The 57,671-nt window shown below is 37.3% G+C and carries 52 protein-coding genes, 1 pseudogene and 1 riboswitch (1 of these 54 running past the window's edge); of the genes and pseudogenes, 39 read left to right on the top strand and 14 right to left on the bottom strand.

Features of this window, described 5'->3' with window-relative positions; translation table 11 throughout:
* The 7 genes from J7E66_RS22790 to J7E66_RS22760 form a co-directional block, all read left to right on the top strand.
* Window positions 1-557 carry the 3' portion of a GNAT family N-acetyltransferase gene (locus J7E66_RS22790; protein WP_215004052.1) on the top strand. Its footprint begins 271 nt before the window's first position, so 557 of the gene's 828 nt are visible here — the last part of the coding sequence; its start codon lies off the left edge, out of view; its stop codon occupies window positions 555-557.
* Window positions 558-577: 20 nt separating this feature from the next.
* On the top strand, window positions 578-1,687 hold the full coding sequence (gene menC / locus J7E66_RS22785) for an o-succinylbenzoate synthase (protein ID WP_215004050.1): 1,110 nt from the start codon (window positions 578-580) through the stop codon (window positions 1,685-1,687).
* Window positions 1,688-2,617: 930 nt separating this feature from the next.
* Window positions 2,618-5,362 (top strand): hybrid sensor histidine kinase/response regulator, encoded by a 2,745-nt coding sequence (locus J7E66_RS22780; RefSeq protein ID WP_215004048.1) that lies wholly within the window; start codon window positions 2,618-2,620, stop codon window positions 5,360-5,362.
* The gene (locus tag J7E66_RS22775; protein WP_251033089.1) at window positions 5,359-6,204 is read left to right on the top strand and encodes a CheR family methyltransferase; all 846 of its coding nucleotides are present in this window, start codon (window positions 5,359-5,361) and stop codon (window positions 6,202-6,204) included. Before J7E66_RS22780 ends, J7E66_RS22775 begins: the two co-directional genes overlap by 4 nt.
* Window positions 6,146-8,209, top strand: coding sequence for a PAS domain S-box protein (locus J7E66_RS22770; RefSeq protein ID WP_215004046.1), 2,064 nt, complete (start codon window positions 6,146-6,148; stop codon window positions 8,207-8,209). Before J7E66_RS22775 ends, J7E66_RS22770 begins: the two co-directional genes overlap by 59 nt.
* A gap of 38 nt (window positions 8,210-8,247) precedes the next feature.
* The gene (locus tag J7E66_RS22765; protein WP_215004044.1) at window positions 8,248-9,219 is read left to right on the top strand and encodes a sugar ABC transporter substrate-binding protein; all 972 of its coding nucleotides are present in this window, start codon (window positions 8,248-8,250) and stop codon (window positions 9,217-9,219) included.
* 602 nt (window positions 9,220-9,821) lie between these two features.
* Window positions 9,822-11,846 carry a glycoside hydrolase family 3 protein gene (locus tag J7E66_RS22760; protein WP_215004042.1) on the top strand — a complete coding sequence of 675 codons (2,025 nt, stop codon included), beginning with the start codon at window positions 9,822-9,824 and terminating at the stop codon, window positions 11,844-11,846.
* A gap of 142 nt (window positions 11,847-11,988) precedes the next feature.
* Here J7E66_RS22760 and J7E66_RS22755 read toward each other — a convergent pair whose 3' ends face one another.
* Window positions 11,989-12,429, bottom strand: coding sequence for an Rrf2 family transcriptional regulator (locus J7E66_RS22755; protein ID WP_215004040.1), 441 nt, complete (start codon window positions 12,427-12,429; stop codon window positions 11,989-11,991).
* Between the two features lie 231 nt (window positions 12,430-12,660).
* Between J7E66_RS22755 and J7E66_RS22750 the strand changes: the two genes are divergently transcribed.
* From J7E66_RS22750 to J7E66_RS22715, 8 genes are all read left to right on the top strand, one after another.
* The gene (locus J7E66_RS22750) at window positions 12,661-13,533 is read left to right on the top strand and encodes an SDR family oxidoreductase (protein ID WP_215004038.1); all 873 of its coding nucleotides are present in this window, start codon (window positions 12,661-12,663) and stop codon (window positions 13,531-13,533) included.
* 200 nt (window positions 13,534-13,733) lie between these two features.
* Complete coding sequence (helD, locus tag J7E66_RS22745; protein WP_215004036.1) at window positions 13,734-16,043, top strand: RNA polymerase recycling motor HelD; 2,310 nt, start codon at window positions 13,734-13,736, stop codon at window positions 16,041-16,043.
* Window positions 16,044-16,352: 309 nt separating this feature from the next.
* On the top strand, window positions 16,353-16,679 hold the full coding sequence (locus tag J7E66_RS22740; RefSeq protein WP_251033088.1) for a DUF3870 domain-containing protein: 327 nt from the start codon (window positions 16,353-16,355) through the stop codon (window positions 16,677-16,679).
* 244 nt (window positions 16,680-16,923) lie between these two features.
* Complete coding sequence (locus J7E66_RS22735; RefSeq protein WP_215004035.1) at window positions 16,924-18,111, top strand: CaiB/BaiF CoA transferase family protein; 1,188 nt, start codon at window positions 16,924-16,926, stop codon at window positions 18,109-18,111.
* Window positions 18,112-18,127: 16 nt separating this feature from the next.
* Window positions 18,128-19,336, top strand: coding sequence for an acyl-CoA dehydrogenase family protein (locus tag J7E66_RS22730; protein WP_215004182.1), 1,209 nt, complete (start codon window positions 18,128-18,130; stop codon window positions 19,334-19,336).
* Between the two features lie 205 nt (window positions 19,337-19,541).
* On the top strand, window positions 19,542-19,862 hold the full coding sequence (locus J7E66_RS22725; protein WP_168244485.1) for a YbjQ family protein: 321 nt from the start codon (window positions 19,542-19,544) through the stop codon (window positions 19,860-19,862).
* Window positions 19,862-20,098, top strand: a complete 237-nt coding sequence (locus tag J7E66_RS22720; protein ID WP_215004033.1) for a hypothetical protein — start codon at window positions 19,862-19,864, stop codon at window positions 20,096-20,098. The genes J7E66_RS22725 and J7E66_RS22720 overlap by 1 nt, the downstream gene beginning before the upstream one ends.
* 139 nt (window positions 20,099-20,237) lie before the next feature.
* On the top strand, window positions 20,238-21,014 hold the full coding sequence (locus J7E66_RS22715) for an arylamine N-acetyltransferase family protein (protein WP_215004031.1): 777 nt from the start codon (window positions 20,238-20,240) through the stop codon (window positions 21,012-21,014).
* A 238-nt stretch (window positions 21,015-21,252) separates the two neighbouring features.
* Here the strand turns inward: J7E66_RS22715 and lspA are convergent, their stop codons facing one another.
* Window positions 21,253-21,690, bottom strand: a complete 438-nt coding sequence (gene lspA / locus J7E66_RS22710; protein ID WP_215004029.1) for a signal peptidase II — start codon at window positions 21,688-21,690, stop codon at window positions 21,253-21,255.
* 402 nt (window positions 21,691-22,092) lie between these two features.
* Between lspA and J7E66_RS22705 the strand changes: the two genes are divergently transcribed.
* From J7E66_RS22705 to J7E66_RS22660, 11 genes and pseudogenes are all read left to right on the top strand, one after another.
* Window positions 22,093-23,124, top strand: a complete 1,032-nt coding sequence (locus tag J7E66_RS22705; protein WP_215004027.1) for a S66 family peptidase — start codon at window positions 22,093-22,095, stop codon at window positions 23,122-23,124.
* 59 nt (window positions 23,125-23,183) lie between these two features.
* Window positions 23,184-23,297 (top strand): annotated as a pseudogene (locus tag J7E66_RS31995) (DNA alkylation repair protein); the annotation flags it as partial.
* 375 nt (window positions 23,298-23,672) lie between these two features.
* Window positions 23,673-24,038: a Na-translocating system protein MpsC family protein gene (locus J7E66_RS22700; protein WP_168244478.1), complete on the top strand. Its 366-nt coding sequence runs from the start codon at window positions 23,673-23,675 to the stop codon at window positions 24,036-24,038.
* 163 nt (window positions 24,039-24,201) lie between these two features.
* Window positions 24,202-26,559, top strand: coding sequence for an FdhF/YdeP family oxidoreductase (locus J7E66_RS22695; protein WP_215004025.1), 2,358 nt, complete (start codon window positions 24,202-24,204; stop codon window positions 26,557-26,559).
* Window positions 26,560-26,592: 33 nt separating this feature from the next.
* Window positions 26,593-27,414 (top strand): formate dehydrogenase accessory sulfurtransferase FdhD, encoded by an 822-nt coding sequence (gene fdhD / locus J7E66_RS22690; RefSeq protein WP_215004023.1) that lies wholly within the window; start codon window positions 26,593-26,595, stop codon window positions 27,412-27,414.
* 104 nt (window positions 27,415-27,518) lie between these two features.
* Window positions 27,519-27,893: a hypothetical protein gene (locus tag J7E66_RS22685; RefSeq protein WP_215004021.1), complete on the top strand. Its 375-nt coding sequence runs from the start codon at window positions 27,519-27,521 to the stop codon at window positions 27,891-27,893.
* A 151-nt stretch (window positions 27,894-28,044) separates the two neighbouring features.
* Window positions 28,045-29,976 (top strand): fructose-1,6-bisphosphatase, encoded by a 1,932-nt coding sequence (locus tag J7E66_RS22680; protein ID WP_215004019.1) that lies wholly within the window; start codon window positions 28,045-28,047, stop codon window positions 29,974-29,976.
* Between the two features lie 72 nt (window positions 29,977-30,048).
* Window positions 30,049-31,416, top strand: coding sequence for a dipeptidase (locus J7E66_RS22675; protein ID WP_215004017.1), 1,368 nt, complete (start codon window positions 30,049-30,051; stop codon window positions 31,414-31,416).
* A gap of 105 nt (window positions 31,417-31,521) precedes the next feature.
* Window positions 31,522-32,274 (top strand): NADPH-dependent oxidoreductase, encoded by a 753-nt coding sequence (locus J7E66_RS22670; protein WP_215004015.1) that lies wholly within the window; start codon window positions 31,522-31,524, stop codon window positions 32,272-32,274.
* 272 nt (window positions 32,275-32,546) lie between these two features.
* The gene (locus tag J7E66_RS22665) at window positions 32,547-32,699 is read left to right on the top strand and encodes a hypothetical protein (RefSeq protein WP_215004013.1); all 153 of its coding nucleotides are present in this window, start codon (window positions 32,547-32,549) and stop codon (window positions 32,697-32,699) included.
* A gap of 416 nt (window positions 32,700-33,115) precedes the next feature.
* Window positions 33,116-33,310 carry a hypothetical protein gene (locus J7E66_RS22660; protein ID WP_142292187.1) on the top strand — a complete coding sequence of 65 codons (195 nt, stop codon included), beginning with the start codon at window positions 33,116-33,118 and terminating at the stop codon, window positions 33,308-33,310.
* A 607-nt stretch (window positions 33,311-33,917) separates the two neighbouring features.
* Here the strand turns inward: J7E66_RS22660 and J7E66_RS31990 are convergent.
* Complete coding sequence (locus J7E66_RS31990; RefSeq protein ID WP_251033087.1) at window positions 33,918-34,211, bottom strand: hypothetical protein; 294 nt, start codon at window positions 34,209-34,211, stop codon at window positions 33,918-33,920.
* Window positions 34,212-34,437: 226 nt separating this feature from the next.
* Window positions 34,438-34,776 carry a hypothetical protein gene (locus tag J7E66_RS31985; RefSeq protein ID WP_251033086.1) on the bottom strand — a complete coding sequence of 113 codons (339 nt, stop codon included), beginning with the start codon at window positions 34,774-34,776 and terminating at the stop codon, window positions 34,438-34,440.
* Between the two features lie 26 nt (window positions 34,777-34,802).
* Between J7E66_RS31985 and J7E66_RS22650 the strand changes: the two genes are divergently transcribed.
* A complete protein-coding gene (locus tag J7E66_RS22650; protein WP_215004011.1) occupies window positions 34,803-34,961 on the top strand; it encodes a hypothetical protein in 159 nt (52 codons plus the stop codon).
* 148 nt (window positions 34,962-35,109) lie between these two features.
* Window positions 35,110-36,462 carry a DUF2075 domain-containing protein gene (locus J7E66_RS22645; RefSeq protein WP_251033085.1) on the top strand — a complete coding sequence of 451 codons (1,353 nt, stop codon included), beginning with the start codon at window positions 35,110-35,112 and terminating at the stop codon, window positions 36,460-36,462.
* Between the two features lie 588 nt (window positions 36,463-37,050).
* On the opposite strand, the gene J7E66_RS22640 is transcribed toward J7E66_RS22645, so the two are convergent.
* Complete coding sequence (locus J7E66_RS22640) at window positions 37,051-38,304, bottom strand: sensor histidine kinase (protein ID WP_215004009.1); 1,254 nt, start codon at window positions 38,302-38,304, stop codon at window positions 37,051-37,053.
* A 944-nt stretch (window positions 38,305-39,248) separates the two neighbouring features.
* On the bottom strand, window positions 39,249-40,154 hold the full coding sequence (locus J7E66_RS22635) for a TDT family transporter (protein WP_215004007.1): 906 nt from the start codon (window positions 40,152-40,154) through the stop codon (window positions 39,249-39,251).
* Between the two features lie 234 nt (window positions 40,155-40,388).
* On the opposite strand from J7E66_RS22635, the gene J7E66_RS22630 reads away from it, so the two are divergent.
* A complete protein-coding gene (locus J7E66_RS22630; RefSeq protein ID WP_215004005.1) occupies window positions 40,389-40,574 on the top strand; it encodes a hypothetical protein in 186 nt (61 codons plus the stop codon).
* 192 nt (window positions 40,575-40,766) lie between these two features.
* On the opposite strand, the gene J7E66_RS22625 is transcribed toward J7E66_RS22630, so the two are convergent.
* The gene (locus tag J7E66_RS22625) at window positions 40,767-40,895 is read right to left on the bottom strand and encodes a YjcZ family sporulation protein (RefSeq protein ID WP_215004180.1); all 129 of its coding nucleotides are present in this window, start codon (window positions 40,893-40,895) and stop codon (window positions 40,767-40,769) included.
* Window positions 40,896-41,314: 419 nt separating this feature from the next.
* On the opposite strand from J7E66_RS22625, the gene J7E66_RS22620 reads away from it, so the two are divergent.
* The gene (locus J7E66_RS22620) at window positions 41,315-41,791 is read left to right on the top strand and encodes a DUF3291 domain-containing protein (RefSeq protein WP_215004003.1); all 477 of its coding nucleotides are present in this window, start codon (window positions 41,315-41,317) and stop codon (window positions 41,789-41,791) included.
* 138 nt (window positions 41,792-41,929) lie between these two features.
* Complete coding sequence (locus tag J7E66_RS22615) at window positions 41,930-42,145, top strand: DUF1540 domain-containing protein (RefSeq protein ID WP_168244380.1); 216 nt, start codon at window positions 41,930-41,932, stop codon at window positions 42,143-42,145.
* 58 nt (window positions 42,146-42,203) lie between these two features.
* Here J7E66_RS22615 and J7E66_RS22610 read toward each other — a convergent pair whose 3' ends face one another.
* Complete coding sequence (locus J7E66_RS22610) at window positions 42,204-42,968, bottom strand: DUF3891 family protein (RefSeq protein WP_215004001.1); 765 nt, start codon at window positions 42,966-42,968, stop codon at window positions 42,204-42,206.
* A 329-nt stretch (window positions 42,969-43,297) separates the two neighbouring features.
* Here J7E66_RS22610 and J7E66_RS22605 point away from each other — a divergent pair, with 329 nt between their 5' ends.
* From J7E66_RS22605 to J7E66_RS22595, 3 genes are all read left to right on the top strand, one after another.
* Window positions 43,298-44,665, top strand: coding sequence for a sigma-54 interaction domain-containing protein (locus J7E66_RS22605; RefSeq protein WP_215003998.1), 1,368 nt, complete (start codon window positions 43,298-43,300; stop codon window positions 44,663-44,665).
* A 95-nt stretch (window positions 44,666-44,760) separates the two neighbouring features.
* Entirely contained in the window at window positions 44,761-45,753 is a 993-nt protein-coding gene (gene speB, locus J7E66_RS22600; protein WP_215003996.1) for an agmatinase, read from the top strand.
* A gap of 39 nt (window positions 45,754-45,792) precedes the next feature.
* Window positions 45,793-47,175, top strand: coding sequence for a purine-cytosine permease family protein (locus J7E66_RS22595; protein ID WP_215003994.1), 1,383 nt, complete (start codon window positions 45,793-45,795; stop codon window positions 47,173-47,175).
* Between the two features lie 170 nt (window positions 47,176-47,345).
* Here the strand turns inward: J7E66_RS22595 and J7E66_RS22590 are convergent, their stop codons facing one another.
* From J7E66_RS22590 to J7E66_RS22565, 6 genes are all read right to left on the bottom strand, one after another.
* The gene (locus tag J7E66_RS22590) at window positions 47,346-47,669 is read right to left on the bottom strand and encodes a DoxX family protein (RefSeq protein WP_308162570.1); all 324 of its coding nucleotides are present in this window, start codon (window positions 47,667-47,669) and stop codon (window positions 47,346-47,348) included.
* Window positions 47,670-48,112: 443 nt separating this feature from the next.
* Window positions 48,113-48,547: an amidohydrolase family protein gene (locus J7E66_RS22585; RefSeq protein WP_215003991.1), complete on the bottom strand. Its 435-nt coding sequence runs from the start codon at window positions 48,545-48,547 to the stop codon at window positions 48,113-48,115.
* A complete protein-coding gene (locus J7E66_RS22580) occupies window positions 48,544-48,927 on the bottom strand; it encodes an amidohydrolase family protein (RefSeq protein ID WP_215003988.1) in 384 nt (127 codons plus the stop codon). The genes J7E66_RS22585 and J7E66_RS22580 overlap by 4 nt, the downstream gene beginning before the upstream one ends.
* A 340-nt stretch (window positions 48,928-49,267) precedes the next feature.
* Entirely contained in the window at window positions 49,268-49,654 is a 387-nt protein-coding gene (locus J7E66_RS22575) for a hypothetical protein (protein ID WP_215003986.1), read from the bottom strand.
* Window positions 49,655-50,006: 352 nt separating this feature from the next.
* Window positions 50,007-50,930: a DsbA family protein gene (locus J7E66_RS22570; RefSeq protein WP_215003984.1), complete on the bottom strand. Its 924-nt coding sequence runs from the start codon at window positions 50,928-50,930 to the stop codon at window positions 50,007-50,009.
* 22 nt (window positions 50,931-50,952) lie between these two features.
* Window positions 50,953-51,279: a winged helix-turn-helix transcriptional regulator gene (locus J7E66_RS22565; RefSeq protein ID WP_308162566.1), complete on the bottom strand. Its 327-nt coding sequence runs from the start codon at window positions 51,277-51,279 to the stop codon at window positions 50,953-50,955.
* A 215-nt stretch (window positions 51,280-51,494) separates the two neighbouring features.
* On the opposite strand from J7E66_RS22565, the gene J7E66_RS22560 reads away from it, so the two are divergent.
* The 5 genes from J7E66_RS22560 (at window position 51,495) to J7E66_RS22540 (ending at window position 57,302) form a co-directional block, all read left to right on the top strand.
* Complete coding sequence (locus tag J7E66_RS22560) at window positions 51,495-51,923, top strand: hypothetical protein (RefSeq protein ID WP_308162565.1); 429 nt, start codon at window positions 51,495-51,497, stop codon at window positions 51,921-51,923.
* A 433-nt stretch (window positions 51,924-52,356) separates the two neighbouring features.
* A complete protein-coding gene (locus tag J7E66_RS22555; RefSeq protein ID WP_215003982.1) occupies window positions 52,357-53,061 on the top strand; it encodes a polysaccharide deacetylase family protein in 705 nt (234 codons plus the stop codon).
* Between the two features lie 347 nt (window positions 53,062-53,408).
* Entirely contained in the window at window positions 53,409-54,980 is a 1,572-nt protein-coding gene (locus J7E66_RS22550) for a spore germination protein (RefSeq protein WP_374103877.1), read from the top strand.
* A gap of 25 nt (window positions 54,981-55,005) precedes the next feature.
* Window positions 55,006-56,097 carry a spore germination protein gene (locus J7E66_RS22545; protein ID WP_215003978.1) on the top strand — a complete coding sequence of 364 codons (1,092 nt, stop codon included), beginning with the start codon at window positions 55,006-55,008 and terminating at the stop codon, window positions 56,095-56,097.
* Window positions 56,094-57,302 (top strand): Ger(x)C family spore germination protein, encoded by a 1,209-nt coding sequence (locus J7E66_RS22540; RefSeq protein ID WP_215003976.1) that lies wholly within the window; start codon window positions 56,094-56,096, stop codon window positions 57,300-57,302. The genes J7E66_RS22545 and J7E66_RS22540 overlap by 4 nt, the downstream gene beginning before the upstream one ends.
* Window positions 57,303-57,479: 177 nt before the next feature.
* Window positions 57,480-57,594, top strand: a riboswitch (TPP riboswitch).
* Window positions 57,595-57,671 lie beyond the last annotated feature (77 nt).

The following is a 57,671-nucleotide window of genomic DNA, read 5'->3' as shown; positions in this document are numbered from 1 at the left end:
GAATCGGGGAAAAATTAAAATTAAAGCAGCGTGAAGAAGCACGAAAGATGGGCTATCAACTCATCACATGGACGTATGACCCACTGGAAACGGTCAATGGATACCTTAATTTAAGTAAACTAGGCGGAGTGTGTACGCAGTATATTGAGAATTGTTATGGTGAAATGCCTGATATTCTTAATGCAGGGTTGCCTTCTGACCGCTTCTTAGTGGAATGGAACATAGCTGAGGAAACGTCTAAGAGGATGGAAGATTTCGTTGATAACCATGAAGTGCCCCTCTTGATTCAAGTGGACGAGGATGCAGAGGGCTTGCCGGTACCGAAGGATATTTTTCTAGATAGCGAGAGGGATGCCTGGGCCAATCTCCTCTATGTTCCGGTTCCAAATCAATTCCAAACGATTAAATCGAATAATTTAAATGCTGCATTGGAATGGAGAATGAAAACGCGCAAGATTTTTACCCATTATATGAGCAAAGGGTGGACGGTTACGGCATTACGGAAAAGTGATCAGCCTTACCTTCATCATTATGTATTAACCAAGAAACATACTTAACGGAGAGAGGTATAAATAGGATGGAAATACAACGAATTGTGTTAAGACATATGAAAATGGATCTATTACACCCCTTCACGACCGCTGTAGGGACTGAATATGATAAAGATTTTATTTTGGTCGAAGTCAAAACAAAGGATGGCATTACGGGTTGGGCTGAATCCGTTGCTGCGATGGATGCAACATATAAAGAAGAAACTGTCAAAACCAATTGGCATATGATGGAGGATTTTCTGATTCCACTTCTTCTGAAAGAGCCAATTTCTCATCCAGATGAGGTCTCCGAACGCTTTCATCATATCCGAGGGAATTACATGGCAAAGGCTGCCCTTGAAGGGGCCATTTGGGATGCTTATGCTAAACAGCAAGGAGTTAGTCTATCGAGTGCCCTTGGAGGAACATTTGAAAAGATTGAGGTCGGCGTCAGTATTGGGATCCAGGATACGGTCGAAGAATTATTAGCATTGATTGAGGGTCATCTAGAAGAAGGATATAAACGTATCAAGGTGAAAATTCAACCAGGATGGGATTTAAACATTTTAGCAGAGATTCGAAAACACTACCCAGATATTCCATTAATGGCGGATGCAAATACCGCTTATACTTTAGAGGATATCGAAACGCTTAAGGCGATGGATCAATTTAATTTAATGATGATTGAGCAGCCGTTGGGCTTTGATGATATCATCGATCATGCGCAGCTTCAAGCCCAAATCGAGACACCGATTTGTCTGGATGAAAGTATCCATAATGTGGATGACGTTCGAAAGGCTATTCAACTTGGCAGTTGTAAAATTATTAATATTAAAATTGGGCGTGTCGGAGGCTTAACAGAATCTAAAAAAATCCATGATTTATGTGAGGCGAATGGGATTCCCGTCTGGTGTGGCGGCATGCTTGAGGCTGGGGTTGGCAGGGCGCATAATATTGCAATAACAAGCCTGTCTAATTTTACTCTCCCAGGTGATACAGCTGCTTCTGCCCGATATTGGAAGGAGGATATTATTGAGCCTGAGGTAACAGTGGAAGACGGGATGATTACGATTCCAAAACAACCCGGTATCGGGTATGAACCGAACCGGGAGCGTATTGACAAATATACGCTGTATAGCCGTACTTTTCATTCATAATTAATGTATATTTATAAAATATAGACCTAACCTTCCTAGATTCGCTGATAGAACATGCAAATTCGCTGATAGAAGCTAATAATTCGCTGAGAGAATCTATTCTCACCTATTGGAAACGAAAATTAGCCCATAAAATGCGAAAATTAGCTCATTTTTACACTTCTGGACGATTCCTTCCTAAAAAAACGCCAAACCTTTGAATTCCACAATGGTTTGGCGTTTTTTACTTTCGAGATAGTATGGTTTGATGGTTGTTATGGTTAGGGGGTACCATCGGATAGACGTTTTCTTCTTCCATTAATTAAACTCCATGAGAACTGGCCCGGTACACTGAAATGCTTCCGTAATAATCTGCTTTGCTTCTTCTTCGGTCTGGGCCCGAAATCCTGCTACACCACCTTCACCTGAATTCTATTTTTAAAGAATATTCTAAAATATTTGGATTCATTTGTATGTGAAATAAATCATGTTTCCTATTATTTTTGATTGTCTCCATTCCAATAGAAGAAAAAAAACGGGAACTGTAGTAGTATTATAATGAAGGTGATTGTGTGAAGCAGGTGTTAATCGTCTAGTACGGTAAACTCGTTAGTTTGTTATATCGAAATAATAAAACGATAAAGAGTGAATCCTTCACATTTACTATAATTCTTCAAAACCCTCTAGAATTGGACATTTTTAACAGGCTTTTGATGTAATATCTACTAATTATGGGTGGAAGTATGTGCATCCTTTTTATTAGCCACTTTCCTTTATTTATATAAAATATTATGTAGACGATAATATTGACTTAAAGTAAAATATAAAAATATGAAAGTTAATTGATAAATGTGATGTTTTGTTATTTTGAATATTCTATTTTTTGTGACAATTACGATTTTAGTTTAATAGATTAACCTGTTAATAAACGATAGGAAATATGGAGGTCTTATGAAATTTAAAACAAAGCTCTATACGAGCATCGGTTCATTACTGCTATTGTTTTTTATTATCGCCATCATTTTAATGAACATGCTCGAACAATCGACAGTGAATATGAACGTTGTTGTTAATGATCTAAATGAGAGAATCGAAATGGCTTCCGATATTAAATATGAGACTTCTAGAATAGGTCTAGAGCTAACTTCGATGTTAACTAACCGTGGAAATGATATCCATTTAAATGCGGCGAATTCTTGGGAAGATTCCCATACCAATTTGCAAGCGGCGATTGAATCACTAGAAAAAATGGACAAGCAAGAGAAATCTAAAGAACTAATTGCAAAGTTTAAAATATTGCAAGAATCATATAAAAATATGGGGCAGCAAGCTTTGACAGCAAAAAAGCTAAATGGGGAAATGGAAATTCCTGCAGTCTTTTGGACGGATTCTGAACTTATAAGACAAAGAATGATTCAAATTGCCGATCTTCTCTATGGATTGCAAGAACAAAAGATGAAAAATGAACTTTTAAGGTCTAAAGATACTTACAATATGGCTGTCACCATTATTTACATTTATCTTGCCATCGCCTTATGTATTGGCATTGGTTTCACGTTTTGGATTATTAGAGGTATGACAAATAACCTGAACAAAATAACAGCTGTTATGAAAAGTGCTACAACTAGTGATTTTAGTTCATTGCCCCGAATTGAGCTTTCCACTAAGGGTGAGTTGGGTGAAATCGCAGTTTCCTTTAATAAAATGGCACATGCACTAGAGGAACAAAGTATGCTAGAGAAACAATTAAAAGAAGTAGCAGAAGAGCAAAGTTGGCTGAATAGGAAAATTGCCGAAATTGCTACCATTTATCCTGAGGTTGAAAATGTTTCTATGTTAGCAGAATTGTTAATTACAAAACTTGTACCGATGGTAGGAGCAAGTTACGGAGTTTTTTATGTTAAGGAAGTAGAAGAGCGAGAGAAGTATCTAAAAAAGATTTCAGCCTATGCCTCTTTGAATGATAATAAAGATTATATGCGTTTTCGTTTTGGAGAAGGTCTGATCGGCCAATGTGCACTTGAAAAACGATCCATCTTACTAACCAATGTCCCAGATCACTACGTAAAAATTAGATCAGGACTAGGAGTAGGTTCACCGAAAAATATTATGATTTTACCGATACAATTTGAAAATGATGTACTAGCTGTTATTGAAATTGCATCATTTGAGGCCTTAAGTCCGCTTCAGGTTAAGCTATTGGAAGCCGTAACTAATAATATTGGTATCAAGATAAACAGTATTGTCAGCCATATGAAAGCAGAAAGATTATTGCAAGAATCACAAGCCTTGACAGAAGAACTCCAAGCTCAATCAGAAGAACTGCAGTTACAACAAGAGGAGTTAAGGACGACGAATGAAAAACTTGAGGAGCAGTATATAGCTTCTGAACAAAAGAAAGAGGAAATCGAAAAGGTTAGGGAGGCGCTTGAAGAGAAAGCTCAACAATTGGCACTAAGCTCACAATATAAATCGGAATTTCTAGCGAATATGTCCCATGAGTTAAGAACACCTCTAAATAGTTTACTAATATTAGCGCAAATACTCGCTGAAAACGGGGATGGAAATCTTACGGCTGATCAGGAGGAGTATGTTCGGACGATTTACTCATCGGGGAATGATTTACTTCATTTAATAAACGATGTTTTAGACTTAGCGAAAGTGGAGTCAGGTAAATTAGATGTAAACCCTACAGAGGTGGACCTACATGATGTGCAAGATTTTATTGAACGGCAATTTTCTCCTCTTGCGATTCAAAAAAATGTACAGTTTACTATTAAAATGGATGCAAATTTATCAGGGACTTTCAATACGGATGAACAACGTTTACAGCAAATTTTAAAAAATCTACTTTCCAATGCTTTTAAGTTTACTGAACGTGGCAGTGTTTCATTAGTTGTCCGGAAGGAAGTTAAAGACGTCAGTAGGAATCTATCTGAGGGTGTTCAAGCGAATTCAATGCTTGCTTTCTCCGTTATCGATACGGGAATTGGCATTGATAAAGACAAACAAGATACGATATTTGATGCCTTTAAACAAGCAGATGGAACGACAAGTCGTCAATATGGGGGCACTGGATTAGGACTTTCCATTAGTCGAGAAATGGCACAGTTATTAGGTGGATTTATTGAGGTAATGAGTATGAAAGGGAAAGGTAGCATCTTCACTTTATATTTGCCATACTATCAAACGATCAACAAAATAGTGGGAAATACCGCTTTAGAAGAAGTTGCGATAAGTCTTTATGAGGATGACCCACTTAAAGATATAGAAGATCGGGAAAATCAAAATGGGATTTCTTCTTTGAAAAACAAGAAAATACTCATTGTAGATGATGATATACGGAATGTTTATGCCTTAACAATTGCTCTTGAAAAATATGAAATGAATATTATTGTAGCAGAGAATGGTCGTGAAGGGATTGAGGTATTAAAGGACAACCCAGATACAGACTTAATATTAATGGACATTATGATGCCTGAGATGGATGGGTTTGAAGCCATGCGACAAATTCGCCAAATAACAGAATTTCAAGCATTACCAATCATCGCCCTTACAGCCAAGGCAATGAAACGCAGTAGAGAAGAATGTTTAGATGCTGGAGCAACGGATTATATAAGTAAGCCAATTAACTTAGACCAGTTATTTTCTTTAATTCAAGTATGGTTGTATAGTAAGGAGGGCCAGAAAATTTGATAAAAGCACCTGATATTCTCAAGTCAGAAGAGATAGAAAGAATTGAAATAGACTTACTCCTAGAGGCCGTTTTTCGTTATTATGGTTATGATTTTCGAAATTATGCCTTTCCTTTTATCCAAAGGAGAATTCGCCATCGTGTTTGTAAGGAGAATCTTGCAAGTATATCGGCTCTTCAGGAAAAGGTACTACGCGATTCAGAAGTCATGGGGGAATTGCTTTCTGATTTCTCGATTAATGTGACAGAGATGTTCCGGGATCCTTCATTTTTTAAGTCATTCCGAACAAAAATCATTCCGTTAGTAAAAGATTATCCTGAAATTCGAATTTGGCATGTTGGCTGCTCATCAGGGGAAGAGGTCTATTCCATGGCTATTCTCTTACATGAAGAAGGGATTTACGAAAAAACGAGAATGTTTGCTACCGATTTAAACAAAATTGTCCTAGAAAAGGCGAAGAAAGGTACTTTTCCATTAGATAGGATGCAGCTCTATACAAAAAACTATATCGAGGCAGGCGGGAAAAGGGCCTTTTCTGAATACTATAAGGCAGTGGATGATAAGGTTTTTTTTCATACCTTTTTGCAAAAAAATGTCGTGTTTGCCCAGCATAATTTAGTAACGGATCAATCATTTAACGAGTTTGATATAATTATATGCCGAAATGTCTTTATCTATTTTGATAAGGTTCTTCAAAATCATGTCCATACGTTATTATATAATAGCCTATGTCCATCAGGTTTTCTTGGGTTGGGTAAAAGAGAGGGGATAAAATTTACTAGTTATGAAAACTGTTACGGAGAATTTGACGCATCAGAAAAACTCTATCGAAAAATTAATTAGTCCCCATTTTAAAAAGGTAAATATCTTAATGGTGGATGATCATCCTGAAAATCTATTAGCACTGAAAGCTGTACTTACTTCTCCCAATTACCACTTGGTAAGCGCAAATTCAGGAAAAGAAGCGTTAAAATGTATGCTAAAACAAGACTTTGCTGTTATTTTACTGGACGTACAGATGCCGGGGCTAAATGGATTTGAAACGGCGAAGCTCATTAAGGCTAGAGAAAAAACAAGACATATTCCGATCATTTTTATCACTGCGATTAGTCAAAATATAGAACATGTGCATCAAGGGTATGCAGTAGGGGCCATTGATTATATTTTTAAACCATTTAATCCCAAAACATTGAAACAGAAAATCGAACAATTTGTTAAAATTTATCAAAATCACAAAGAAAATATCATTCAGACCGATCGAGAACGTAAAGTTCAACTAAATGAAGTGAATAAAAAGTTAGATAGAGCAACGTTAAATTTACGGCGGACAGAGGCATTATCCAAAGTTATTGGTGAAACCATCGTAGACACGATCCTTACGTTTGACGATCAATGTTCCATTCTATCAGTGAATCCAGCTATAAAAAGCATGTTTGGTTACAAGGCTGAGGAATTAATCGGTAAACATGTGGTAATGCTTTTTCTAAAATGGATGGGTAACGAAGTCCAGGATTCTTCGTTTTCATTCTTTTCCTCAATCAAGCAATCTGTTGGAAAGGTGATCGAATCGGTGGCTATTCGGAAAGATGAAAGTCACTTTTATGCGGACATTCTTATCGGGGAAACCACCGTTGACAATCAACTGCTTTTTGTTTGTTCGATTCGTGATGTCACAGAAAGAAAGCAGATAGAGGAAATTAAAAAACTCCAATTCACTACAATGGAACAAAAAGTAGAAGAACGAACGCTAGAACTGATAAGGGCTAACGAAAAACTACAAACAGAGATAGAGGAACGAGAAAGAATCGCCAACCATCTTTACCGTTCCCAAGAAAGATTTCGGAAAATTTTTGAATCTAGTCCCTGTTTAATGGCGATTTTTTCGCAGAAGAATTTAACTTTTATTGAAGTAAATACTAGTTGGATAAAATTTACTGGTTATAGCCACGATGAGTTGGAAAAACACAAAATAAATGTGAATAATTTTGTGGATGAATCAACGGGTAAACCGATTAATCTTGATCGGAAAATTCGTAATAAGAAAATTAGCTATAAAACAAAAAACGGGGATATTCGCGATGGATTATTATCGACTGAAATGATTGATATCCATACTGAACCATGTACGTTAATTGTTTTAACAGATGTTACCGATACCGTTCACTTAGAGAAAGAGATGTCCCGATTAGATCGGTTGAATTTGATCGGTGAAATGGCAGCAGGAATTGCCCATGAAATTAGAAATCCGATGACCACAGTTCAAGGATTTTTACAATTATCAAGGAATAACAGCGCTAATTTATCAGCAGAGATCATTGATTTGATGTTAGATGAATTACATAGGGCGAACGCGATTATTACTGAATTTCTTAATTTAGCCAAAAACAAGGTTAGTGTGAAGAAAAAGCAAAACTTAAATACGATACTAGAAGCATTATCTCCACTCATTCAAGCGGAGGCTTTTCGGTCAAATAAACAAGTTAAGCTTGATTTAAATAAGTGTCCGGATATTTATATCGATCAAAAAGAAATCCGTCAGCTAATCTTAAATATCGCCCTTAATGGACTCGATGCCATGTCGTCGAATGGAAAACTTACGATAAAAACATATACAAAAAGTCAAGCCGTCATTTTAGAAATAAAAGATCAGGGTCACGGCATCAGCCCGGACGTTCTACAAAAATTAGGAACACCTTTCTTTACAACGAAGGAAACGGGTACAGGATTAGGTTTGGCTATTTGCTACAGTGTAGCAAAACGACACCACGCTGAAATTAATATAACAACGGGAGATGAGGGGACCATTTTCTCGGTTCGCTTTCAATTAAATCCTATTCTTAATAACTGATCGTTACTATTCTTAAAATAAGGAGAGGGGAGGATGTATTGTTAAAAAATAGAAAGCTAGTTTATCTTGTAGGAGCGGTTATTTCTGTCATCATTATAAGTTTTATTTCAAATTCATTTGTAGATGAAAGACCGAAAGTGGTCATTGTTTTAAAAAGTTTAGACATACAATATTGGCAAATTATTAAAGCAGGCGCTGAAAAAGGGTTCAGAGATTTTGGCATTGATGGGAAGGTTATCGCACCACGTAATGAATCTGCTGAAGCACAAAGTAGATTATTAGAGAAGACCTATCAAGAAAATCCAGATGTATTAATTGTCGCACCGTCGAATGCAACTGTTATTCCTTTACTGGAAAAGTTTACGGAAACCAAAAAAACCCCTGTATTATTAGTAGATAATGATTTTCCATTGGAAAATAAAACTTCTTATATCGGTACCGATAACGTGGATTTAGGAAAAAAAGCAGGTTCACTTTTAGCCTCGCAGCTTCAACCTGGAAATAAAGTGGCCATTATCGGTGGCGATTTGTCCCTTTCAGTATTTAGAGAACGGATAAACGGCGCTAAAATGGCTTTAAAAGATGCAGGGATCACATTAGCGGCAGAAACAGTAGGGATATCGGATGATCCCAAGACAGTAAAAAAAGAAATGACAAAGATATTACATGATCATCCGGATATTAAGGGAGTCTTTGCCACACATGACACTTCTGCTGTACAAGTAATAAAGGTATTGGAGGAGCAAGGTGTTACGATACCAGTCATCGGAGCAGACGGAATTCCTGATATGCTAAAGTTAATCAAGGATGGAACGATATCTAGTACAGTAGCACAAAATCCTTATGATATGGGATATTTAAGCGTTGAAACAGCATTGAAAGTAACAAGAGGAGAAAATGTTGAAAAAGTTGTTGATACAGGCGTAGATATCATAATCAAAGAGAATGCGAAGCAGAGACTAGACTTCCTGAATAAATTGTTAAATGAATACCAGGTAATGAATAAATGAGTGTCAGACACCAACCAGATAATTGGATGGTGCCTGACACTTTTTTTTGATGAACACGAAATAGTAATAATTTCTTGTTCCTGACCATTTCCTTTGTATTCCTTATTTTCTATATAGATTCGAAGAGGAAGTAACTCGTTCATAAAGCCCGTTTCAGTGAATAATAGAGGAGAAGGTCGTTATAAACCGTTTCACATAGCTCGTAATTAGCACCATCCAACACTTGGATGGTGCTAATTTTAATAAAACCCATTCATTTTACCTTTATAAAAAGAAGTGATGACTATCTTAAACTAAATAATTTAATCTCCTACTAATCTATTAATAAGTGGTTTATGTGGAACAAAGTGTGTGAAACAAGAAAATGCGGGGTGTATCACCGGAATTTAACTATAGAGAAAAAAATAAAAATATCACAAAAAAACCTAAAATTAATACAACGGTTAATTGTCTTAATTTTCGTATAATTTAATTGTCCCATTTTGTATCCGGTTACAAATAATAAACGTCAAGTTTTTGGGCTCAAGGGAGGGAAAAAATAAATATTTTTTTGTAAACGCTTTTATGTTTTACTTTCAACAAATCTCAAGGGGGTAGCAAAATTGGCAAAAAAATCGAAACGGTTAAGAAAAATGGTTATGTCTTCTCTGATCACAAGTGTGGCTGCTGCCACGATTGCCGGCGGGGCATTGGCCTCACCACCGGACCACTCAAATGCTGGTGGGAAAAAGGCGCCATCGGTTGAAGCTCATGTTAAGCCCACTATTAAGATTGGTCAACGACTATTCAAAGATCTCAATGCCAATGGCAAGCTTGACCCTTACGAGGACTGGCGCTTATCCACCGAAAAGCGTGTAGCCGATCTCCTGCCGCGAATGAGCATGGAGGAGAAGGCAGGCATCATGCAAATCACATCACTTAGCACGACCGCCATCAACGATTACATCAATAATCGCCATATTCGCTACCTTATTATCCGAGACAATCTTTCAGCTAAAGCTCTAGCGGAGCGAGCAAACCAATATCAGGAGATTGCAGAGGCCTCACCGCTAGGTATCCCGATCGTTTTCACCTCCAACCCGAGGAATAACATTAATGAACAGAACGAGTTCGGCATCAGCGAAGCTTCCGGTCAATTCTCCACCTGGCCTGGAACCCTGGGTCTAGCGGCAACGCGTGACCTCAGCCTCATTCGCGACTTTGCCGAGATTGCCCGCGACGAATGGCGCGAAGCCGGCATCCAGAAGGACTACGGCTACCAGATTGAAACCGCGACTGAACCGCGCTGGCGCCGCATTTCCGGCACGTTCGGGGAAGACCCAACATTGAATGCAAAAATTGCCAAAGAACTCGTCCTTGGTTTCCAAGGTGAGGAGCTTAGTAGCAAGTCTGTCGCCCAGACCGTTAAGCATTTCCCTGGTGACGGAGCGGTCGTCCGAGGCCTCGACCCGCACAATGAGGCCGGTCAGTTTGCGACCTATCCAACGCCTGGCAGCCTTTACAAATATCAGCTGCCGCCATTCCAAGCTGCCATTGATGCTGGAGTGAGCTCGGTCATGTCCTACTACAATGTCCCTAAAAATGAGGGCAGCGCTGCACAGCTTCCACGTGAGCTTTGGCAATCGGAGACACAGCAGTTCGAAGAGGTAGCCGGTGCTTACAACAAGACCCTCCTCACTGACCTGCTCCGTGACCGGATGGGCTTTAAGGGATACGTCAACAGCGACAGCGGCGTGCTGACCAACCGCGACTGGGGTGTGCATGACCTAACAATCGAGCAGAAGTTTGCCAAGGCAATCGATGCAGGAACTAACATTTTCTCTGACAACAACGACCCAAGCGGCCTTATCTCTGCTGTAAATAAAGGCTTAATTAAAGAGAAAGACCTTGATCCTTCCGTGTCCCAGCTGCTTACTGAAATATTCAACCTCGGACTTTTTGAGGACCCATATACGGATCCGACAGAAGCTCAGGCCGTTGCCAGCTCAGAAAAATCACAGGCCAGAGCAGACGAAGCGCATCTTAAGTCCGTAACACTTCTCCGCAACAATCAAGGAATGCTGCCGCTGACTGATGAAAAAATCGCACATGCAAAGCTATACGTAGAAGTGTTTAGCGGTTCCAACAGTGCCAGTCGCACAGACGCATTGAAGAAGATGATTGCGAAGGAAGACCCAACAGTAACGATCGTTGACACGCTTGATGAAGCAACTGCCGCAGTTGTTTGGCTGCGTCCAAGTCCATTCGAGTTGCCTGACAACTCTACTGTAGACATTAAATTAGGCACAAACACCGGAATTAACGTTGCAAAAGTTAAACAAATCGAAGCAGCCGTCCCAACGGCCCTTGTGATCAACATGACCAATCCATGGGTTATCGATGAGGTAGAGCCTGCTGCTGCGTCCGTCGTGGCTACCTACAGCGTCAAGGCTGAAGCACTACTTGATGTCCTTCGCGGACGCTTTAACCCAACAGGTAAGCTGCCTATCACAATCCCAGCCAATCAAGAGGCTGTAGAAAAGAACGCGTCTGATGTCCCAGGATATGCCGAAAGGTTTGACTATACTTACACAAATGCAGCGGGTGACAACTACACCTTCGGCTTTGGTCTCAGCTATAAAAAGTAAGAGCATCTTGCCGGTCATACTACCTTACCACTAAGGGTTTTCATCTAGGTTATATCTGAAAACTATTATCTTTGTTAAAAATCAGTTTTATGCAAATTGAGAGCCGAGGAGTACGGTATCCTCGGCTTTCTCTATTGTATTTTTACATTCTATTAAATTTCTCTTTTTTAGTAATATCCCTGACTACATCCTCAATGGTTACATTTCCGAGAGCTTTCTCCAAAGCCGCCTCGGCAATTGAAAACAGTGGACCAATTGTATTTTGAATATTTCTCCCTACGGGACAATTTGGATTGGGATTTTCATGTATGCTAAACAATTCTTTCTCCTGGACAACATTAACTGCTTTATAAACATCCAACAAGGTAATAGTAGATAGATCCTTTGCTAGTTCAGCCCCAGCAATACCAGGTCGTACATTTACTAATCCTGCTTTTTTTAACATGCCCATAATTTTTCTTATCACGGCTGGATTTGTATTGACACTTCCCGCAATAAACTCTGATGAGTTTACCTCGCCTTTATTAACCTCAAGAAGTGTTAATATATGAATTCCAACTGAAAAACGGCTGCTAACCGACATCTTTGCTCACCTTCTCTATTGTCTCTCACTTTAATATCTCCATATTATTATAATGTAATCAATTTGATTACAAGTGTATTATACCAAAATTACGAACAAAATATATAAATGGTTTTTACGTTGACAAAAGACCAACATGTTATTAAAATGATTACAGGTAATTGAATTGATTACAGGTTAGTGGCAATAATAAAAATAATTTTAACAATAAAACAATTGGAGGAATATCAAATGAAAATATTAGTAACAGGTGCAACAGGAAAATTAGGATCAAAAGTAGTGGATACCTTATTAAAAACTGTACCAGCGAATCAATTGGCTGTCAGTGTACGCAATCCTGAGAAAGCAGAAGGATTACGAGCTCGTGGAGTAGAAGTTCGCCAAGGAGATTTTGACCTTCCGGAAACATTAGATACTGCTTTTGCAGGGATTGATCGTTTATTAATTATTTCTGCGGATGGTGACAATGAAACAAGAATTCGTCAGCATACAGATGCAGTCGCTGCAGCTGAACGGGCTGGAGTGAAATATATCGCTTATACAAGTTTGGCTAATGCAACAGAAAGCACAAATTTAATGGCACCGCCTCATGTTGCGACAGAAGCAGCAATTATTAAAACAGGGATTCCATATACCTTCTTGCGTAACAATTGGTATTTGGAAAACGAAATTGGGAGCATTCAAGGGGCGATTGCAGGTGCTCCATGGGTAACTTCAGCTGGAACAGGCAAAGTAGGCTGGGCACTACAACAAGATTATGCAGATGCAGCAGCAGCCGTGCTTGTCGGAAACGGTCACGAAAATCAGGTATATGAACTTTCTGCTCCTCTATTAACTCAAGAAGAATTAGCATCTGCTCTTGGCGTTGTATTGGGTAAAGAAATACCTGTACAACAAGTCACTGATGAGACTTATGCAGAAATCATGAAAGGACTAGGTTTACCGGATTTTGTCATTCCGATTGTTGTTGGAATTCAAGAGAGTATTCGAAATGGTTCATTAGCAGTTGAAAGTAATGATTTTGAAAAGGTTCTCGGTCGTCCAATTACGCCGATTAATGAGGCATTAACCCAAATAGTTAACCAAATTTCTCAAACAAAATAAAATAAATTCCTTTAAAACCCGACCTTTTTGAATAAATCAGAGGTCGGTTTATTTTTAACAAAAAGTTTATTGTATTAAAGCACGTTAAATGGTAAAATATAGCTTCATTGTAAAGAAAAGCATCTACAAAAAATTGTAGATGTTTCTTTTTGTGCCAGTTCCCGTTGTAAAACTCATATTGAGAGGTGACGGATAAGAGAATGAGCTCGAAAAAACAAATATCAGTTCATGAACATAAAGATTATCAAACAGAAGTGGAGCGCCTAGAGTTTACAAAGGAATATATTAAAAGCGTTCTGGAAATATCGAAGGGAAATAAAGAACAGTTTGTCGAGAATTTGAAAGAAGCCTTTGCTGAACTGGATACGTCAGACAGTAGTTTAAGCTACATGACCCTTTTAACGAATGCTCAATATTTAGAATTGGCCGAAAGTGAATTGGAACGGTTAGCAAGCGTCATCGGGAAACCATATTTTTCGAGAATCAATTTTACAAGCAGTGGTGACACCAAAGAAGAGATTTTATATATTGGGAAAGCCTCACTGTTTGACCGTGTGAATCAGATTCCGATTATTGTCGATTGGCGATCACCGATTGCAAATGTTTACTATGATGGCCGGTTAGGAAATGTTTCGTATGATGCCTATGGAGAAACGCAAAGTGGCTATTTATCGTTAAAGCGGCAGTATGAAATCGAAAATGGACTATTAAAAGAGATTAGGGATATCGATTTAACCACACATGATGAACTATTGCAGAAATCCTTATCAGGAAAAGCGGATAATCGCTTAACAGAAATTGTGGCGACCATCCAAAATGAACAAAATGAAGTAATTCGAGCTTCACTTAAACACCCCATTATCGTTCAAGGAGCGGCTGGAAGTGGAAAAACAACCATTGCTCTCCATCGAATTTCCTACTTTCTCTACTCTTCTGGATATCGATTTCCTCCAGAAAAATTAATGATCCTTGCACCTAATAAATTGTTTATCGATTATATTTCCGCCGTTCTGCCTGATCTAGGGGTAAACAAAATTAAACAAACCACCTATATTGAATTTATGAGAAATTGTTTAGGGAAAAAATTAACATTAATATCTCCTAATTCAAAATTAATGGCGCTCATTAACGGAAACGAAAAATCAAAAAGGATTCAATGGGTGTCTAGTTATAAAGGATCGCTGGATTTTAAGGAGTTAATTGACCACTATTTAAAAGAAATTGAGTTTAATTTGGCACCTTCCGAGGATTTTATGATTGAAAAATCACGACTAATGAGAGGGGGGAAACTCAAAAAACTATTTATCAATGAATTTCACTACTTACCTATCTATAAGAGATTGGATAAAATTAAAAATCTATTAGCAAATGATTTAAGAATAAAAAAATCGATGATTCTTTCAAAAATTAATAGCAAATATGACGATGCATTAGAAAAGCTCCTTTTTAGCAGCAGGCTGGATTCAGAAAAAAGAACGGAAAAAGTAGTCAGCTTCATGGATTCGAAAGAAAAAAGAATAAGTAGGGTGGAACAAGAATCGAAGGTAGCGATAAAAAATTATATGGCACCTTTTGTTAAAAAAGATATTTTTACCTTATATAAGGAATTGATGACGTCCCCTGAACTGTTACAAAAATATTCTCGAACGCTTTCCGAGTTAGAATGCAAGAGGTTAAGTAACTATTGTCAAAGGATTTTTGCTAAAAAAGCGCTAGAGCTTGAGGATTTAGCTCCAATATTTTACATGAAGTCAAAATTAGAAGGTATTGAAGAACCATATAAAATGAAAAGTGTTTTCATTGATGAGGCACAGGACTATAGCTATTTCCAATTTGCCGCACTTAAAGAAGGTTTTGAAACAGAATTGTTTACGATTGTGGGAGATTTAGCCCAAGGGATTCATTCTTATCGAGGGTTAAACAGCTGGGAACCATTAGTAAACGACATTTTCCCAAATGCTAATTATCAAGCTTTACAAAAGAGTTATCGAACGACAGTCGAAATTATGCATTTAGCCAATGACATTCTTTCTATCATGGATAAAGACTTACCAAAAGTAGAACCAGTCATTCGACATGGGGACAAACCATGTTTTACGAAAATTGACCCTGGTAATTTGGAACAGGTAAAAAAGATACTTGAACATGATATTAATTTACTCAAAGAGGAAGAACTTAACTCGATTGCGATTATTGGAAGAACAGACAAAGAGTGCTTACGAATACATAAAATGCTGGAGAATAGCAGTCTTCCAATACAGCTATTAGAAGAAAAAGAAGATATGAAAAAGGGATGCGTTGTGATCCTACCTTCCTACCTTTCCAAAGGATTGGAATTTGATGCCGTATTGATTCTTTCCATGGAAGAATCGTACAGAGAAGAAGAGTTAGACATCAAATTATTGTATGTAGCCATGACCAGGCCGATGCATAGGTTGTATTTATATGCGAGTGCGCCATCGGAATTATTATTAAATAGAGCTGCATCCGTCCATTTTGATAGGACATGAAATAATAAAGTGCCAGACACCATTTGAAGAGGTGCCTGGCACTTTGTTTAAAAAGGTGGATTTATTTCTTGACACGGTTCTACATGAAAAAAGATACAAATTGTTCTGACTCTCTTATCTTTCTTGAAATAACACAACAGGATTATTGAATTAATTGGAGAATACATTAACAAGACTTAAAGTTTTCCACTGTAAATCATCATTGGAAAATTGGTAGTCAGGCGTTTTCCCTCAGAAACCAAATTAATAGAGTCAATGTAGATCATGTAATAAATGTATATCATTTTTTTAAAAGCGAGGTGGATTTAGATGATGAATGGAAAAACTCTGTTTATTGCCGGGCATGCAAAGTTACCTCAAGGGATGGCAGCGAAAAGTGTATTTGAAACATTGACGATTACAGCAGAAGTCGATAGAAAATATGGAGTCATTCTCGAGGCCTCCTGTACATTGGCTACTGAACATGCCCGTGGGTTTGTTGGCCAGGTGTTAAGGGGGATGAGTTTAATCGACGGAATCGATGACGCAATTGCTGCACTTCAAATGTATTATCGAGGTAAGGCTGCCAATGCATTGGTGGCGGCGTTAAAAGATCTAGATCTCCATTACCAGCAAATAAAATCTACAGAAAAGTAATTGTTGAAAAATTGAAATTATTGGTATATAGTTAGAATAACGACTGGGTGACAGCAAAAACCTTGCTGCATGACCAGATGGATCGTAATAAAAATGATGATATTTAATTGACTATATTCACTTGATCTTCCTTCGCCGGAAGACGAGCTATGAGTAGGAGTCAGTAAAGCAATCAATGGAATTTTTCATTGTTTGCTTTGCTGGCTCCTTTTTGTTTTATAAGTAGTCGGAAAGAGGTGATTTTGTGAAAGGGGCACTTGATGGAATCCGAATTTTGGATGTTTCTCGGGTACTGGCAGGACCATTTTGTTCTATGATTCTCGGTGACCTGGGAGCAGAAGTGATCAAAATTGAACACTATGCATCAGGCGACGAAACGAGGGGCTGGGGACCGCCTTTTGTCAATGGAGAAAGTGCGTACTATTTATGTGCCAATCGGAATAAACAAAGTATGACACTTAACCTTAAATCAGAAGAAGGGAAAAAGATCTTTTCCAAACTGGCTTTTACTAGCGATGTCGTGATTCAAAACTTTAAATCTGGAACACTTGAAAAAATGGGATTAAGCTATTCGCAGTTAAAAACAATAAACCCTGGACTGATTTTGGCTTCCATCACAGGTTTTGGGTCAACGGGTCCCTATAAGGATTTGCCAGGCTATGATTATATTATTCAAGCTATGAGTGGGCTGATGAGCATCACTGGCGAACCTGAAGGAACTCCAGTAAAAGTTGGTGTGGCGATCGCAGATGTGTTAACAGGACTATATACCTGTATCGGGATATTAGGGGCTTTACAGCATCGGACCCAGACCGGGGAAGGGCAGGAAATTGATATTTCATTGATGGACTGCCAGATTTCTTCATTAATTAATGTGGCAAGTAATTATTTATGCAGCGGAGTGATTCCAAAACGACTGGGCAATCGGCACCCAAATATTTCCCCGTATCAGGTGTTTAATACCATGGACGGTGAACTTGTCATTGCCGTAGGAAACGATGAGCAGTTTAAGCGATTTGCTGCTGTCCTCGGTAGACCGGAATTAGCGGAAAAGGAAGAATTTATTCATAATGAACAGCGTTTAAAGAATAACGATAAACTAGTGGCTATTTGTGAAGAACTGCTTTCAAAAAAGCCGAAAAAAGAGTGGAAAAAACGATTAGATGCTGCTGGGGTTCCGAATGGCCCAATCAACAACATCGCTGAAATGTTTGAAGATCCACAGATAAAGGCTAGAGAGATGATTGTCGAAATGGAACATCCATTAATTGATCATCTTCAATTAACTGGCTCACCGTTGAAGTTATCGGCAACACCGGTAACTATGAGGCGCCATCCTCCACTGTTTGGCGAACACACAGAATCACTATTAGAGAGCATTGGATACAATTCTGAAGAAATTTCGAGATTAAAACAAAATAATATTATTTAGGGAGGAAATATATATGATGAACTTTGAATTAACAGATGAGCAGCAAAGTGTAAAGGAAATGGTTAGAAAATTTGTTGATAAGGAAATCATTCCAAATATTCAGGAGTGGGATCGCCAAGGTTATTTTGAACCGGCTATTTTGAAAAAATTGGCGGATTTGCAAGTAATGGGTGTCTGTATCCCCGAAGAGTATGGCGGAGCTGGCATGGATTATAATGCACTGGCGATTGTATGTGAGGAATTGGAACGAGGAGATACTGCCTATCGTACAGCCGTTTCTGTTCATACGGGACTAAATTGCATGACGATCATGCAATGGGGAACAGAGGAACAAAAACAAAAGTATATAGTCCCCCAAGCACAAGGTCGTAAAATTGGTGCTTTCGGATTGACAGAACCGAATGCGGGATCTGACGTTGCAGCGATGAATACATCAGCTACTAGGCACGGAGATTACTATATTTTGAATGGGTCTAAAACATGGATTTCTCTTTGTGATGTTGCTGATCATTTCTTAATTTTTGCCAAGACAAATCATGATTTAGGGCATAAAGGAATTACTGCATTTATAGTCGAACGTAGTTTTGAAGGGGTAGAAACGAAGGCGATCAAGGGTAAGTTGGGTATTCGTGCTGGAAATACTGGAGAAGTATTTTTAACAGATGTAAAAGTTCCTGTTGTGAACAGATTAGGTGAAGAAGGGGAAGGGTTTAAAATTGCCATGTCTGCACTAGATAACGGCCGATTTACAGTGGCTGCAGGAGCAGTAGGTTTAATAGAAGCAAGTCTTGAAGCAAGCCTTAAGTATTGCCATGAACGGAAAGCTTTTGGGAAAGAGATTGGAAAGCACCAGCTTGTACAGCAAATGATTGCAAAGATGAGCGCAAATCTTGAGATTTCCAGATTGCTGGTTTTTAAAGCAGGGTGGTTAAAGAATGAGGGTAAACGAAATACAAAGGAGACGTCTCTTGCTAAGTGGATTTCATGTAATGCTGCTTTTGATGCTGCAAATGATGCCGTTCAAATCCATGGGGCTAATGGTTATTCCGATGAATATCCAGTTGAGCGCTTTTTGCGAAATTCCAAAGCTCCTGTGATCTATGAAGGCACAAGGGAAATCCATACGATTATGCAAGGTGAGTACGCTTTAGGTTACAGGGAAGATAAGACTCTTCGTAAACAATTGCCTTCATGGCCTTTTGAACAAGTGAGCATTACTAAATAGTTGGCCATGAGGGCATGGAAGCTCATGGGAACGGTTCTTGACAGGTTGGACGTTTTTCAAGTTAGTAAATCCGGATCAAGTAATCGGAAAATATAATTGAATGGTGCCTGACACTTTTTAAATGGTATAATAAGGAATAATGGGTGCGCATTTACGAAGTAAAGGCTATTCATATATTTTACGAATGTTTGATGGGGGTGTTTGTATGCTAGTTGTTACAACAGAAAATATCCAAGGCTACAAGGTGGTCGAAGTAAAAGGACCTGTTTTTGGTTTAATCGTTAGAAGCCGGGGCTTGGGTGCGGATATTATGGCGAGCTTAAAAGGTTTGGTAGGCGGAGAAATTAAACAATATACCGTAATGCTGGAGGATTCGAGAAAAGAAGCCATGGACCGGATGATCAAGAATGCAAATGCGATGGGTGCCAATGCAGTAGTTATGACTCGTTTTGACTCAGGGGAAGCTGGAAAAAATATGAGTGAAATCTTTGCATATGGAACGGCAGTCGTAGTCGAGAAAATGTAATGAACGGACTTTGGATAATTATCACCTATTACGGTTTGCAAATCATCGCTGTTATTGTTTATATTTTATTAGGAGTGCTTATTTATGACAAACGTTTCAAAGGTCGGCAGGGTGATAAAGTGCCCGCCGGATTTGAAAAAACAGATGAAATAAACATTGACCCAGTGACCAATGAGAAAACAAGAGTGTACTATAACCCCCTAACAGGGGAGCGTTTTTATAAAAAGGAAAGATAATGGCCTAAAAAAATGACTCGAATTGTAAAACAATTTGTAGTTATTTTTTTTACCTTTTCTATTTATGGCAAATTAATTATTATATTTGCTTAAAGGGAATTTCAGAAAATAAAGTAATAAAAGGGCTTGGAGGGTAGAAATGCAAAAACTGACGTCTTTATTTCATAAAAGAATAGGCATTAAGAATAACGAAACAATTACCTTTGAAAATTTAGCTGAGGTTCTTGAAAAAACAGCACAAAACATACCGTTTGAAAATTTATCTATCATTGAAAACAAAACTCATAAGATTACAAAGGGAAACTTAATGAACAAAATAGTGGAAAGAAATGAAGGCGGCCTTTGTTTCGAATTAAATCCACTTTTCTATTTCTACCTATTAGAAAATGGGTTTAATGCAGTCTTAACAGACGGTGTTGTTTATAATCATGCTGCCGAAGAGTATCATCAACTTGGAAGGACGCATGTCACGGTTCTTATAAACCACGAGGGACAAACCTATTTAGTTGACACGGGTTTTGGTGGGAATTTACCGTTAAAACCCGTTCCAATATCCGGTGAGACCATTTCTTCGTATAATGGGGAGTTTCGAATCAAAAAAGTAAATCATCAATATGGGGACTATTGTTTAGAGATGAAATTAAAGCATAAAAATACAGATTGGAAAATTGGCTATGCATTTAATTCCAAGAAACCTATTGAAGATTTAGCGGATTTGAATGAAATCCAAAGAATAATTACCGAACACCCGGAATCTTCATTTAACAAACATCCATTAATAACTCGACTTACAAATAACGGAAATATAACCTTAACGGATACCACATTTACCCAATGGGCTGACGGGATTCTCACGAAAGAGAATATTGATAAGGTAAAATTCATAGAGCTGGCAAAACAACATTTTGGGCTGTAAAAACATATTGTCATTTTTGGGGGACGAACTTAACAAACATTTCTGGCGAACAGTAATAGTATGTTTATATATTAAAAAAGGGACTTTCACTTTTTTATTGACTATGAAACCTTCATGATTACGTTTGCATTTGCAAGCTTGATCGTAGCCTTACTGTCATTTAACCAAAAAAATAATCCTCTTTTGACTTTAGCAAAGAGAGTAAAAGAGCATTTTTACATATGCATTTCTAGAGAAGCTAGTGCTTATTTTTCAACCAGCTAACGACTCCATAAATAATAAGCAGTAACCCCCCGATCTCGATAGCATGATCGGCCAAGTTAAGAATTCCACCAGAGCGAATAATAAAATCTGTCACCTGCCCAAACAAAAGTCGATCAATGCCATTTCCAATTGCTCCGCCGACTAGGAATCCAAAACTGCTATCGATGAGAGCACCTTTCATATCTCCGGTTTTGCGAAAATATAAAACACCTATAACGAACAACATAGCCACAACACCGAAGAGCCGCGCATAGCCTTGAAATAAACCTCCTGCCATCCCGCTATTTTCGATATGTGTGAATTGTATTCCCCACAATGTAAATGTTTCATTGATGTCAATGTAGGCCCGAATTAGATATTTAGAAAGCTGGTCCATCACAATAACGAGGATAGCAATTACGTAAAATAGCATATATAGTCCTTCTTTCTGGTAGAATCCTTTGCATCCTAATCATCAGTATAATTGAAAGCATATTTCTATTCTATTATGAAGCTCTAATACGTTTATTCGATATTGTTAAGTAGAATAATTGCGAAGTAGCAACAATTGGGATTGAGAACGGATCATTTAATTGATAGATAGATTCCATACCATTTTTATTTGACCACGGTATTAGTTTGATCATTAAATATTCACATGCTCCTGAAAAAGCACATGTCCGTTTTCTTCATAAAACCCTATATCTTCTATGTAGGTCAAGTAACAGAAGGTAATTTATTAAATGTTGTAGAAATTAAAGCTAGGTGAATTGTTCTTCACCTACGGGGATTGTATATTCTTCGCTAATCAAATGCTACAAGGGTGGGAGTAAATATGTTAATAAAGCCAAAGAAATTGCTGCCGGGAGATCGTGTTGCTACAGTAAGTCCTTCTTGGGGAGGAGCTGGTGATCCAGAACTTAGATGGCGGTATGAACAAGGTGTAAAGAGATTAGAAGAAGTTTTTGGACTGAAAGTTATCCCCATGCCGAATAGTTTAAAAGGGAGCGACTATCTTTATAAAAATCCACAAGCTCGTGCTGAAGATTTGATGACAGCATTTAAAGATGAAAGCATTAAAGGAATCTTTGCAAATATTGGTGGAGAAGATAGTATTCGTTTACTTCCTTATATTGATGTTGATGTTATACGTGAAAATCCGAAAATTTTTATGGGCTACTCAGATGTAACTGTTTCACATTTATTTTGTCATAAAGCAGGAATTTCTTCTTTTTATGGTCCGGCAATATTAACCGATTTTGCTGAAAACGTTGAGATGGATCCATATACGATTAACATGGTGAATCGAACGCTCTTTTCAAATGAGATGATTGGCGAAATTCAACCAGCCAAAGAATGGACGAGTGAACGTTTAGAATGGATAGAAGAGAATAAGAACCGGCGACGGGCAATGCGACAAAATGTAGGTTATCAGATACTTCAAGGCTCAGGTGTAGCACAAGGACATCTGATTGGAGGTTGTATTGAGGTACTAGAGTTTGCGAAAGGAACAGTGCTTTGGCCTGAAAAGAAGTATTGGAATGATAGTATTCTTTTCTTTGAAACATCTGAAGAAAAGCCGGAACCAAATAATATTAAGTATTGGTTGCGAAATTATGCCATACAAGGAATTCTACAAAAAGCCAATGGAATCATTTTTGGTAAACCGCAAGACGAGAAATATTACGAGGAATATAAAGTTGAAATTCAAAAAGTCATGAAGGAATTTAATTTGGAGGATTTGCCGATCCTATATAACTTGAATTTTGGCCATACCGAACCGAAATTTATATTGCCCTATGGAGCAAGGGCGGAAATTAATTGTGATAAAAAGACTTTCACGATTTTAGAAAGTGGCGTGGAATAATTAATTGCTAGATAATAATTAGCGTGCAGTGGGAATGATCACAAAGAAGGAAGTGGTAAACGATTCATGATTCTCCTGATCGAACGAAATCCGCGATGAATAATTTTATCTACACAGTCGTGATTTCATATTTACCGCTCCATGATAAGGCGTTGGAACGAGAACAAATGGTATTTAAAATTTTATCTATTGTGTTGATTTCACTGCCATGTTATGATTAAGTTGTCAAATGTGAACAATTTGTGAAACTTACGATTTTATTATAAAATAGGAGTCCCTTTTAATACGAAACAGCGAACCTGTTGATCGGTTAAGAGGTTTTTTAACTCATATGACAAGGGTAAAATATTATAACAGTTGGTGCGTAACAGCGAACCTGTTTGAGGCGAACCGTTGTAATGATTCAAATGGGATTCCGCCTATTTTAAGGAATCTAAAAAGAATCTATTACAATGGTTTTTATTTTTATTCCGTTATATAGTATACTTATAGAATAAACACCATTAACATAGTGATAACATTGAGTAAAAACAAGTGAGTTGAGTCATGTGAATAAATATGAAGCAGAATTTAGTAACATTGTTCGCGCGTATCGAAAACGTCATATGGGTAAAGGCCCTAGTCAAGTTCGAACAACGTTTTGTAAGAACTGGGCAATTTGTGAATTAGAAGGTAATTTATCTCCTATTGAAAAATTTATTGCTTCAGCGGAAGATGGGAGACAAATGTTACGATCTGCTCGTACTGAAATGGTCAAGGAGATTTATAAAAAAAACTATCCACAGGAAATGGAAGAACTACTTGGTGCAAGATTCATTCGTGTCTTTGTGGATATTGATATTGAAGACGACATGGGGATGTCAATCTTCGTGTTTGATCAAGATATTGAGGAAAAGTTTAACTTAAAAAGTTAACCCCAATGAAAACATCATTCAACTACATATTGTTGGCACTTGACAGCGACCCTGTTAAAGACTAACCACCTAGAGCTATTTGTCCGTTTTATCGGATGAATATAATCTTAGGTGGTTTTTTATTGGAAAAATTGCAATTGACATGATTGAGGAGGAAATGAAAATGGGAAAAACTCAACATCCAGGACCACAAAAAAAGGCAATGTTACCTGCCCCTAAATACTGGGTTAGTCCAATTCCTTTTGGATTAGGAAAGATTAAGCCGCAGCATATCCGCGATACGATGAAAATTGCTTGGGATAATAAAGACAATATCGGCTATGCCACACGTATTATTACAAAAGGGGTTTGTGACGGTTGTGCACTCGGTGTATCAGGGTTGTATGACCAAACATTAGAGGGACCGCATGTTTGCACCACACGTTTGAATGTGCTTCGGCTAAATACTATGCCTGCGATTCCGCCTGAAATTCTTCATGCCGATATCGATGTACTAAGGCAGTATGGTAGCAGTGAACTTCGTAAGCTAGGTCGGATTCCATATCCAATGATTCGTCGAAAAGGGGAACGTAAATTTTCACGGATTACATGGGATGGCGCAATGGATTTAATTGCAGATAAAATAAAAAAGTTGGATCCGAAACAATATTCATTTTATTTAACCGCTCGAGGGATTACAAACGAAAGCTATTATGTTGCAGCAAAGGTAGCTCGTTTTCTTGGGACCAATCACATTGATAACGCTTCCCGTATTTGCCATGCTCCAAGTAAAACAGCTTTAAAACGTTCCATTGGAGTGGGAGCTTCGACATCCAATTATTTAGATTGGATTGGAACAGATGTCTTATTGTTTTGGGGAAGTGTCGCTTCGAACTCATCACCTGTATCTTCGAAATATATGCTTGAAGCAAAGAAAAAAGGAACTAAAATCATTGTTGTTAACCCATACCGTGAACCAGCGATGGATAAGTATTGGATTCCTTCAAACCCTGAGTCTGCATTATTCGGTACAAAAATTGCCGATGACTTCTATCAAGTCAACATTGGCGGGGATATTGCCTTTATGCATGGAATCATGAAGCATTGGTTTGATATGGAGGAAAAAGCATATGGGTCAGCGATTAACCATAAGTTCGTAGAGGAACATGTAAACGGTTACGAGGGATTAAAGAAAAAAGTCCAAGAACAACCTTGGGAAGATATCATCGAGTCTTCAGGTGTTTCTAAAGAACGAATCATTGAATTAGCTGAGCTTTTAGCAAACAGCAAAAATGCGGTGTATGCATGGGCGCTGGGTCTGACCATGCACTCCTTTGCAACTGACAATATCTCTCAAGTAGCAAACCTGGCACTGCTTCGTGGACACTTAGGACGAAAGCACGCTGGTCTCATGCCGTTCCGTGGACACTCTAGCGTTCAAGGCAGCGGAGAAATGGGGGCGGACCCGTTTGTTTTACCTGGCGGAGGCTGGGATGAGAAAAATGTAGAGCGAATCGAAAAACTTTGGGGATTTGACCTGCCAAAGTGGCAGGGTGATATAGTTGGTGTCACACTAGAAAACGTTGTTCTTCCAGAAGATCATGAGCGGAAAGTGAAATTATATTACCTATCTGGTGGTAATTTCTTAGAAACGATGCCTGACCCAGATTTTATTGAACAAGCCTTATCTGAACTGGAGATTCGCGTTCATCAAGATATTATTTTAAATACATCGACTTTAGTTGATTCGAAAGAAGCAGTCATCGTGTTACCGGCAAAAACGCGTTATGAGCAAGAAGGAGGCGGCACGAGTACATCAACAGAACGGATGGTTTACTTCTCTCCTGAAATTACTGGTAACAAAAACATGATTGAAGAAGCACGTGCAGAATGGAAGATTTATCTGGACCTTGCCAAGCGTGTAAAACCAGAAACGTTTCATTTGGTCGATTTTGCTGACGGGCAGACAATTCGTGAGGAAATTGCCATAGCAAACCCTGAATACGACGGCATCCAGTATTTGAAAAAGCAAGGAGACGTTTTCCAGTGGGGCGGTGCCTGGTTATGTGAAGATGGAGTTTGTCCAACTCAAGATGGGAGAGGTACCTTAATTCCGGTTGATATTCCGGATTTAAATAAAAAGCCAGAACAATTTATTATTACATCTCGCCGTGGTAAGCAGTTTAACTCGATGGTGTATAAAGAAGTAGATCCATTAAACGGTGCTGGTCGTTATGATGTATTAATGAGTCCTGTTGATGGGCAAAAATTAAGCATTGCTGAAGGCGAAGGAATTGTTGTTTATAACGGATTTGGAGTCTTCCAAGGTACGGCTAAATTTGTTGATATTGCGAAAGGAAATTTAGAAGTTCATTTCCCGGAGGGTAACTACTTACTGCCGCGCGGTCGGTATGAGAAATTTGCCGGCATTCCGGATTACAACATCACGGTTACTGTTGAAAAAGCAGAACGATATCATGCGCGTAAAGATACCCAATATCTAGAAAAGCCGATTGCTGAGCTTGAAACAGAAGTTGGTTAAGGGCAAGAATATCTATGGAAAGGGGCACCAAATTTGTTAAAGGAAATCACTACTTCTCAAAACATTGTAAAGTATAATGGACATAACTTCATAGAGGAAAAGGATAACATTGCAGTCGAATCTGCCTTAACGATTATATTAGATGGAACTGAGTTTGCCACCATGGTATGTACCCCTTCTGAACTGAAAGAATTGGTGGTCGGCTTCCTAGCTTCTGAGGGTGTGATTCGAGTCTACCAAGATATTCAATCGATCCATATTGATGAAGAAACGGGATTTGCTTATGTTGATCTTTTGAGTAAACATTCGCTTCAAAAAGATTTCCATTCGAAGAGATTCATTGGTTCTTGTTGTGGAAAAGGGCGGCAATTTTACTTTCATAACGATGTAAAGACAGCGAAAACGGTAATGACCAAATTGACGGTTACACCGGAACAATGCCGTGAGTTAATGAAGCAAATGCAAGAAAACTCTACACATTTTCAACAAACCGGCGGGGTTCATAATGCCGCACTATGTACGAAGGATGGAATTGTGGCATCACGAACGGATATCGGTCGACATAATGCCCTGGATAAACTTTTTGGCTATTGCATGATTAACCGAATACCACTTAAGGATAAAATCATTGCTTTCAGTGGCCGAATTTCATCCGAGGTGTTACTTAAAGCAGCCAAGATTGGAGTAGGAATTATTCTATCAAAATCTGCACCTACCAATCTTGCCCTAGATTTAGCAGAAGAACTCGGAATTACGGCTGTTGGCTTTATCCGAGCTAACGGATTTAATGTTTACACCCATCAGGAGCGCATTCAAGGTATCGAATATAATCGATCATCGTCATCTGTTTTATAAGGATTCAATCATTTTAAAAAAAGATAAAACACTCACAAATATGAAAAGCCTAATTTCTATGTATTGTAAGTTAGAAATTAGGCTTTCATAAAAGGGCCCGATTATTGGAGAAGGGAAATGATACATATCTAGATTTTGAATGTGGAGCGCATGACGATGCGTTAACGAGTCGTCATACGGAAGGGGGACAAAAAGAAAAAGAAAATAAAAATAAAAATCAAAATAAAAAAGAAAAACAACAACAAGAAGCTTTTAATCCAAAAATAGACAAAAATCCTGACACAGATAATAATCAAAAAGTAGTAGATGTAAAAGAAATTATTGAGTTTTGGGACGACTATGGATTTGGTTTTTCGAACATGAATGCGAAAGAGCAGCTGCTAGTTTGGTTAGATGATTCTAGCCTTTTACAGCCGAAAGATATGATTTTAAAAGCGATACGGCAGGTGAAGAGTGATGTGTTTCGCGAAGTTCTGTGATTGCAGCCATCAAGTTTCCTTCTTTTGCATATAAAGACAATAAAAATTTGTATTATTTTATCAAATATATACTATTTATCCCTTATAATAGCATTAATGAATGATGTTAATAAGAGAAACGCAGTCAATTCTGAAAGGGGATACATATTTTTTGAATGCAAAATATCTAGATTTACTCGCCCAAAAATATGATAGTGCAGAAAAAGTAGCAACAGAAATTATTAATCTCGAATCCATCCTAAATCTACCAAAGGGGACTGAACATTTTGTCAGTGATTTACATGGTGAATATCAAGCCTTTCAACATGTATTAAGAAATGGTTCAGGGAAGGTAAAAGAGAAAATCAATGACCTGTTTCAATATATCTTAACGGAAAACCAAAGGAATGAATTTGCAACATTAATTTATTATCCAGAAGAAAAACTTCAGTTAATAAAAAATCATTTTTATAATGAATTAGAATTAAATCAATGGTATACAGAAATGATTGAGCGGATGATTATGCTCATCTCTTTTGCCTCCTCTAAATACACACGCTCTAAGTTACGGAAAGCTTTGCCGAATCAGTTTGTCTATATCATTGAAGAACTGCTTTACAAAAAAAATGATTCCACCAATAAGGATGATTATTATTCAAAAATTGTCCAACAGATTATCTCTTTAGGACAGGCCGATAAGCTGATCATAGGTCTTGCCTATACGACACAGCGATTAGTTGTCGACCATCTTCATGTAGTTGGGGATATTTACGACCGTGGACCCGAGCCAGATAAAATTATGGAAACACTGATCGGTTACCATTCAGTAGATATTCAGTGGGGAAATCACGATGTCCTATGGCTGGGTGCCTTTGCTGGATCAAAGGTATGTCTGGCAAATATTATTCGTATTTGTGCGAGATACGACAATTTGGATATTATTGAAGATGTATATGGAATCAATCTAAGACCATTACTTAATCTAGCGGAAAAGTACTATGAAGACAATCCAGCTTTTAGATCTAAGGTCCATTCCGATAAAAGTCCATCTGATCATGAACAACTGCAAATTACGAAAATTCATCAAGCAATCGCGATGATTCAATTCAAACTGGAAATCCCGATCATCAATAGGCGCCCGTATTTTAATATGTCAGAAAGGCGATTGCTTGAGAAAATTGATTATGAAAAGAACGAAATAACCATACATGGGAAAACCTACCCTCTAGTAAATAGTTGCTTTGCAACGGTTAATCCAGAGCAGCCCGATCAATTATTAGAAGAGGAAAAACAGGTGATAGAAAAATTGTTATTTTCCGTGCAGCATTCCGAGAAGCTGGCTAGGCATATGAAATTTCTAATGAAAAAAGGCAGCCTTTATTTGAAATATAACGGTAACTTATTAATTCATGGCTGCATTCCTTTAGATGAAGAAGGAAATATGGAAAAAATGACGATTGAGAATAAAACGTATGCAGGCCGTGAATTACTTGATACGTTTGAATATAATTTACGATATTCTTTTGAACACCCGGAAATGACTGATGACCTTGCAACAGATATGGTTTGGTATTTGTGGACCGGAGAATACTCATCCCTCTTTGGAAAACGAGCGATGACCACCTTTGAAAGGTACTTTATTAAGGATAAGGAAACGCATAAGGAGAAAAAGAACCCTTATTATTACTTACGAGAGAATGAAGAACTTTGCAAAAAACTCCTTGCTGAATTTGATCTCGACCCTGAGCAGGGTCATATTATCAACGGCCATACACCAGTGAAAGAAATTGAGGGAGAGAATCCCATCAAAGCGAATGGAAGAATGATTGTTATCGATGGTGGGTTCTCAAAACCCTATCAATCTGTAACAGGTATAGCAGGATACACCTTACTATATAATTCCTACGGTATGCAATTGGTGGCTCATAAACATTTTCATTCAAAAGAAGATGTATTAAGTGACGGTACGGATGTATTATCGGTAAAAAGAGTAGTGGATAAAGAACTTGTGAGAAAAAAAGTAAGAGAAACGAATATTGGTAAAGAACTATTACAGGAAATTTCAATTTTGAATAGTTTGAGGGAATATCGGTATATGAATTAGAGCGAATTGTGGGTTTTCTCCATTCTTTTTGTATAAAATAAGAATAGAAAATAAACTTGAAAAGGTGAGAACATGAGTCAATTATCCGAGTTGTTATCCAATCAACATAATCAAAATGTCGAGGAATTAAAAGAATTGCTCCGGATTCCAAGCATCAGTTCCTTATCCGAGCATAAAGAGGACATTCAAAAAGCGGCTTCATGGATTGCCAATAAATTAGAAAACATTGGAATGGAACATGTTGAAATCGTCCAGACGAAAGGTCATCCGATTGTTTATGCGGATTGGCTTCATCAGGAAAACGCCCCAACAGTCTTAGTGTACGGCCATTATGACGTACAGCCCGTTGACCCTGTTCATTTATGGGAAACGCCCCCTTTTGAACCAACGATCCGTGATGAAAAGATCTTTGCCAGAGGGGCAACCGACGACAAAGGGCAGACGTTCTTACATATCAAAGCAGTGGAAACACTATTGAAATTAGAAGGTAAATTACCGGTAAACGTAAAATTTTGCATCGAAGGAGAAGAAGAAATCGGAAGTCCTCATCTTCCGCCATACTTATCCGAAAATAAAGAAAAATTATCCTGTGATGTGGTCGTTATTTCCGATTCTGATATGTGGGACAGAGGCGTCCCTGCCATTACTTATTCATTAAGAGGTCTGTGTGCATTAGAAGTTTCCCTTAAAACCGCTAATTCTGATTTGCACTCGGGTATGTTCGGCGGGGGAGTTCAAAACGCCAACCATCTATTGGTACAGCTGCTTACTACTCTTCATGATTCAAATGGTAAAGTAAATGTTGATCATTTTTATGATGATGTAGTGGAATTAACCGCATTTGAAAAGGAACAAATTAAAGCACTGGGTTTCGATGAAGAAAAGTTAAAAAAATCGTTAGCATTAACTGAGTTAACAGGAGGGGAAAACAATTATCCTTATCCTGAGAGAATCAGCTCCAGGCCAACATTAGAAATCAACGGATTATGGGGCGGATTTCAGGGGGAAGGAACTAAAACGGTCATCCCGAACGAGGCTCATGCCAAAATCACCTGCCGTCTAGTCCACAATCAAAACCCTGAAAAGATTCAAGGATTGATTAAAAAGCATCTGGAAGAACATGCACCAATAGGATGCACGGTGAAAGTGTCGCTACAAGATACGGGGAATCCATTTTTAACGCCGATTGACAGTCCGATGATTCAAAAAGCGGCCGAAGCGTATGAAATTGTTTATGGGAAATCGCCTGTTTACAAAAGAGAAGGTGGCTCCATTCCTATTGTATCGGATTTCAACCAATCCCTACATGCACCTGTTGTTTTAATGGGATTCGGTCTTCCAGATGAAAATCTTCATGCTCCAAACGAACACTTTAACTTAGAAAACTTTGATAAAGGAATCTTAACGATTTGTTCCTTTTTAGAACTTCTAAATAAGTAAAATGGTGCCTGACACCACCTTCAGTGGTGTCAGGCACTTTTATTAGATTCAGGTGTTTGAATTTAAAGCTGAGTGTGTAGTATCGTATACACGAGGAGTGATTGTATGAACGAAACCATTCAATTATTAAGAAATCATCGCTCAGTTAGGGACTTCGACGCAAAAAAAGAGGTAAGCGAAACACAGATCGAAGTGATTATTGAGGCGGCTTTGGCTGGTCCCAATTGGATTAATGGACAGCAAGTGAGCGTGATCGAAGTTAGGGAGCCTGAAAGGAAAGAAGCATTGGCGAAAGCGGCAGGCAACCAAAGGTGGATTGAGGAAGCTCCAGTTTTTCTAGTGTTTTGCATGGATTTTTATCGGGCGAAGCTGGCTGCTGAAAAAAATGGTACGGAGTTTAAAATTATCGAGGACTTAGAAGCCATTATTATCGGTTCAACAGATGTAGGGATTGCTCTGGGTAGCGCGGTGATTGCGGCTGAATCGATGGGACTCGGGATCGTCCCAATCGGAGGATTACGGAGAAAGCCCCAAACCTTTGTTGATCTATTGAATCTTCCGGAATATGTTTTCCCAATCTCAGGTCTGGTGGTCGGATATCCACGATCCGTCCCTGGTCAAAAACCAAGGCTGCCAATTAAGGCAACCCTTCAGAAAGAACAGTATGATGCGAAAATTCAAAAGGAAATCATTGACCAATATGATCAAACGATCTCATCCTATATGTCTGAGCGGACCAGCGGAGAAGATACCAGTGACTGGTCAAGTAAGGTCGCTCAATTTTATGATAGCGGTTTTGACCAATACGCAAAAAATTCCAGTCCTACGGTAAAAAATCAGAGGTTCCGATATAAGTAAAAAATTCATATATCTGACTCAAAATAAGAGCAACGGACAAGTTGCTCTTTTTATTTATAAATTTTAGGATGTAATAGTAAACGTGTTTGGAACTCAGCGTCGTTACAGGTACATCGGGCAGTCGAATCAATTTCGATGATATTGTGATCTGCAATTAGTTCAGATGTCATCCATCACAACTATGGTGTAATTGCCTTAGAGAAAAAGGGGTATCTTTAAATCTTAAAATTGATGTGAACCCGTAAAGTTAGACAGGTTATGACCAGGTAGCAATGGAATGTGATCAGAAAGAAGAATTTTACCGAGAATTTTCTACCAGACTAAGTAAAGTTGTATCAATGGCAGATGGTACTGGATGGGGGTTTTATGAAGCGTTAGTGGAATGCTACTATAGGATTGAATGGGTTCATGAAGAAGATGAATAGGGTATAATTTATGAATACATAATAAAAAAAGATTAAAATCTTAAAAAAAGATATGAACTTAAAGAAGTTCGTTGCTCATGAAAAGGATAAAAGTGGAATATTGATGTATCGATTTAAGGGAGAATATAAAATTGATATTATCTTTAGGATTAATAAAAGGAAAGTGAAATATCGTTTAAACAGAGGAGGAAATTTAAATTAATAACTACGATAAATTTATAGAAAAACTTCAGCAGTTTGGAGTTGTTGACGAGTATCTTCCAACAATCGATCAACCAAAAGTAACCTTAGAAAGGGATGTTAAAGTTTTTAATAATGATTTTAACATTTTACAGTTAAGTTTACTGTACTCGATGATTTCAGTTGAAGAATGGAAGGATCAGCAGAATTTTTACATCATTTGGAAAAATTCTGACATGAAATCGAATCTGAAGCGGTTTGTCCTTTATTATAATCAGAAAAAAGGAATCCTTCGAAGAAAGTATGTGTATAGAAACGGTATTGAGTCAAGAAAAGAGGAAAAACGCCCGGTCCCTAAGGAGCAACTTGTTTATGAAGCAAGTAAGGGATTGCTTTCTATCATATTAGATGGCTTCAAACAAATCGAGTAAAGGGATTTTTATTTTTTATGTTGGGGGATACCCCAAAAGTGTCTTTTGCAGAATCTATTTTTAGGATAATCGATGCGAAATGACTTCATCGATTACTTTCGTGAAGACAGGCTCAAAAACCTGGTGCGGCATCTTCTGAAAAGCCTCATTCGTTCAACGAGAAAATGAATGATCCATACCTATACATTTATATAAATTAAGTCGGGGAGCTTGGTAAGCAGGAGGACCAAGAAAAAGTAAATTAGTTTCTGAAGTAGAGTATATATTCAGGGAATTCCTGAACGGTCGTTGAATGATGACTTTTTTTGGTCAGCTTCTTGTTTTAGGTAAAGGAAAGCATTAAACTATTTATTTGTTTCGGCCATTTTTTTTATGGACGAACGCATACAATGATTAACCTGCTACTTTATTCGCTTTCTGCTCTCTAACCATATCCTTGTTCTTTTTCACAGAGATTTTATTTATGGAAAGCGTTATGAGAAATGAACATATTAAACTTCCAGCCATTGCGATGATAAAGCCTGTCATATTATTGGATAAAAGTTTTGCCATAAATGATGGAACATAGGCCGTTCCACGAACATAAAAAGTCCAACAAGTAATCCGCCTAATCCGGATGAGAGGATTGCTCCAGCAAAGATATATTTGTTGGAAAACATAAACGGATAAGCGGCTTTACAAAGGTACCTAAGCCCATATTAATGGCAAAACCAGGTGCAGCCAATACTGCTTCACCTTTATCTCGAGGTGAAACAATATTGGCAAGGGTAATCCCCGCTGATACCATTACCAATCCTACCATATCAACGGCACCTAAGAAGCTGTTTCCTGGCTTTCCATTTCTAACAGTACAATCGGAAGGATAGCCGCGTGATAGACACCGCCAATAATAGCTGGCCAAATTAACAGCCCAGCAATGAGTCCAGCAGGTGTCCCCTTAGTAGAAACAAGCAGGCCTAATAAAGAGCGGATTCCTTCACCGAGCTATAAGACGACTGGCGCGTTGAGGAAAAAGACTGCCAAACCAGAAATCAACCCGGCAATTCCACCTGCTGCAATATTGACGGTTGTAGCGGGGAACTTCCACTCAACACACTTTCTAAATATGTATTGGACCAACAGTCCTGCTAAAATACCCCGATAATACCTCCAATAATTCCGCCTTTCACTGATAAGACTCCGGCGACAATCCCTGCCACAATCGATACATCATCAAGGTCCGCTACTTGTTTAGCTGCGACGACGGCAAGTATAACAGGGAGGGCGTTAATCATAAGATCAAATACTTCTCCTAGCATCGTTAATCCAGGAATCTTGTTGAAAGCTAAAACAAGGGCCATGGCAATAAAACTTGGAAGAGAAGACAGCATCATTCCCCGAAAATTGATTCGTTGAAATGGCTGACCAGAGGAAGCTGCTAGTTGATTGTTGTTAATTGCTTTAGTAGATAGGCCGGTAAGGCACACCACTTTGACGACGAAAGATCAATCAAATGTCCCGACAAGGTAAGTTTGTAGTGGAAGTTCCTGCTGATTTAAAACAATCCCAAATCATTTTCTTCTCCCATCACTCTCGACTGATTGAACTAATGAGAGAAGTAACAACCGAAAGTTCCTATCAATTAACGGAATTAAACACGGTATCAGTATAAGAGGGATATTGAAGCTGTCTCTTTAGCCCTTGAATAGGTGGGGAAACAAACTGGAAAATTGTAGAAAATAATATAGTAGCGAACAAAGTATGATTTCGTATAGATCGATCTATTTATTCTAGAAAGCAAAACGTATGTTCCTTATATTATGGCAAGTATCAGGGAGCCGCTGCTGGATAATCGCTACAGCAGTTATATACAGGAGTCTCCTGTTTACTTCCAATTTAATGATCGGGATTTGGCAAGGAATATCCGGAAGCTGGTTTCAAAAGGGAATGGCAGGGAGATTGCTGACACCATTGAAAATGGAAAAATTAGACCTTCTAAAAAATTGGTTGAAACAGTTGGATCATTAATTGAAGGCAATGAAGAGTTTGTTTTACTAGATGAACAGAAGGTTGCTTATGAAAAAGTAGTAAGTAAATACAGCCAATTCAAGGCACAGACGGATCAAAAACATGTCATTATAATAAAAGGCGGCCCAGGTACAGGGAAATCGGTCATTGGACTAAATTTAATGAGCTATATGCTAAAATCGAAAGCTTATGTGGAGTATATAACTCCGAATCAAGCATTCAGAGAAGTCCTTCGTAAAAAGTTAATTGGTTCTTCAGGTCATGTGGAAGTAAGAGATTTGTTTAAAGGATCTGCATCATATGTCCATGCACCTGAAAATTATTTTGATGTCCTTATATGTGACGAAGCTCATCGTCTAAAAGAGCAAGGCCATATGAAAAAGAAGATCGAAGGTGAAAATCAAGTAACGCAAATTATTAGATCATCGAGAATAAGTGTGTTTTTTATTGATGACTTCCAGAAAATTTCTAAAAAAGATATTGGAAGTGTGAAAGAGGTAGAAAAAGAAGCGGCTAGATTTGGAGCTGACATCCACACTGTCGAACTTGAATCCCAATACCGCTGCTCAGGATCAGGAAATTACATCTCATGGCTAGATAGCATACTCAATAATAATGAAGAAACATTTAAGCTTGAAGGGGATTTTGATTTTAAAATTGTTTCTAGTCCACAAGAATTGAAAGAAGAAATTGTTGATAAACGAGGGGGCAGACTGTTAGCTGGTTACGCATGGGATTGGACAAAAAATATGGTGGATGGAAAACTTGCGGAAGATGTAGTCCTAAAGGAGCATAACTTTGTCTTGCCATGGAATGACCCAAATAGAATTGACTGGGCCATACATCCAGAGTGTGCAAATCAAATCGGGTGTATTCACACAGTCCAAGGTCTGGAAATGGAATATGTCGGTGTGATTATTGGAAAAGATTTGGGCTATGATGAAGAAACTAAACAGCTCATTATAAGAAGAGATGAGTTTAAGGATAAAGGCGCAAAGCCTGCTAAGCCGAAAAAAGGACAGCTGGATCCACTAGTAGAACTTGTTCGAAATACATATAAAACATTGATGACCAGAGGGATGAAGGGTTGTTATGTTTATTGTTGTGATAAGGGGTTGGAACGATATATCCTAGAACATATGTAGATTATAGATATAAATTTAAAAGACTGAACAATAATATTTTAATTAATCCAGAACTTCCATATTCGTCGAAATAGTAATCGGTTTAATTTATCACTGTTATCAGGTGTCCCACGCGGTCTTCAAAACTGCTTGAGACCTGCGTGCCAGGTCTGGTGGGTTCGATTCCCACGCAGTCCCGCCAAAATAAGATTCTTAATGAGTTATCAAATTCTCACCGACACAGTCTTTTGTTCATTTTGAACGACACTGTGTGCGACCGAGAAGCTAAAACTGTGGTGTGTTCAGAGCCTTCAAATTATTATATTTGGAGGTTTTTTGTGTGCGTAAAAGTGTGAGAAAACATGGAAGTGTATTAGCCCCACCTACGCTTTATACCTTGACGGGCACACTTGCTATCCATCTATTTTTCATTATAAAGAAAATCTAATTCATTTTTAAAGTTTTCCATAATACAAGTTTTTACAATTACTTTAAGTATAGAGCATCAATTTGAATTTCTCCCCAATAGCCTTTTGACTTTTCGGCAAACCATTTGATAATAAAGGTGCCAGATGCCATCCAATATCTGGATGGCATCTGGCACCTTGTTCATGAAGTATAAATAGGAAGTGTTATTCTTATCGTTGTTCCTTTATTTAAAACACTATTTATCTTAATTTTCCCATTCATTGTCTCTATTGTTTTTACAACAACCATTGAACCTAATCCAGTCCCCTTTTCTTTAGTGCTATAATAAGGTTCGCCAAAACGGTTTATTTGTTCTTTGCTCATTCCAACACCGTTATCGCTTATCTCGATACTGATATCGAGTTTACTTACGAGTGTAACTAAACTAAGCTCCCCACCGTTTGGCATAGCCTCTATACTATTTTTAATCAGGTTTAAAAAACATTGCTTGAAATGTTGAATATTTCCGCGTGTAATTCCTGGCACTAACTCTTCTGATATCTTCACCGAATTCATATTGGCCAATGGTTTCGTCATTTCAATAATACTTCTTATTTCACGATCTATAAAAATAATACCTATATCTTCGGTTGCAGGTTTAGCATATGCTAAGTAATCACTAATAATTGTCTCTGCAGATTTAAGCTCTCTAACCACATGTTGAAAGTACTGTTCTCTAACTTCTTGAGAAAGGTTAGGGGCTTTTAGGAGATCAATAAACCCCTTTACAACTGTTAATGGATTTCTAACTTCGTGGGAAATACTCGCTGCTAACTGGCTAACAACTTCCATCTTTTCTAGCTTTGCTATTTTTGACTTTATACTAATTGCGTCACTTAATATTTCTATTATATATACAACGAAAAACATGACTACTGGAGGAAGGAAAATAAAATAAAACATATAAGCTTCAGTCACCCTAAATGAATCAGATATGATAACAGCTATAGAAGTTGTTAGTATTCCAAGACACAAAGATAACAGAACTGAGAAAATAAGCTTATTTTTTCTATTGAACATGCTGAACTTTTTTGAAAGAAGTGCCGTTATAATAAAGATCACGAAATAAACAATAAGAGTTAGAGAATTGAATCCATAAATAAAAAATCTAATCGCCAACGAAATTATCAACAAGGCAGCCCCGACAGGCCATCCGCCATAAAGTATACCAATTAAAAAAGGAATTTGCCTTAAATCATGTACACAATATTCATCAATATAAATAGGGAATTTCATACATAAAATACTTGGTAAACTCATGCATGCTGTAATAAGGATTTTTTGATAATTTTTAATCGTTTTAAAATTATCAATTAAAACGAAGAAAACAAAAATACTTACTAAAATGTAAAACAAGTTATCTAAAACATTTTGATTAATATAAATAAAGTCCATAGTAAATATCCTTTGTCAAAATTTATTAACAAATTTAATTATAAGGGATAAGTCCAATAAAAGAGAGCTTTTTTTATTTAAGTGAAAAACTCCCAATAATGGATATTAACCTACTAGTTAAGCTTCAATGTTATGACCAAAAAAAATATATTACTAGAACAAAGTTCACTGTAACGCCCTGAAAAGTCTTGTTTCATACGATTGTTCCACACACAGATAATTGAGAAAAAAGATTATGCTCCTTCAAATTATACAAAAAAAACATTTGCAGTAGTTTTCACATTTTTGATTGCTGTTTGTAGAAAAAAATAAATCCAGCCATAGACTTACTCACCTTTTCATCGCTCTAATATCTGTAAATCTGACGTGGATGCGCGGTCTTACGGTACTCGTACTAACCGTCACAAAAAGCCAAAGCAGCAAGTGTAAAATTACATATGCATCTTTTATTAATATTCAAAAAACAAGGGGAAATATTGGTGCCATGCTTGGTGCCTAAATTTTTTAAATTACAAATCACAAGAATACACTAGGAAGCAAGAAAGCCTGAATTATCAGTACTTGAGGGTATATCAAGGTACTGAACAATTGAAACAGCAAGGGAAAGGGTATTTTATTATTACCGATACGGCAAACCCAACGAAGATTCACCATGTAACCTGCAGTTTTGTGAGTTCTAATAATTTCAAAATACAAGTTATCGATGAAGACGATTTCAATTTTTCAAACCAATAGTACTCTCCATTTTTGTTGTTTTATAAGTTTCGAGACTTGGCTGGCAGACACATGATTTATTGACAGCGAAAAATAAAAATTCAAAATTAAAAAGCTCCCCAATTAAAATGGAGAGCTTACTTCGTTTTCTTTACCAATTTGTCTGGATGATTGTTTAATAGCTTTTATGAGATCACTAAAACAAAGCATTAGTTCAAACATTAGAAGAATTATACCAATACGCCTGCGTTTAAGATCGTGTCAATCACAAAAGATCCAATAAATAAATGGGTATGGATAAGGGATGTTAAAGTATAAAACATTGCAAAAGTAAAAACTCTACTCCACTGCGTAACATCATAAATAAAGATAGCTTTTTTAAAACCATAGTGTTTAATCCGTTTAAAAAGCCTGTAGATTTCAATAGACTCAACCGTTATGAAAATAGTAAGGGCTGCTCTCCATATCCATCTTATGGTTTCAATACTAATGATGCCTGTGACTAAACAGGCAATCCCGGAAATAGATAAAGCCCCATGTAAAATGCAGTTCGTATTGTTCCAATCCATTTCAATAGACCAAGAATTTTTTATGTATCTATTTATAATAAAGAAAACACAAACAAGATAAAAACAAAACCCTATGATTAGTAAGGATAGGTTAAAGATGTCCGGAAATTCTTTGAAAACAGTGTTAAGTAAAAGGACTATCGATTGAGTGCTAACCGTAGTAAGAAGAAGAATTCCATGGACATTCCGATATGATTTTGTCCGAGAAATTTCTAAAAAAGTTTTTACACTGATCCCAATATAAATAATCCACAGGACCATATTAATAATAGCAATAATGACCGAAATAAATCCCCATTGGAAAAATTGTTTATAAAATAAAATGCCATTAATAGATGTACCAGCAACCCATGTACCAATCCCAAAACGATTGATTAGATTGGAATAATGGATGTCTTTAAATTTTCCATCCAGACTAGCAATAATAAACGAAAGAATAAAGGCAAACCAAAGGGATAGGTTAATAATGCTTAGAATTTTTCCAAAAATGTGTTGGAAGAACTGGATTCCAAAATAGTTTAATAGAACACCTTGCGTAACAATCCCAAATGCCATAACCATGGCCATGGTAGAAGTTCTAATATAAAGTTTTTTAAAAGTGAAAAATAAAATAATACAAACCATAATGAAAATCAATATCAATAAATAAACCAAATTTATCACCATATAGTTTTAGATATTAAACAAGTATACCATCAATATATCCAGAGGTCTGCACATTTAATTGTATTGGAAGGGATATGTCATAAATGTGGTAATGAGGTGGCAAGAGTTATTGACTAGAAGGAGAAATGATCAATAATGCAAATCACATTTGAATATATTTTTACACTTGGTAATGACGGACTTGAAAATAATCAATACAAACATATCCATTATCCAGAACCGTTATGTAATTTAGGAGTTCGCTCAGTTAAATTGACTGAGCGATTTTTTTATAATGCAAAACTAGACTTACTTTATTTCAGTTTGTATAAAAGGAACTAAAATACTCGATGGTAGTAGACGAATATTACATCTTCCCCAAATTTCGTTCGCTGCTTCAATGTCCCGCCGAATTCACATGGTCCTATGCTGACAAGAATGGGACATGGGATCGTACCATGTCCCTGCTTTTGTCATTTAACTCGACAAGATCATTATGTTTTTTTGAAGAGCTTACTATTAGGTCTGCCCTAATTAAAAGCAGAAAGCAATTGCACCGATAATGATTAATAAAATAAACAACACGATGATAATGATAAAACTTCCCCACCCACGAACATTAGCACAATGTCCTTGAAAAGGAGTCGCATAGCCGTAAGACATTGGAGCCTGGGGAATAGCATTAGAGTAATCACTAAGATAAGGGATTGCGTTATTATACATTGAAACACTACCTTTCGATTGTATGGAGGGTAATTAGGCTAACACCCTTTATAATATACTTAGAGATGAAATTGGAGCCCGTATATATAAAATTATTGAGTGAGTGCCGGTCACCGCTCGAGTTTTGAAGATTTTTGTCGAAATAAAAAAAGTGCAGCCACCCTTCAATGAGTGTATGGAGACTCACTTTTCTTGAAAATTTTACAAAGATAATTAATTGTGCCTAGTAATTTATGAATTGGAGGCCTATCTATAAAAAGAAAGTTTTTTCATAAAAATGATGATCAGTTTGTTCAATAGGAATTAGTCCAGAGTTTCTTGAATATATGTAGGTAAAAAGTGTAAATGGAGAGATAATTATGGCTTTTGTTGCGATCTATACTGTCGGTAGACTAAAACATCCGTATGAGCATCCTGCCTCTCGTGAGTTTTTTGAGGTGGGATACGAAGTGATTCGCCAGGCTGCTAAATCAGGGCATCTTATAGAGGAGTTTTCACCAAATGGAGTGCCATTCCCTGAGGAAGTTATCCAAGGGGAGGGTGTTCCTATTCTTACACTAACGGTATGGAAAAGCCTTCAATCTTTATATCGTTTTACGTATTCAGGTCAACACAAGCAAGCCATACGAGACAGGAACAAGTGGATTGAAACTCATCAAGAGAAACAACCTACATATGTGGTGTGGTGGACGGAGAAGGTGAAGGATGTATCCTGGGAGGAGGCATTCAAGAGATACAACAATTATATTCAGCATGGACCCACTCCTTTTGCGTTTGACTATAAGCACGCATTTGATGAAGTAGGAGAGACGTTCTTGGTTAATAGAATGTACTAATTATAAAAACAGATCACCTTCAAATGGGTGATAATTATTTACTAGTATCTGTTTTTTAATCTTTTGTATCCAGTGTATGAAAAAATTGTTTTTACAAAAAATAATAAAGCAACAGGTCATTAACTAGGAGGTAAGACAATGCCTAAAGTTGAAGTATCTTGTGCGATTTCCAACTGTTCGTTTTATGGACAAGGAAATGTTTGTACAGCGGAAAAAATTATGGTTGAACTAGATAACCATGCAAGGTATGATACAGAAATGTCTGCCGAATTAGGTGAAAAGAATCATATCGATACGGCAGGTCATTCAGCCGAAACCTGTTGTAAAACCTTTAAACCTAAACGCAGATCTTAGATAAACGATTTACCTGTGGATTGCATTTTTTCGGAAAATGCTTTCCACAGGTTTTCACCTAATTAAACGCTATCTTCCTTATAGTAACAGGGGTATCCTTGTATGCCTGTAAGATGCCATGTTCCTTTATTTGTTCTTTTCTTACTGCCCTATAAGGCAGTTTTACTTCTAATTCACCTTTCAGAGGGGAGAAGGAGAGCGAAACCGTTTCTTGGTTTTTCCAATGAGCATCGATGGGTTTGTCCGTAACAAAAGGAAATAACTGTGGAAATCCATTTCGAAAAAAGGGATGTATCCTTTTATTATCTCCAGGTTCATTTAAACAAATATACAGGGAAAGATAATCACAAAATTTTAACAGATCTAAGTGGTACATTAAAGTTTCATTCTTATTCTCGTTTCCCACTATTTGCAATCCCTTTAAAAGTTGCTCCTGTCTTTGCTTTTCCTCATTCCAAAATTCCCTGACCGCGGGTTCTGTAGCATCCTGGATGAATGATGAATAGTGTAAACTGCATAAAAGTCCAGCATACTTGCTCATTTTTTCAACTTCATTCAATCCCTTTTTATAAAAAGAAATTTTAAGCACTATCGGGTAGTCGATAAAAGAGTACGGCATCTCCGTTTTATCATTCCATACAGGAGACGTATCCAGTTCTATCCAGCCTCTGTCATGTTCTTGGATCGCCAGTTGCACTTCTTGGGTTCGTGTATGATCAAAAAAATAATCATCTTTACAGTTTCGTGCGATTTCCCCTGCAATTTTGGCGTGATCATTCTGAGTTACCATAAAATAGCTTTGTTCTCTTTCCATTATAATCATTTTCGTGAATCCTTTCTTTGCAAAACTACACCAGTTTGTATTTCTCTTGTTTTTATATTTACCACTTATCCAGCAAAATATCTAAACGAGCACCAAAAGCGAATAGAAGGAAGCCGGTATGAAGTAAGGGAACCTTTGTTACAGCCCCCTTCAAAGACACCCCTGTTCCTCGTACGCTAACCCCATTTTTTCAACCCTCAGTTATTCCTGCTAATTAAAAATTCTAATCATTTTGGAAATTGCCTTAAATGAAATAAAAAAATTTAAAATAGTTTGAATTGTTAGTCATTTTTGATTATGATTAAATCAAAAATGACTAGGTGATGAAAATGAATAAAAGCTGGGATGATTCGATACTTTTAAACCATATTTTAGAACATTCTTTTGATGAGATCTTTATTGCGGATGCAACGGGAATGGTTTTATATGCAAGTCAATCTACTGAAACAGTCTTTGGTATTCCGTGTGAGCAAATCGTTAATCATAATATTTTCGAACTTGAAAAACAAGGACTTTTTTCTCCCTCTGTCATTGCAAGCGTGTTAAGAACTAACAAGGAAGTAACGCTAATTCAAGAAACAAATCATAATAGAAAACTAATCATTTCCGGATATCCGGTTTATGATCAATCAGGAATATTAATAGGCGCTACGAGTTTTTCAAGAGATATAACCGAATTTGAGTCTTTAAGAAAAGAAAATGAGCAAGTAGCAAAGGCATTACTAAAATTTCAAGAAGAAAATGAAAAATTACGAAAACAGGCGACTCAACAATTTTTTATAAGTAATGGAAAAATGGAAAAAGTATTTGAAGTTGTGTCAAAGGTAGCAGATATAAACGTTACTGTATTACTCGAGGGTGAGTCGGGGGTTGGTAAAAACCATATTGCTTATAAAATTCATCAAATGTCATCAAGAAAGGCTGAACCCTTCATTGATGTAAACTGTGGTGCAATACCTGAATCTTTATTTGAATCAGAGCTTTTCGGTTACGAGGAGGGAGCTTTTACCGGGTCTAAAAAAGGGGGTAAGAAGGGGTACTTTGAAATAGCAGGAAAGGGAACTCTTTTTCTAGATGAAATTGGTGAACTGCCATTGAATCTTCAGGTAAAATTATTGTCGGTTTTGCAAAACCAAACCCTAATGAGAATTGGAGGAACAAAAAAAATTGAGGTAAATTGCAGAATTATTTGTGCTACAAATCAAAACTTAGAAAAGATGATCATGGAAAGGAAATTTAGAGAAGATCTTTATTACCGAATCAATGTCGTAAAAGTAGAGATTCCACCACTAAGGGAACGAAAGGAAGAAATCATTCCATTAATTTACGAGATTAGTGAACAATTGAATCGTAAATATCAATTGAATACATATTTTACCCCAAAAATGGCTGCTTGGCTAAGCCAGCAAAATTGGCCGGGAAATGTCAGGGAATTACGAAACTATATTGAAAAGAAAATGATCACATCTAGTGGAAACGAAATAGACCTTGATTGGGGAGAAGAGGAAACAAAAAAGGATTCCTTCACCCCATCAACGAAAGAAATTCCCTTAAACGATTATTTAGAAACACTTGAAAAGGAGTATATTGTGCGAATGTATCATAAATATCCTAGTAGCATTAAACTTGCAGAAATATTGGGAATCAGCCAATCTACTGCCAATCGGAAAATACTAAAATATGTTGAGCAAAGGTAGTCGTTTTTGACTACAAAGTTCTCTTAAACGCTGACTTTATTAGTTGGCATGAAAATTGCACTCTTTAAGAATAGAAACTTAAAGGAGGCTATTTTATGTCAAATCAAGATGAAAAGCAATTTTTGAATTTACCTTTTACTGGTATCTGCACTTTTGGAAAATATCCTGTTTGTTCAGATATTAATGAACTAGATGCGGATGTAGCCGTTATTGGAGTTCCAAATGATATGGGTACTCAATGGAAATCTGGAGCAAGAATGGGTCCAAGGGGGATTCGTGAAGGATCTACACTTTACAGTTTTGGATTAAATGGTGCTTACGATATTGAAAAAGATATTACGTATTTGGGGCCAAGATGGAAAGTAGTAGATTGCGGGGATGTGGACATGGTTCATGGAGATATGATGCAATGCCATGAAAATACAGAAGAAGCCATTAGAAAGATTGTTTCAAAAGGAGCGATGCCGGTTGTATTAGGCGGAGATCACTCCATTACCATTCCAGTCGGCAAAGCTTTAGAGGAGTTAGGACCTTTTCATGTTATTCAAATCGATGCACATTTGGATTGGGCGGATCATCGTTCCGGGCAAAGGTATGGGCATGGTAGCTGTATCCGTCGTTTATCTGAAATGGACCATGTTCAGAAAATTTTCCAATTTGGAATTAGAGGAATTTCCAGCAGTTTGAAGGAAGATGTGGATGCAGCACGAGAATATGGAAGTGTTATTTTATCACCGCGCCAAATTAGGAAAATGGGAATTGAAAGTGTTTTAGAACTACTTCCAGAAGGAGAAAAATACTATATTACCCTAGATATTGATGGTTTGGATCCTTCAGTAGCACCCGGAACAGGTACCCCTTCACCAGGAGGATTTATTTACGATGAAGTAAATGAATTGCTTGAAGGAATAGCTAAAAGAGGAAAAGTGATTGGCTTTGATTTGGTCGAAGTAGCACCGCCATATGACCCAGCTGGAATGACCGGTCAAGTAGGTGCACGGCTTGCATTGGATTTACTCAGCTTTGTTTTAAAGGAAAAAGAAAACATAGATGAACGCAAGTTGAATAAGGAAGAAGTTCACTCCTAAGATAAGTCACCAAAATAATATATTTCAGGGGGCAGATCTATGAAAATTGAGACAAGAAGTATTGAGTATATTCCAGCCAATGAACGTCATGGAAAACCAAGAGGATTGTTTGCAGTTTGGTTTGCTGCAAATATGCATATTACCACACTTGTGACAGGAGCATTATGTGTCACTTTTGGCTTAAATCTTTTTTGGAGTGTTGTAGCTATTATTGTTGGTAATTTAATAGGGGCCATTTTTATGGCTTCACATTCTGCTCAAGGACCTAAACTCGGTATCCCCCAAATGATTCAAAGCCGTGCACAATTTGGTGTTATTGGAGCCGTGATTCCCTTAATTCTAGTTATTTTCATGTACTTGGGTTTTTTTGCAAGCAGTGGTTTGTTAGGTGCACAAGTATTGAGCAGTGCCTTAGACCTTAATTTAACTTTGAGCATCATTGTTCTTAATATCATCACTTTTATCGTGACAATGATTGGCCATGATCTTATTCATAAGATGCAAAAGTATTTGACTTGGGTGTTCTTTCTTGTTTTCATAGCTGCTACGTTTATTGTCTTCCAATTACCCGTTCCGTCTGGAAGCTGGTCTCCAGCTGAGTTCAATCTACCAATCTTTATGTTAAGTGTTAGTGTAGTAGCAACCTGGCAGATCTCATTTGCACCCTATGTCGCTGACTACTCAAGGTATTTGCCAATTGATACCAATTATTCAAAAACGTTTTGGTATACGTATGCAGGGACTGTTTTGGGCACTGTTTGGATGATGGTTTTAGGAGTCTTACTGACTACGGCCATTCCGAATTTCCTAAGTAACTCTGGCACGAATCTCGCTAATCAGTTTGGAAGTTTTTCGTTTCTTTTAATTGCTGTGATCATCCTAGGTCAGTTCTCCATCAATGTTTTTAATTTATATGGCGCCTTTATGTCAACCATATCTACAGTTGAGCCTTTTTCAAAAATAAAAGTAACCCCAAAAGTAAGGATGTTCTTTATCTTTGGAATAGGAACAGTTGGAACTTTACTGGCTATTTGGGGTCAGGGAAATTTCTTGTCCAATTTTATCAACTTTATCTTATTTATAAGTTACTTTTTAATTCCATGGACAGCTATTAACCTGATTGATTTTTATGTCCTGCGTCACGGGGAGTATAGTATTAAAGATATTTTTGATTTAAATGGAAAGTATGGAAAAGTAAACAAAATTACTGCTCTATCCTTCCTCGTTTCAATTATCGCCGAAGTTCCATTTATGAACACATCGTTCTATGTAGGACCTGGTGCGAAAGCAATGGGGGGAGCCGATATAGCCTGGATATTAGGATTGGTGGTTCCATCAGTACTCTATTATGTAATGATGAAAAGAAAATTGAAGGAACCGTCCCAGGTACCAATCCCGTATGACGAGAGTAAAACTTCTTAAAATTAGTTAAGTAATGAAGTAGAAAATGGAATTATTTTTAAAGGGGTAGGGAGCGGGAATATGTGATTCCTTTTCTATCCTTTTTTTGTTCACTAGACTTCATAAGTACCGATTAGCTAAAATAAATCCTTACAAACGTTTGGAACTGTACCCCCAAAAACAGGAAAATCTTATGTGGCCTTGTATAGATAAACTAGCAAAACTAACAGTACAATGTCTAAACGAGCACCAAAAGCGAATGGAAGGAAGCCAGTGTGCAGTAAGGGAACCTTTGTTAATAGAATGGCTGCAATCATAATACCAATTAAAGGTACCACTGCATTTTTAACAGCTTTATTAACCAATAGTAGAATTCCGCAAACCATTTCTATTAAAATGACAAGCTTTAACATCATGTGGGGATAGGGAAGTCCTAATCCGAGAAAATGATTTGCTACTTCGGTACTCATTAATTTCATAAGTGCTGAGGTAATAAAAACATAAGCAATAGAAATTCTAATAAGTTTATTTGAATATAAAATAAAAATCCCCCCTTTGTATATCTTTATGCAAGAAGAGGGACAGACCATTACAAAAAACTAACATACAATATAACTGATCGAAATTAAAATGACAAGTTTTTGTTGATAATATTCTGACAGCTAGGGACGGTTTAGCTCTTTGTGAATAAAATGAATGGTAACAATAATGATGTACATGCCTATTGGCTGAGCTACTCTACTCAAAGAGAATCTTGTTTCGATGATGGAAAATGGATAGTGATGTGCGGAGAAAACGGTGTGAGGGACACATGCATGAAGGGGAAGTCACAAAAATAGTGTACAGTAAAACTCCACAGTGAGGGTTGTCATGTTATAAAAGGATATGAGTGCCGGTAAAAAAGGGTTAAAAGCTTGAGGATGATTCCCTCAAGCTTCGCTTTTTTGTGTTGAATACATCATTCACTCGTTGGTTTTTGTTGATGATAGGGAAGAGTTTTCTCTACTTCTGCTACTTGTTTATAGATTCCTTCCATATCCTTCAGATCTTTCTTGTAATCATAGGTCTTTAGCTTTTTGTTTTCTACAATCAATTTCCCATTGACGATGACATCGATTACATTTTGCGGTCCTGCTGCATACGCTAACGTTGCATACGGATCATAGGTTGGAAAGGTATTAGGCGCATGAGTGTCTACAATAATAATATCTGCATATTTCCCAACTTCTAGTGAACCGATTTTTTTATCCAGCCCTAGAGCTTTTGCTCCACCAATTGTGGCAAGTTCGACAACCTTACTTGGCGGCATCACGCTTTGATCTTTGTTGACCAATTTGTGAATTCTTGCCGCATATCCGGCTGTTCCGAATACATCCATGGTGTTCGAGCTCATTGGCCTACTCCTTCTTCACCAATACTTCTAAACGCAACCATTGGAACATGATTATGAGTATTAATCATTCCCGGCATCACAATATTACCATTGGCATTAATGACTTTAGATGCTTTATATTGTTTTTCCAAATTCTCATCGCCAATTGCAATGATTTTCTTATCCTTTATTACAACTGTCCCTTTGACAAAGGCATCCTTTTTCGCATTCATGGTTAAGATGTGCCCATTCTTTATCACAAGATCTGCCTTTTGATTATTCCCTGGGATTCTTGCTGCTTCCACACTCATCGCTTTCGTATTAGGATAAAAGGCTCCTATTAAAATAGATGCTGTAACCAAAACGACCATCGACAATTTATACAGTATTCTGAGTCTCATTTATTTCCTCCTATAAATGTACCTTAATAACCTTCAGACTATAAAAAATTACCCATCATCATTCAAAATATTTATGTGTGGATACGATTTAGAAAAATATAATGATTCTTTTATTTTTATAATAGGCTGTGTTAAAGGTAATTGTTTTTGATATTGTAACCGTGTTGATTGGAGCGGAAGGCGCGAGACTCCTGCGGGAGGCTCCCCGAACCCGCCCTCGGAAAGCGAAGCGCCTGGACCAAAACAACATGCTAGTTTAAAGCAGCCTAATTATAAAAAACAAAAGGACTATTCGCGTAAATAGCCCTCTTGTGAAATCTATTCATTCTTTTTAAAGATCTTAATCTCGTAATCTGTCAATGACAGTACATTCCCTTGCACCTCTGCGAATTAATCGACGTGCTGCTGCTAATGGGATTTCGACAAGAACTGCTTCGTCCGTGTCGTTTTCTACATCAAACACTGCAAATGCCTCTCCATCTACAATCAAGATACAAATAAATTCTACTTCTACATCATCAGATCTTGGAATGCGAGTTGTAATTTCACATCGATGGACTCCTGCATCCAACAATGTCCTAGCCTCTTGTCGTGATATACGAATAAACACGAATTCCTCGAATGCAACATTACCTGCTTCCACTTCGATTTCTACTAAAAGAAAAAAGCGATTTCTGATTTGTACAATACAATTTGCTCCTATTGAAATAACGTCCTCTATATTCATAAAATTTCACCTCCCTTTCTACATTAAATGTAGGAGTAAATTGGGAGGTGTGGACAACTTGTATTAATAATTTAAATTATTTGTCTCTCTTTATGGCTTATGGATGGGATGGTAACCACTGTTTATATGGAAAGAACCATGAAAATGACAAAATGCATATAGAAAAAGTACTCATTTTGTTTTTTATGTATAAGTAATCTTTATCATTTGTACAAATTTAAGCACTTATTCTGTAAAAAGCTTGATATACCAATAAAAAATGACTATCAAATTAGTTTACAATTTGTTAGTCATTGTTGGTTCCATTTTTAATGTTAGCGATAGGGAACGGAACCCGTTACTGTTTTCGAGATTATTTAGTCACAAAATAGGTTTCACCTAGAATTTCCTTCACTTGATAACTGGTGGATGAAAGTTCTTTTTCAGCAAAAGCGTTAATTTCTGTTTTTTCAAGATCGTACATTACCTCAATCTCTTTCGAAAATAAAAGCTTTTCTTTTTCAAGCAGGCTAGAAAGTGCTGGTTGTTGTTTAGGTTGGAGAGTCTCTGAATCTAGTACTTGTTTTAGCCCTGCAACATAGTAATCTAATGGGCGAGCACCAACAATCTTCACACCTTTATTTTCCTCATTTATCATTACAATTGTTGGAAACCCTCTGGCACCTAATTTGGCAGCTAGCACGAAATATTCATTTAATAATTGCTGTCCGCTTGGCAGCTCCGCTTCTTTTACAATTGCTTCTCCATCAATTCCAAGATTATTCACAATTTCAACTAAAACCGACTTCTCTGCAATATTTTGATTGAATGCGAATACTGCTTCTCTCACACGGCGTAAAAACACACGAGCCAACGCTTCATTTTGCTTTTGAATGACTTTAAATACAATAGATGGGGGATAGGATGAGTGAATCGGGTTGTCATACCAAAGTGTGCCATCAATTGGCATGCGCGTATATTCACCAACTTCTCTCCAATGTCCAGCAACATCAGACGGTTTGGCGATTCCGTTTGCTGGGTCGACAGGTCCATCGCCCCATTTTTCTAATAATCCTCCCATAACCGTATGGAAGGTAAAGTTATCGCCATACTGCTCTTCAAAACGACTGAGCACTGGCTCTTGTGCCCAACAGTGGGAGCAAATTGGGTCGGTGACATAATAAAGATTAATCGTTTTTTGGGGTTGATTAAAGTCAATCATCTCCATTCCCTCGTCTCCTGCGCTTCCACAAACCCCTGTTTCCAAATCGCACATCATATTATTTTTGCTATTCATTTTTATCACTCCTATTTTTTAATTAAATCTTATCTTTATTCTCAATTGCCCACTTCTGGATAGGCTGTAAAGCAGAAACAAGTGCTTGCCCTTTTTCGGTTAATTTATATGAAATCGTTACGGTTGGTGAATCTATCACTTCTTTCTTAACCAGACCATACTCAATTAGTTCAGTTAACCTCATGGATAAGACTCTGGGCGTAATGTTAGAAATTTCTTGAACCATTTCTGTAAAACTGGTTGAATTGTTTTCACAAAGGGACAAATAGTGAATGATTAACCCGTTCCACTTTTTGCCTAGTATTTGGAATGAGTATTCTAAATAAGGGCAAATCTTAATAAAAATCACCTCCTAAGAGATCGAAACACTCGGTATAAAAAGTATACTAGATATATAAAATATATCAAGTGCGTGCCTGTGTCACAACTCGAATTTTGTCGAACGCGCATGCTTTATAAATTGAAAGACCAGTAAAAGAGTGTCAGGCACCAACTGTTACGAATATCAAATTTTTTTCTGATATAATGAACTCTATAAAAAATGGTTTGGGGAGGGGAAAACTTATGCCATTAGAAATTGTTCGCCATGATCTTATAAAGATGAAGGTGGATGCGGTTGTTAATGTACAAAAGAGAACCAGTGAGGATGAACGTGCTGAAAAAGTACTTTTCGTTATAACCACGGATGGGATGGAAAATGCCAGCCGTGAATTCACAGCCGACAAAATCAAAAAAATGGTTCAACACCAAAAGGAGAAATATGGCTGGGAATTCCTATTCCTTGGAGCCAATATCGATGCCATTTCGACTGCTGCTCGATTTGGAATCGATGAGGACTTCGCCGTTGATTACCACGCGGACAATAAAGGAACGCAATTAAATTATGAAGCGGTAAATGAAGCCGTGGTCAATCTTCGAAGTGGCAAAAAGATAGATCGAAGCTGGAAAAAAGGAATTGAAAAGGATTATAATCGCCGTTCGAAGAATGAATAAATTAATATCTATTTTAAGGACACCTTCTGTTTAGATAAACAAAGGTGTCTTTATTCTTCCAAAAAGTCTTTTTCGTGATGTAAGTCACAAATTTGGTTTATTATTTACACTATAATAATAGTAGAAACTACTCCATTCAAGAAAAAGAGGGAATTGATGATGTCGATTGCACTAGACCAGGAAAAAGTGAATGAATTGGTTGATCGCTTTTATGAAAAACTGTTAAATAATTATATGAAAAGTGTCAGTTTCTTTTGAGAACTGGCACTTTTTTACATTATTGACTTAGTAAAAGGCAAATGATGATGAATTACCTTTTTAATTTACTCTAGATAGTTTTAAAGTTTTACAGTAAATACCTCATCTTGGGAAGTTAGTAGATTATGTTACTATAAAAATAAATTTAATAAAATTCGAAAGAAAGGCTGTTTTTATGAAAAAGAAACTAATTTATAGTGGAGTTGGAATTTTGTTAGTGTTCCTTTTATTACTTGGAACCTATAAGTTAATGAATTCTAGAACCTTCCAGTTATTTGGTCGATTAGCCGACCAGGTGGAGACCAATCAAAAGGTAGTCGCATTGACTTTTGATGATGGACCAACAAAAAATGTAGAAAAAATTCTACCCTTGTTAAAACAATACAATGTAAAAGCGACATTTTTTTTAATCGGTAATGAAATTGAAAAAAATCCTGAAGAAGCTAAAAAAATTGTAAGTGCAGGGCATCAAATTGGAAATCATACATATTCCCATCAGCGGATGGTTTTTAAATCAACTTCATATATAAAGAAGGAAATTGAAAAAACCGACGAACTAATTCGTGAATCCGGGTATAAAGGTAAAATTGATTTCCGACCTCCGAATGGAAAAAAACTCGTAGGCTTGCCTTATTATTTATATAAGAATAATAGAGATACGATCACTTGGAGTCTTGAACCAGATACTTACTACACTTCTGCCACTGACAAAGTGAGTTATGTGAAAAAGAATGTAAAACCTGGTTCTATTATCTTGATTCACCCCATGTATGATGGTACTGGCGAAGAACTAAATACTATTAAAGGAATATTGCAATCATTATCAAACGAGGGATATAAATTCATTACAGTTAATGAACTATTGAAATTGAAGAAGTAAAAGTCAGGATGTTATTTTCAAACATTCCTTGGAATAGCCCAATTACGCAATATAAAACGTTGAAGCCCAGAGTGATGAAGGGTTGTTATATATAATGTTTAAACTTCCACGTATAAGCTAAAGATAATGCTATCCAAGGAACAGTAAGGAAATCACTTTATGTTACATACTTTGGTTCGTGGTTTTTAGCTACTGTTATTCGGGCAGATAAAGGTGGTTAATATGTGGAATTCTATTGTTTCCTATCTTCCAGATTGGAAAGTTTTTATACAAGCTTTTATCGTGTTTTTCATTCCGTACATGATCTTCAGATTTTTTAATTGGATTCGCAAGGAAGAGTGATGAAAATGCGAGAACGGAAATTAAAGGTTAGAAAAAAAGAAAAACAACCTAACAAAATTGAAGATCAACAGGAATCTAAGCCTCAAGGCTCAAATCATCTGTTTACAGATGATTTCACTTTAAACCTAGAATTAGTTAGACAAGAAATCGGTCATAACTGGGACGTGCACTTTCGAGAGTTTAATATTGGGCGTACCGGCATTCGAGCATCCATTATTTTTGTGGATGGATTATCAGATAAAGATCTGATTAATAAACATATTATGACATCATTGATGGTTGATTTCACAACAGAATATAAACAGGAGCTATCCTTTGTGAAGGGAAGCAATTTAAACAAATTTGTAAAAAATCATGTGCTACCTATTAGTGAAGTAGAAGAGATTGGTTCTATTAAAGAGTTAGTATCAAAAGTAATAACAGGTTCTACCGCGCTTTTAATTGATGGATCATTAGATGCGCTAATCCTTGGTACAACCAAATTAAAAACAAGGACGATTGAAGAGCCAGTATCAGAGGCATTAGTCAGAGGTCCACGGGTCGGTTTCACTGAATCCTTAAGTGATAATACATCTTTTTTGAGAGGGAATGGTGAAATTGAAAATTTATCGTTAGTAAAATTTCAAGTAGGAAAGCGTTCAAAAAAAGACTTAGTTGTCGCTTACATAAAAGAAATTGTCGATCCGGAATTAGTACAAGAGGTAGAAAAGCGAATTAAGAAAATTGATCTTGATAATGTGCCAGAATCAGGTTATGTAGAGCAGCTTATCGAAGATAATTATCTTAGTCCTTTTCCACAGGTACAGAGTACAGAGCGTCCTGATCGTGTGATTGCTGCCTTGATGGAAGGGCGGGTATCCATTTTACTAGATGGGACGCCTTTCGCTTTGATCGTTCCAGTTACCTTTAGCATGATGTTACAATCACCAGAAGACTATTATGAAAGGTGGATTCCTGGCACGTTCATCCGTTTACTTCGTTATCTAGCAGCCATTCTGGCTCTTTTTACACCGGCTTTGTATATTGCATTTATCTCGTTTCATCCAGGATTGATTCCTACTAAGTTAGCCATTTCCATTATAGGGACGAGGTCTGGTGTTCCATTTCCTGCACTTATCGAAGCGTTATTTATGGAAATATCGATCGAAATTTTAAGGGAAGCTGGACTTCGGTTACCGAAGCCAATTGGTCCAGCAATGGGAATTGTCGGTGGGTTAATCATTGGTGAAGCGGCTGTACAGGCAGGGATTGTTAGCCCCATTTTGGTGATAATAGTGGCTTTAACTGCGATCTCATCTTTTGCCATTCCTCAATATAGTGCAGGGATTACATTGCGTATTCTTCGCTTCGTAGCCATGCTTTGTGCTGCCATACTTGGATTATATGGAGTCATTCTATTTCTCCTTTTCATGACAAGCCATTTAGTGAAACTAAAAAGTTTTGGCGTGTCTTATATGAGTCCAGCCGTTCCTTATCGTTTAAGTGAATGGAAAGATTTGATGGTTCGCATGCCCCTTATGATGATGAAACGTCGTCCAAAGATGATGCATACGAAAAATCCTATACGTAAAGGATAACCTAATGTGAAAGGAACATGAAAGGATGATTGTCAGCCCAAAAGATCGAATTACCACAGCACAAGCAGCTGTTATCATCAGCAACTTTATACTTGGTTCAGGAATCCTCACACTTCCCAGAACAGCTGCAGAGAAGGTGAATACACCAGATGTATGGATAAGTGTTATTTTAGGCGGGCTGATCGCGATAATCGCAGGGGTGATCATGGTCAAATTATGCCAACAGTTTCCCCAAAAAACAATTTATCAATACAGCCGTGAAATTGTAGGAAAATGGGTGGGCGGGTTACTTAGTTTACTTATAGTATGTTATTTTCTTTTAACTTCCGGGTTTCAACTCCGTTCAATGGCGGAAGTAATAAGGTATTTTTTGCTGGAAGGTACCCCTATCTGGGCAATTATGATGCTATTTATGTGGGTAGGTCTCTATCTGATCATAGGCGGTATCAACCCGATTGCCCGTCTGTTTGAAATTGTATTACCTATTACGATTTTCCTTTTTTTGCTAGTAGCCTTTATGAGCCTAAAAATATTTGAGATCGATAATTTACGCCCGATATTAGGGACCGGTTTCATCCCTGTGCTAAAAGGAGTAAAGGCGACAACTCTCGCATTTACAGGTCCTGAAGTCCTGCTGGTCCTCATGGCGTTTATGCAACAGCCAAACAAAGCAGTAAAAATGGTCCTAGTCGGAATTTCCGTTCCATTGATTTTTTATGTGATAACCGTTGTGATGGTGATCGGAGCGTTATCCGTCGATGAAGTGGTCACGAGAACATGGCCAACACTTGATTTGATACGAAGTTTTGAGGTAACCGGTTTGATCTTTGAACGGTTTGATTCTTTGTTGCTGGTGGTATGGATTATGCAAATGTTTACTACCTTTACCATCAGCTACTACGCAGGTGCTTTAGGGCTGGCTCAACTTTCGAAAAAGAACATTAGTTCAGTTATGTATGTTTTACTTCCGCTTATTTACGTCATTTCCATCACCCCAAAAAATATCAATGATCTATTTAAACTTGGGGATATGATTAGCAATTTTGCATTGTTTTTATTTGGTTTACTACCACTTCTCCTTCTTATTATCGCGAGATGGAAAGGAAGAAAACAATGAAGTTAAGTCATAACAATATACGATTTCTCTTGATTTCGCTGTCTGTCCTGTTACTCTTTTCTCTTACAGGCTGTTGGAGCAGTCATGAAATTGAAGAGCTAAGCTTAGGTGTAGGGGTGGCATTCGATATAGGGAAAAAGTCAACCATAGAGAAAAAGATAAACGAACAAGATGAAGGCTATTCCAAAAAAGATCAGATTACTACAACTTATCAACTTATTACCTCACAATTAGCAAGTTCAATGAGTAAAGAAGGGGAATCGCAAAAACAATCTTATGTTAATATTTCTGAAACGGGAGACTCCATCCTTCAAGAGGTTCGTGAATTATCATTAAGTACGGATCTTCCTTTTAATGCCAGTCACATGAAAGTCATTGTAATCGGTGATAAACTTGCACGATCGTATAGTTTAGATCGATTACTTGATCAATATCTTCGGGATAATGATTTTAGACCAAGCTGCCTTATGTTTATTAGTAAAGGGAGAGCTAGCAATACACTAGTATCAAAGAAAACTGGAGAAGTTCCAGCATTTCGTCTGTTTGGAATGGTAGATAATGCCTATCGAACGACAAGAATTTTGCCTCCTATCTCGATTATTAAATTAGACGGTAAGCTAAAATCAGGATCCAGTTTTCTTTTGCAAAATGTGATCTCGGCAAATGGAGAAGTGAAATTTGCAGGAGCTGCCGTGATAAAAGGAAAGACAAAAAAACTGCGTGGATTTTTAAATGAAGAGGAATTGGAGGGGATAACATGGTTAACAGGCAAGGGGAAAGGCGGTGTGGTGAAAAGTTTTGATAAACAGACTGGTGGGCTAATCGTATATGAGATAGAGTCTATGAAAAGTAAAATCACCTCTCATGTTAAGGGAAACAATATCTCTTTTGATGTAAACATCGAATCAGAAGGGCGATTATCTGAGAATTGGGTGGTTTCAGGTAACTCTTTTGATAATACATTCCTAAAAAGGGCAGAAGAATCCACCGAAAAAGAAGTAAAACGATTGGTTGATCATACAATTAAAAAAACGCAAAAGGAATATCGAGTAGACGTTGCTGGCTTTGGAAATCGTTTAAGAATTGAGCATCCGAAAGTATGGGAAAAAGTCAAAAAAGATTGGGATCAAACATTCAGTGAGGTTCCAATTTACTACAACGTAAAAATTACAATTAAAGATTATGGAGCGTCAGGTCACAAGTAAGCCTTCTTTTTTTACGGTACGAAAAAAGAATTATACTTCTTAAAACCCAAGCTAGAAGATATCTAAACTTTCTCACTTCACACTCTAATCATAATATCTAAACAATACTATATCACTTTAAATAATATTATGTATTTCATTTTAACCGATACTCATATATAATATTGTTAATTGAATATAAATAACTAGGGGTGCCCAATAAGTTGGGCTGAGAAAGAAACACGATGAAGTTTCTTGACTCTTGGGACCTGATCTGGATCATACCAGCGTGGGGAAGTTAGAATAGAACAATCTTCAAGCACCTCTACTTCTGCATACATAATAGCCGGGTCCAACCATTTATGGGCCCGGCTTTTTGATGTACTTTTA

It is taken from the genome of Bacillus sp. ISL-7 (assembly GCF_018613065.1).
Note: the sequence above shows the minus strand (reverse complement) of the source record. Positions and strands in the feature narration are given on the sequence as shown.

Bases quoted from the DNA above. Each gene is read 5' to 3' on its own strand.
- menC (WP_215004050.1), top strand. From the start codon at position 578: ATGGAAATACAACGAATTGTGTTAAGACATATGAAAATGGATCTATTA.
- J7E66_RS22780 (WP_215004048.1), top strand. From the start codon at position 2,618: ATGAAATTTAAAACAAAGCTCTATACGAGCATCGGTTCATTACTGCTA.
- J7E66_RS22770 (WP_215004046.1), top strand. From the start codon at position 6,146: ATGAAAACTGTTACGGAGAATTTGACGCATCAGAAAAACTCTATCGAA.
- J7E66_RS22755 (WP_215004040.1), bottom strand. From the start codon at position 12,429: ATGTCGGTTAGCAGCCGTTTTTCAGTTGGAATTCATATATTAACACTT.
- J7E66_RS22750 (WP_215004038.1), top strand. From the start codon at position 12,661: ATGAAAATATTAGTAACAGGTGCAACAGGAAAATTAGGATCAAAAGTA.
- helD (WP_215004036.1), top strand. From the start codon at position 13,734: ATGAGCTCGAAAAAACAAATATCAGTTCATGAACATAAAGATTATCAA.
- J7E66_RS22740 (WP_251033088.1), top strand. From the start codon at position 16,353: ATGATGAATGGAAAAACTCTGTTTATTGCCGGGCATGCAAAGTTACCT.
- J7E66_RS22730 (WP_215004182.1), top strand. From the start codon at position 18,128: ATGAACTTTGAATTAACAGATGAGCAGCAAAGTGTAAAGGAAATGGTT.
- J7E66_RS22725 (WP_168244485.1), top strand. From the start codon at position 19,542: ATGCTAGTTGTTACAACAGAAAATATCCAAGGCTACAAGGTGGTCGAA.
- J7E66_RS22720 (WP_215004033.1), top strand. From the start codon at position 19,862: ATGAACGGACTTTGGATAATTATCACCTATTACGGTTTGCAAATCATC.
- J7E66_RS22715 (WP_215004031.1), top strand. From the start codon at position 20,238: ATGCAAAAACTGACGTCTTTATTTCATAAAAGAATAGGCATTAAGAAT.
- lspA (WP_215004029.1), bottom strand. From the start codon at position 21,690: ATGCTATTTTACGTAATTGCTATCCTCGTTATTGTGATGGACCAGCTT.
- J7E66_RS22705 (WP_215004027.1), top strand. From the start codon at position 22,093: ATGTTAATAAAGCCAAAGAAATTGCTGCCGGGAGATCGTGTTGCTACA.
- J7E66_RS22695 (WP_215004025.1), top strand. From the start codon at position 24,202: ATGGGAAAAACTCAACATCCAGGACCACAAAAAAAGGCAATGTTACCT.
- J7E66_RS22675 (WP_215004017.1), top strand. From the start codon at position 30,049: ATGAGTCAATTATCCGAGTTGTTATCCAATCAACATAATCAAAATGTC.
- J7E66_RS22670 (WP_215004015.1), top strand. From the start codon at position 31,522: ATGAACGAAACCATTCAATTATTAAGAAATCATCGCTCAGTTAGGGAC.
- J7E66_RS22665 (WP_215004013.1), top strand. From the start codon at position 32,547: ATGGAATGTGATCAGAAAGAAGAATTTTACCGAGAATTTTCTACCAGA.
- J7E66_RS22660 (WP_142292187.1), top strand. From the start codon at position 33,116: ATGAAATCGAATCTGAAGCGGTTTGTCCTTTATTATAATCAGAAAAAA.
- J7E66_RS22650 (WP_215004011.1), top strand. From the start codon at position 34,803: ATGTCCCGACAAGGTAAGTTTGTAGTGGAAGTTCCTGCTGATTTAAAA.
- J7E66_RS22645 (WP_251033085.1), top strand. From the start codon at position 35,110: ATGGCAAGTATCAGGGAGCCGCTGCTGGATAATCGCTACAGCAGTTAT.
- J7E66_RS22640 (WP_215004009.1), bottom strand. From the start codon at position 38,304: ATGGACTTTATTTATATTAATCAAAATGTTTTAGATAACTTGTTTTAC.
- J7E66_RS22635 (WP_215004007.1), bottom strand. From the start codon at position 40,154: ATGGCCATGGTTATGGCATTTGGGATTGTTACGCAAGGTGTTCTATTA.
- J7E66_RS22630 (WP_215004005.1), top strand. From the start codon at position 40,389: ATGCAAATCACATTTGAATATATTTTTACACTTGGTAATGACGGACTT.
- J7E66_RS22625 (WP_215004180.1), bottom strand. From the start codon at position 40,895: ATGTCTTACGGCTATGCGACTCCTTTTCAAGGACATTGTGCTAATGTT.
- J7E66_RS22620 (WP_215004003.1), top strand. From the start codon at position 41,315: ATGGCTTTTGTTGCGATCTATACTGTCGGTAGACTAAAACATCCGTAT.
- J7E66_RS22615 (WP_168244380.1), top strand. From the start codon at position 41,930: ATGCCTAAAGTTGAAGTATCTTGTGCGATTTCCAACTGTTCGTTTTAT.
- J7E66_RS22610 (WP_215004001.1), bottom strand. From the start codon at position 42,968: ATGATTATAATGGAAAGAGAACAAAGCTATTTTATGGTAACTCAGAAT.
- J7E66_RS22605 (WP_215003998.1), top strand. From the start codon at position 43,298: ATGAATAAAAGCTGGGATGATTCGATACTTTTAAACCATATTTTAGAA.
- speB (WP_215003996.1), top strand. From the start codon at position 44,761: ATGTCAAATCAAGATGAAAAGCAATTTTTGAATTTACCTTTTACTGGT.
- J7E66_RS22595 (WP_215003994.1), top strand. From the start codon at position 45,793: ATGAAAATTGAGACAAGAAGTATTGAGTATATTCCAGCCAATGAACGT.
- J7E66_RS22585 (WP_215003991.1), bottom strand. From the start codon at position 48,547: ATGAGCTCGAACACCATGGATGTATTCGGAACAGCCGGATATGCGGCA.
- J7E66_RS22580 (WP_215003988.1), bottom strand. From the start codon at position 48,927: ATGAGACTCAGAATACTGTATAAATTGTCGATGGTCGTTTTGGTTACA.
- J7E66_RS22575 (WP_215003986.1), bottom strand. From the start codon at position 49,654: ATGAATATAGAGGACGTTATTTCAATAGGAGCAAATTGTATTGTACAA.
- J7E66_RS22570 (WP_215003984.1), bottom strand. From the start codon at position 50,930: ATGAATAGCAAAAATAATATGATGTGCGATTTGGAAACAGGGGTTTGT.
- J7E66_RS22560 (WP_308162565.1), top strand. From the start codon at position 51,495: ATGCCATTAGAAATTGTTCGCCATGATCTTATAAAGATGAAGGTGGAT.
- J7E66_RS22555 (WP_215003982.1), top strand. From the start codon at position 52,357: ATGAAAAAGAAACTAATTTATAGTGGAGTTGGAATTTTGTTAGTGTTC.
- J7E66_RS22550 (WP_374103877.1), top strand. From the start codon at position 53,409: ATGCGAGAACGGAAATTAAAGGTTAGAAAAAAAGAAAAACAACCTAAC.
- J7E66_RS22545 (WP_215003978.1), top strand. From the start codon at position 55,006: ATGATTGTCAGCCCAAAAGATCGAATTACCACAGCACAAGCAGCTGTT.
- J7E66_RS22540 (WP_215003976.1), top strand. From the start codon at position 56,094: ATGAAGTTAAGTCATAACAATATACGATTTCTCTTGATTTCGCTGTCT.